The sequence below is a fragment of the Algibacter miyuki genome (assembly GCF_030409805.1).
Lineage (GTDB): Bacteria > Bacteroidota > Bacteroidia > Flavobacteriales > Flavobacteriaceae > Algibacter > Algibacter miyuki.
The window spans coordinates 519,044-576,714 of sequence record NZ_JAUFQP010000007.1 but is presented as its reverse complement, the minus strand read 5'-3'; the positions used below and the strand labels follow the sequence as shown (position 1 = coordinate 576,714).

The 57,671-nt window shown below is 34.8% G+C and carries 43 protein-coding genes (2 of these 43 running past the window's edge); 16 read left to right on the top strand and 27 right to left on the bottom strand.

Features of this window, described 5'->3' with window-relative positions:
- The 19 genes from QWY92_RS05475 to flxA all read right to left on the bottom strand — a co-directional run.
- On the bottom strand, positions 1-314 hold the beginning of the coding sequence (locus QWY92_RS05475; RefSeq protein WP_290269149.1) for an MMPL family transporter. It extends 3,373 nt beyond the left edge of the window; the window shows 314 of its 3,687 coding nt (coding positions 1-314); it begins with the start codon at positions 312-314; its stop codon lies beyond the left edge, outside the window.
- Positions 307-1,503, bottom strand: coding sequence for a DUF2062 domain-containing protein (locus tag QWY92_RS05470; RefSeq protein ID WP_290269148.1), 1,197 nt, complete (start codon positions 1,501-1,503; stop codon positions 307-309). The genes QWY92_RS05475 and QWY92_RS05470 overlap by 8 nt, the downstream gene beginning before the upstream one ends.
- A gap of 28 nt (positions 1,504-1,531) precedes the next feature.
- Positions 1,532-1,918 carry an ApeI family dehydratase gene (locus tag QWY92_RS05465; protein ID WP_336622088.1) on the bottom strand — a complete coding sequence of 129 codons (387 nt, stop codon included), beginning with the start codon at positions 1,916-1,918 and terminating at the stop codon, positions 1,532-1,534.
- Positions 1,919-1,921: 3 nt separating this feature from the next.
- Positions 1,922-2,524 carry an outer membrane beta-barrel protein gene (locus tag QWY92_RS05460; protein WP_290269147.1) on the bottom strand — a complete coding sequence of 201 codons (603 nt, stop codon included), beginning with the start codon at positions 2,522-2,524 and terminating at the stop codon, positions 1,922-1,924.
- Positions 2,525-2,598: 74 nt separating this feature from the next.
- Positions 2,599-3,225: a flexirubin biosynthesis protein LolB2 gene (gene lolB2, locus QWY92_RS05455; RefSeq protein WP_290269144.1), complete on the bottom strand. Its 627-nt coding sequence runs from the start codon at positions 3,223-3,225 to the stop codon at positions 2,599-2,601.
- Complete coding sequence (gene lolA2, locus QWY92_RS05450) at positions 3,203-3,829, bottom strand: flexirubin biosynthesis/transport protein LolA2 (RefSeq protein ID WP_290269142.1); 627 nt, start codon at positions 3,827-3,829, stop codon at positions 3,203-3,205. The genes lolB2 and lolA2 overlap by 23 nt, the downstream gene beginning before the upstream one ends.
- Positions 3,822-4,598 (bottom strand): polysaccharide deacetylase family protein, encoded by a 777-nt coding sequence (locus QWY92_RS05445; protein WP_290269141.1) that lies wholly within the window; start codon positions 4,596-4,598, stop codon positions 3,822-3,824. The genes lolA2 and QWY92_RS05445 overlap by 8 nt, the downstream gene beginning before the upstream one ends.
- Positions 4,592-5,620 (bottom strand): beta-ketoacyl synthase chain length factor, encoded by a 1,029-nt coding sequence (locus tag QWY92_RS05440; protein WP_290269138.1) that lies wholly within the window; start codon positions 5,618-5,620, stop codon positions 4,592-4,594. The genes QWY92_RS05445 and QWY92_RS05440 overlap by 7 nt, the downstream gene beginning before the upstream one ends.
- The gene (locus QWY92_RS05435; RefSeq protein WP_290269991.1) at positions 5,617-6,816 is read right to left on the bottom strand and encodes a beta-ketoacyl-[acyl-carrier-protein] synthase family protein; all 1,200 of its coding nucleotides are present in this window, start codon (positions 6,814-6,816) and stop codon (positions 5,617-5,619) included. The genes QWY92_RS05440 and QWY92_RS05435 overlap by 4 nt, the downstream gene beginning before the upstream one ends.
- Before the next feature lie 4 nt (positions 6,817-6,820).
- Complete coding sequence (locus QWY92_RS05430) at positions 6,821-7,078, bottom strand: phosphopantetheine-binding protein (RefSeq protein WP_290269136.1); 258 nt, start codon at positions 7,076-7,078, stop codon at positions 6,821-6,823.
- Positions 7,078-7,701: a 3-oxoacyl-ACP synthase gene (locus QWY92_RS05425; protein WP_290269134.1), complete on the bottom strand. Its 624-nt coding sequence runs from the start codon at positions 7,699-7,701 to the stop codon at positions 7,078-7,080. Before QWY92_RS05425 ends, QWY92_RS05430 begins: the two co-directional genes overlap by 1 nt.
- A complete protein-coding gene (locus tag QWY92_RS05420) occupies positions 7,698-8,828 on the bottom strand; it encodes a beta-ketoacyl-[acyl-carrier-protein] synthase family protein (protein ID WP_290269132.1) in 1,131 nt (376 codons plus the stop codon). Before QWY92_RS05420 ends, QWY92_RS05425 begins: the two co-directional genes overlap by 4 nt.
- 6 nt (positions 8,829-8,834) lie before the next feature.
- A complete protein-coding gene (locus QWY92_RS05415; RefSeq protein WP_290269130.1) occupies positions 8,835-9,281 on the bottom strand; it encodes an acyl-CoA thioesterase in 447 nt (148 codons plus the stop codon).
- A complete protein-coding gene (locus QWY92_RS05410) occupies positions 9,282-9,725 on the bottom strand; it encodes a hotdog family protein (RefSeq protein ID WP_290269128.1) in 444 nt (147 codons plus the stop codon).
- Between the two features lie 7 nt (positions 9,726-9,732).
- A complete protein-coding gene (locus tag QWY92_RS05405) occupies positions 9,733-10,617 on the bottom strand; it encodes a lysophospholipid acyltransferase family protein (protein WP_290269126.1) in 885 nt (294 codons plus the stop codon).
- 17 nt (positions 10,618-10,634) lie between these two features.
- Positions 10,635-10,877: a phosphopantetheine-binding protein gene (locus QWY92_RS05400; RefSeq protein WP_290269125.1), complete on the bottom strand. Its 243-nt coding sequence runs from the start codon at positions 10,875-10,877 to the stop codon at positions 10,635-10,637.
- 7 nt (positions 10,878-10,884) lie between these two features.
- The gene (locus tag QWY92_RS05395; RefSeq protein ID WP_290269124.1) at positions 10,885-12,102 is read right to left on the bottom strand and encodes a beta-ketoacyl-[acyl-carrier-protein] synthase family protein; all 1,218 of its coding nucleotides are present in this window, start codon (positions 12,100-12,102) and stop codon (positions 10,885-10,887) included.
- Between the two features lie 12 nt (positions 12,103-12,114).
- Complete coding sequence (gene flxB / locus QWY92_RS05390; protein ID WP_290269123.1) at positions 12,115-12,846, bottom strand: flexirubin biosynthesis SDR family reductase FlxB; 732 nt, start codon at positions 12,844-12,846, stop codon at positions 12,115-12,117.
- 104 nt (positions 12,847-12,950) lie between these two features.
- On the bottom strand, positions 12,951-14,483 hold the full coding sequence (flxA, locus tag QWY92_RS05385; RefSeq protein ID WP_290269121.1) for a flexirubin biosynthesis tyrosine ammonia-lyase FlxA: 1,533 nt from the start codon (positions 14,481-14,483) through the stop codon (positions 12,951-12,953).
- Between the two features lie 107 nt (positions 14,484-14,590).
- Here flxA and QWY92_RS05380 point away from each other — a divergent pair, with 107 nt between their 5' ends.
- Positions 14,591-15,835, top strand: a complete 1,245-nt coding sequence (locus QWY92_RS05380; RefSeq protein ID WP_290269120.1) for an NAD(P)/FAD-dependent oxidoreductase — start codon at positions 14,591-14,593, stop codon at positions 15,833-15,835.
- A gap of 42 nt (positions 15,836-15,877) precedes the next feature.
- On the opposite strand, the gene QWY92_RS05375 is transcribed toward QWY92_RS05380, so the two are convergent.
- Positions 15,878-16,489 (bottom strand): hypothetical protein, encoded by a 612-nt coding sequence (locus QWY92_RS05375; protein WP_290269117.1) that lies wholly within the window; start codon positions 16,487-16,489, stop codon positions 15,878-15,880.
- A gap of 199 nt (positions 16,490-16,688) precedes the next feature.
- Positions 16,689-17,441, bottom strand: coding sequence for a DeoR/GlpR family DNA-binding transcription regulator (locus QWY92_RS05370; protein WP_290269115.1), 753 nt, complete (start codon positions 17,439-17,441; stop codon positions 16,689-16,691).
- Positions 17,442-17,596: 155 nt separating this feature from the next.
- Here QWY92_RS05370 and QWY92_RS05365 point away from each other — a divergent pair, with 155 nt between their 5' ends.
- The 9 genes from QWY92_RS05365 (at position 17,597) to bglX (QWY92_RS05325) (ending at position 34,140) form a co-directional block, all read left to right on the top strand.
- Complete coding sequence (locus QWY92_RS05365; RefSeq protein ID WP_290269112.1) at positions 17,597-19,171, top strand: glycerol-3-phosphate dehydrogenase/oxidase; 1,575 nt, start codon at positions 17,597-17,599, stop codon at positions 19,169-19,171.
- 82 nt (positions 19,172-19,253) lie between these two features.
- The gene (gene glpK, locus QWY92_RS05360; protein WP_290269109.1) at positions 19,254-20,747 is read left to right on the top strand and encodes a glycerol kinase GlpK; all 1,494 of its coding nucleotides are present in this window, start codon (positions 19,254-19,256) and stop codon (positions 20,745-20,747) included.
- Positions 20,748-20,762: 15 nt separating this feature from the next.
- Entirely contained in the window at positions 20,763-21,491 is a 729-nt protein-coding gene (locus tag QWY92_RS05355; RefSeq protein ID WP_290269108.1) for an MIP/aquaporin family protein, read from the top strand.
- A 22-nt stretch (positions 21,492-21,513) separates the two neighbouring features.
- Positions 21,514-24,282, top strand: coding sequence for a helix-turn-helix and ligand-binding sensor domain-containing protein (locus QWY92_RS05350; RefSeq protein ID WP_290269106.1), 2,769 nt, complete (start codon positions 21,514-21,516; stop codon positions 24,280-24,282).
- Between the two features lie 295 nt (positions 24,283-24,577).
- The gene (locus tag QWY92_RS05345) at positions 24,578-27,655 is read left to right on the top strand and encodes a SusC/RagA family TonB-linked outer membrane protein (RefSeq protein ID WP_290269104.1); all 3,078 of its coding nucleotides are present in this window, start codon (positions 24,578-24,580) and stop codon (positions 27,653-27,655) included.
- A gap of 11 nt (positions 27,656-27,666) precedes the next feature.
- The gene (locus tag QWY92_RS05340; RefSeq protein WP_290269103.1) at positions 27,667-29,271 is read left to right on the top strand and encodes a RagB/SusD family nutrient uptake outer membrane protein; all 1,605 of its coding nucleotides are present in this window, start codon (positions 27,667-27,669) and stop codon (positions 29,269-29,271) included.
- A 96-nt stretch (positions 29,272-29,367) separates the two neighbouring features.
- Positions 29,368-30,945, top strand: a complete 1,578-nt coding sequence (locus QWY92_RS05335) for a family 16 glycosylhydrolase (protein ID WP_290269101.1) — start codon at positions 29,368-29,370, stop codon at positions 30,943-30,945.
- Between the two features lie 13 nt (positions 30,946-30,958).
- Positions 30,959-31,810, top strand: coding sequence for an endonuclease/exonuclease/phosphatase family protein (locus QWY92_RS05330; protein ID WP_290269099.1), 852 nt, complete (start codon positions 30,959-30,961; stop codon positions 31,808-31,810).
- 65 nt (positions 31,811-31,875) lie between these two features.
- Positions 31,876-34,140: a beta-glucosidase BglX gene (gene bglX, locus QWY92_RS05325; RefSeq protein WP_290269097.1), complete on the top strand. Its 2,265-nt coding sequence runs from the start codon at positions 31,876-31,878 to the stop codon at positions 34,138-34,140.
- Between the two features lie 86 nt (positions 34,141-34,226).
- Here bglX (QWY92_RS05325) and QWY92_RS05320 read toward each other — a convergent pair whose 3' ends face one another.
- Positions 34,227-36,155 carry an alpha-amylase family glycosyl hydrolase gene (locus QWY92_RS05320; protein WP_290269094.1) on the bottom strand — a complete coding sequence of 643 codons (1,929 nt, stop codon included), beginning with the start codon at positions 36,153-36,155 and terminating at the stop codon, positions 34,227-34,229.
- 232 nt (positions 36,156-36,387) lie between these two features.
- On the opposite strand from QWY92_RS05320, the gene QWY92_RS05315 reads away from it, so the two are divergent.
- The 6 genes from QWY92_RS05315 to bglX (QWY92_RS05290) all read left to right on the top strand — a co-directional run bounded on the left by QWY92_RS05315 (position 36,388) and on the right by bglX (QWY92_RS05290) (position 50,397).
- Positions 36,388-39,201 (top strand): helix-turn-helix and ligand-binding sensor domain-containing protein, encoded by a 2,814-nt coding sequence (locus QWY92_RS05315; RefSeq protein WP_290269093.1) that lies wholly within the window; start codon positions 36,388-36,390, stop codon positions 39,199-39,201.
- 301 nt (positions 39,202-39,502) lie between these two features.
- Positions 39,503-42,661, top strand: a complete 3,159-nt coding sequence (locus tag QWY92_RS05310) for a glycoside hydrolase family 2 TIM barrel-domain containing protein (protein ID WP_290269091.1) — start codon at positions 39,503-39,505, stop codon at positions 42,659-42,661.
- A gap of 13 nt (positions 42,662-42,674) precedes the next feature.
- Positions 42,675-44,084, top strand: coding sequence for a glycosyl hydrolase family 16 (locus QWY92_RS05305; protein ID WP_290269089.1), 1,410 nt, complete (start codon positions 42,675-42,677; stop codon positions 44,082-44,084).
- A gap of 31 nt (positions 44,085-44,115) precedes the next feature.
- Positions 44,116-44,952 (top strand): glycoside hydrolase family 16 protein, encoded by an 837-nt coding sequence (locus tag QWY92_RS05300; protein ID WP_290269087.1) that lies wholly within the window; start codon positions 44,116-44,118, stop codon positions 44,950-44,952.
- A gap of 30 nt (positions 44,953-44,982) precedes the next feature.
- Positions 44,983-48,048, top strand: a complete 3,066-nt coding sequence (locus tag QWY92_RS05295; RefSeq protein ID WP_290269085.1) for a PKD domain-containing protein — start codon at positions 44,983-44,985, stop codon at positions 48,046-48,048.
- A gap of 63 nt (positions 48,049-48,111) precedes the next feature.
- On the top strand, positions 48,112-50,397 hold the full coding sequence (gene bglX / locus QWY92_RS05290; protein ID WP_290269084.1) for a beta-glucosidase BglX: 2,286 nt from the start codon (positions 48,112-48,114) through the stop codon (positions 50,395-50,397).
- Between the two features lie 76 nt (positions 50,398-50,473).
- Here bglX (QWY92_RS05290) and QWY92_RS05285 read toward each other — a convergent pair whose 3' ends face one another.
- The 5 genes from QWY92_RS05285 to QWY92_RS05265 all read right to left on the bottom strand — a co-directional run.
- A complete protein-coding gene (locus QWY92_RS05285; RefSeq protein WP_290269082.1) occupies positions 50,474-51,193 on the bottom strand; it encodes an NUDIX hydrolase in 720 nt (239 codons plus the stop codon).
- 114 nt (positions 51,194-51,307) lie between these two features.
- Positions 51,308-52,156, bottom strand: a complete 849-nt coding sequence (locus tag QWY92_RS05280) for an alpha/beta hydrolase family protein (RefSeq protein WP_290269080.1) — start codon at positions 52,154-52,156, stop codon at positions 51,308-51,310.
- Position 52,157: 1 nt separating this feature from the next.
- Positions 52,158-54,920, bottom strand: coding sequence for a PD-(D/E)XK nuclease family protein (locus QWY92_RS05275; RefSeq protein WP_290269078.1), 2,763 nt, complete (start codon positions 54,918-54,920; stop codon positions 52,158-52,160).
- Between the two features lie 78 nt (positions 54,921-54,998).
- Complete coding sequence (locus QWY92_RS05270; RefSeq protein WP_290269076.1) at positions 54,999-56,375, bottom strand: OmpA family protein; 1,377 nt, start codon at positions 56,373-56,375, stop codon at positions 54,999-55,001.
- A 294-nt stretch (positions 56,376-56,669) separates the two neighbouring features.
- On the bottom strand, positions 56,670-57,671 hold the 3' portion of the coding sequence (locus QWY92_RS05265; RefSeq protein WP_290269074.1) for a UvrD-helicase domain-containing protein. It continues 2,139 nt past the right edge of the window; 1,002 of the gene's 3,141 nt are visible here — the last part of the coding sequence; the start codon falls outside the window, past its right edge; the stop codon is at positions 56,670-56,672.

Here is a 57,671-nt window from a genome sequence, read left to right as displayed (position 1 = left end):
TGTTTGATGTAATTGCCAGATGATGCTTTTATACTATCGATAAACTGAGCAGCGTATGCAGTTAAATCATCCACTGAACCTGTTTCGCTACGACTGATATTAACAATAATTTTATCGGTAAAGTTGACGTTTTTTAAAACCTTTTGAAATTCAGAGTTTTCAGCGTTGGTGGGGATAAGTTTAGTGATATCTTCTTCAAATTCAATTTTTGAAGCCACAAAACCAAGTATTACGAACAAGAGGGTTAAAACTCCAAAACCAATGGCTTTTTTAGAATTAAAATGCAGGTATATTTTGTAAAAGAAGTTATCCATGGGCTTCGGTTCCTTTTTTCTTCGTAAAAAGTAAAAATATAAAATAACATAATAATCCTAAAACGACAGATGAAATTACGGCAAGGCTTAAGCTGCCAATAATATAAATTTTCAAATGGTTTAGAATGTCGCTACTTGTGTCGTTATCTGTAAAGTTAAAGGTTATATTTTCTCCTAAAACAAAGTTTCCAATTTTAAAACTGCCATAAATAACAAATGGAATGAGTGGAGGCATGCTCACATTAGATGAAATAAAAGCGATGGTTTTATTCAGTTTAAAAGTTAAGGCCAAGAAAATAACAATAACGGTGTGAAATCCCCAAAGTGGCGTAAGTCCAATAAAAACACCTAAAGCAACAGATAATGCCTTTTTTTCTGCGGAATCGTTTATGCCTAGAAAATTTTCAACTATAAAACGTTTAAATCCTTTTTTTTTTAATGCTCTAAAAACGTTTCGTGGTTTAATATATAAAAGGGTAAGAATGACCAGCCAAGTATTTAAAATACTGATACGGGTGAAATCTTTAAATGGTCTAAAATGCGATACACGTTCGGTTTCATCATATAAAACCTGAATCGGGATATTTCTAACGCTAATATCTTGCCAGGCAGCTTTTACTATAACTTCTATTTCAAACTCGAATTTTGAAGTGAAAAATTTTAGTTTTTTAAGTTGTTCAATTGGGTAAAGACGAAAACCAGATTGTGTGTCTTGGAGTTTGATGCCCGTTTCAGCCCAAAACCAAAAATTAGAAAACTTATTACCAAAACTACTCTTTTTAGGAACGCTGTCTTGGTCCATATTTCGAGCACCAATAAGCAAAAGATTCTTGTTTTCTGAAGCTTCAAGTGTATTGATGAATATGGGAATGTCTTCAGGGAAATGTTGCCCATCCGAATCTATAGTAAGTGCGTAATGGTAGCCTAAACTTTCAGCATGTTTAAACGCAGCACGTAGCGCTTTACCTTTGCCTTTATTTTCTGTAAAATGAATTTGTTCGTGGCTTGTATATGCTTTTAGGATATGGGCGGTGCTATCAGTAGAACCGTCGTTAACAATAATGAGGTTTTCGGTGTGGTTAAGTACGCCGTTTAAAACCCGTTCTAATGTTTTTTCGTTGTTGTAGGTGGGTACAATAACACAACATTTCAGGCTGTTCAGTTTATGTTTTGTTACTGTTTCCTCCATTTTTAAAGTAGAATTCGGTCTAGGAATTTTAAACCAATTCGGTATTTGTTATAAATGTGCCATTGCATTTTAAGGCAATGGTACCATTGGTAAATTTAGTGATATTTTTCACCTTAACCGTATTGTTTTCTTCAATTATAGAAAGCTCTAAAACGAGTTCAGGATTTATGTGTGGGTTAATTAAAGCCGTAAATTTTACGTTAGAAATCCCTTGTAAAAACAAGTTGCGTTCAACATGATCTTGCGTGATTTCTTTTATGGTTTGAATCATACAAACTCCTGGTGTTATTGGGTTTCCTGGAAAATGACCATTAAAAACATCATGGTTTTTATTCAGAAGAATAGTGACATGAATAGTATTCGCGTCTACATTCCGAGTTGCTTGTATTTTATAGAAATCTTTAATTAACATCATCTTTTATAGATCGAATTGGTAAGAAGCACTAAATTGGATCACGTTATTTAAAACTAAATTGCTAACATCCGTGTCTTCATAACCATTTCCGGTATTTACATTTCTCCCAAATAAATCAGTTAAACCTTGTTTGTAACCAATAGAAAAACTCACGCCACTAGGCAAATCGTAAGCAATAGCAGGCGCTAAAGCAATATCGAAGCCTTGTGGTGATTCTACGTTTTCATGACTTAATAATATATCGATAATGGCCGCAATTTGAAGATTAATACCGCTTGAACCAATATAAAATTTGTTGTTTACAGGAATAGATAAATAATTAAGTTCTGTTGTAAATCTTTTTGTAGAGCCTTGTGGTTTATAGTCAATGCCTTGTTTTGAGAATAGTAATTCGGGTTGTAATGTGTAAAAATCGGCAAATTTGAACGATACCGTTGCGCCGATATGGAAGCTTTTTAAGCGTTCAGTTTGTGCAAGCCCATTATAATCAAGGTTGGTTAAGCTAGCAAGGTTTAGTCCGCCTTTCAAGCCTGGGTTTATTTCAACTTGGGCATTTAAAAAGGTAAAAGACAAGAGTGTGATTAAAAATAAAAACGATTTTTTCATGGTTGGTTAGTTGTTGTTGTTAGAGGTGCAAAAATGCGGAATATTATACTGAATTGAAAGCAATAAGCTGATAATTAATTGCTGTTTAAATAGTCTAATGCAATTTTAATAGGTGCATTTTTATGATCGATAATAATGTGGCGCGCTAAATAATTTTCAGTTTTACTGAATGTAATAATCACTTTTTCTTTAGAACGTGAGGTGTGTGTGATTTTAGTGAGTATCCCGCTTTTTTTAGAAACTTCAAAATGATTAAATCGTTTTATGGACTTCGATTGATAGATGAGGTTTTCTCCGCTGTCGTAGGTTTTTAAAACCGGATGATGTTCTTGTATCAGAGTTTTAAAATCACGTTGTAGCGTGTTTAATATAATTTTCCGATCCAATTCTTTTAAAACAAAATGAGTTGTTACTTGATTGTTGTCTAGTTCGAAATCGAAAATTTTATTTCCAAAATTGGTTGTAAAGACTACTCTGTGGTTGTTTTCTTTAATTTTTTTAATAATCAATATGCCACCAAAAACATTTTTAAAGGCGTTAATTTTGGCCTTATAAACATAATCGGTTGTTGGGTTTGAAAAATATGGGTTTGAAAAAGTTTCAATTTGAGTTTCGGTTTCAGGAAGTCCTTTAATCGTACTTACGGCACAACCGGATAATAGCAAAAGAAATAATAAACTAGTTGTTAAAAACCTCATCATTTACAGCCGTGTTTCTGGTTTTATTTTTGAATACAATTTTGGTGTAATCTTCCGAAGGCTCTATGATTTTCACTTCTAAAACATCATGGGTTTTAATATTAAAATGCAATTCGAATTTCGCAATAAATTGATGCATGCTTTCATCTTTCGGAATAAATGTGATCAAGTAATAATCGGCTACTTTAAAATAAGAAATTTCGAAAGTATCATCGTCAAACATATTGCCTTTTACACTATTTGAAATTAAGCTGTTTAAGCTTTTAAACATTTTGTTTGTACCAATATCTATCTTGGTTTTGTCGCCTTCATCGTCAATAAGTAATTTGTCGTCCTTAAAAATAACACTGTATTTATAGGGCGAAGTATATTCCCATTTTACGGCATTCGGAATCTTAAAAACTAGTTTTCCGTCGGTTTTAATATCGTTATTTAAAAAACTTAAATGTTTATATTGAGTAAAATCGCTGACAATGGTTTTTGTGTTGCGATCTAATTCGGCGACACCCATTTTAAAAGCGTTGATTTCTACCGAAGTTAAGGGTGTTTGTGCTGTTGAAAGCTGACTTCCAAAACAAACTAAAAGGATAATAAATATGTTACGCATAAGCTTCAATATTAAATAGGGCATCGACAGTAATGGCTTGATAGTCGTTCTCCTGCAAAAATAGCAACAATTGTTCCAAAACACGTACCGTAATTTCTTTTGAATCATGTAGTAAAATCACCGAGCCGGGTGTAATGTTTTTTATAATTCTATCTAGAATGGCTTTTTCATCGGTTTTCACGGTGTCTAATGAGCGGATATTCCAACCAATAACGTGGTGTCTTGTCTGTTTTAGCGCTTTAGTAATAGCTCTATTAGTAACTCCGTATGGTGGACGAAACAGATTCATTTTTTTATTTAGGATGGAAGAAATAAGGGCATCGGTTTTGTTTATTTCATCAATCACTTTTTGTTTTCCATAGAAATCGAACATTTGAGCATGAGAATACGTGTGATTGCCAATGCTATGCCCAGCTGCTGAAATTTGCTTTATAATTTCTGGATGGTTTTTGATCTGTTTTCCAATGCAAAAGAAGGTCGCTTTAGCATTGTGTTTTTTCAGAAGATCTAAAATTTTTGGTGTAAAATCACTGTTTGGTCCATCGTCAAAAGTGATGGCGATTTGTTTTTCTTTATGGTTTTTTTTTGAATTGAAAGCTTCTAAGTGATAATTCCAGGTGATGTTGAAACTTCCAATACTAGTAATAATAAACCAACAAAAAAAGAGCGCGATAAATACATAGATAGGCACTGTTATAAAGGTATTACAAAGAAGCAAAGCAAGACCTAAAATAATAAATAAACCGTTTATGTTTTTAAATTTTAACATGAAGTGAGTAAGGTGAAACTATGTTGTTTACCTTTAAATTGGTTGTAAAGTAAAATGGTTTTATAACTTGATTTTTCTTCGGAATTCAGCTTTAAAACCTTAGGAATAGATTGCTGTTTTATGATGTTTGTCGCCGCCCAAAACCCAAAAGCAGAAGCCGTGAAAAATTCACCACAAAGGTGTTTGTAATGTAGTTGAGGTGTGTTTTTAAAAATCGAATTTTGTAAAGTTTGATATAAAAGATCAAAGGCATCACCGTTTTTTCCAAGTATGATAGCATCGATATCTTCTGATGTTAAATCGTTTTCTTTTAAGAAGCCTTCCACTTTGTTTTCAATAGTTTCCGTAGTTGCTTTATTGAAAATTTTTAAACCTTTCAGATTACAAAAACTTGTATTCTCTTTTGAAGATGATAAAGTGAAAAAATGTGCGCCTTCACCGAAAGGCGTTGTAATAGGCTTGTTTTCTTCAGCTTCCGCAAGCACGATATCATTTATAAATTGTTTCCCTAATTCGTCTGTACCGCCTACTAAAATCGTGTTTGCAGCATTTTCATGTAGCATGAGTTGGGCGTCTAGTAAAGCGGACTCAAACGAAACCGCGCCATGTACATAAGTGACGTTATAGCCTTTGCATTTTAGCGTAAGCGCAATTTGAGCGCCAACGGTGTTATGTGTAGATTGTATAAACGATGTAGGCGTTAGAAATTGTTCATCGTTATCAATAATGGCGTTTAAAAATTTTTCAGAATCTTCAATACAGCCCATTCCTGTACCGGTGATAATGGCATCAGGCATGTTTAATTGTGCAGCTTCAAGTGCCGTTTTGGCTGTGGCAATTCCCATTTTTACACCTGTGGCCATACGTCTGCTGGCAATGGGGCTTATAAATGTTTTATAGTTGGGATGAATGGCTCTTGCTAATTTTTCTTCAACAGAAATAATGTCTTCTAAAAAATGAGAAGCCTCTAAAGTATCTTGTGCCGAAATGGAAGCCGAACTATTGATGTAAAAAGGTTTCATGGCGTTTTAGAAAATATGAGTGTTGAACAATTTCCTCCAAAACCAAAGGAATTGGAAAGGACGTAATCTATTGGTTTTTCGGTGACTTTGGTAACAGGCAGTATGTTGAGTTCTGGAATGGCTGTTTTAAAATTCAAATTTGGAAACATCACATTATTCTGAAGCGCTAAAACGGAATATACTGCTTCAATGGCGCCAGCAGCTGCTAAAGTGTGTCCTGTAAAGGCTTTTGTCGAGCTGAAATCTGGAATAGCGTATCCGAAAATACGTTTTATAGCTTGGCCTTCGGATAAATCGTTATTTGGTGTTGCCGTGCCATGGGCGTTAATATAACTAATGTGTTCTGGAGCAAGTTGCGCAACATCCAATGCTTTCGACATGGCTAAAAAAGCACCTTCGCCATTTTCTGACGATGCCGTTTGATGAAAGGCGTCGTTGGCATTACCATAACCAGCTAAATAGCCCAAAACGGCTTTGTTGTCATGTTTTACTAAGGCGTCAGATTCTAAAACTAAATAGGCGGCAGCTTCACCTAAATTTAATCCTTTTCTGTTGGCATCAAAAGGTGTGCAGTCGGAATCTGATAAAATCATTAAAGTTTTAAAACCGTTAATTGTAAATTTCGCCAAACCATCGGTTCCTCCCACAATTACGCGGTCTAGTTGTCCAGATTTTATAAGTCTTGCGCCCAACATAATGGCATTTGCTGCCGACGAACATGCAGTACTAATGGTTGTGGAGAATTCGGTGATGCCTAAGTATTCTGCAATTTTTTCGGTGCTATCTACGGCATGATGACTGCTGATAAATTTTCTACTTTCTGGATTTGATTGATACTTCTGAAAGTGTTTTTCCGTCATATCCATACCTCCAGCACTGGTCGATGATATTAAACCTGTTCTAAAGGCCTTTATATCGTTAATGTTGGCCTGTTTTAAGGCTTGTTTCGCAGCAATGCAACCTAACAAAGCGGTTCGAGAATAGGTGTTGTTTTGGGGGAGATTTAAACTTTCGGCTAATTGTGCGTTGGTTTGTAAAATCTCGCCAACTTTAATGTCGTCTTTGTGGCGTGTTTCAATATTTACAATAGGAGCAATGCCTTTTTTTTCATTTAAAAGCGCATGCAAATTGGCTTCTACAGTGTTTCCTATAGAAGAAATAATACCCATTCCAGTTATGGCAACACGGTTCTGAATCATCTTATTTTGTGCGGTGTTCAGTGATGTATGTGGCTAAAACAGCAATAGATTCAAAAACGGCTTTACCTTCGTTTGGATCGGTAAGTTTAATGCCATAATCTTTATCGAGCATCACAATAAGTTCTAAAGCATCGATAGAATCTAGTCCTAATCCGTCGCCAAATAAGGCATCATCATCAGCAATGTCTTCCACGCTAAAATCTTCTAAGTTTAATTGCTCAATGATGCTTTCTTTAAGTTCTGTTTTTAATGCGTCCATTAATTTTCGTTATATATGTTTTTAATAAATTCTTTTGAATGAGGAAATGCGCCTTCTTTTGCCACAAGGTACATAAATGCATGGTAATTATCGCCATCAAAATCAACCCAACCACATAGAATATGACTGCTTTTTTTGTTGGAAATTAAGCTTGTGGCATACTGTTCTAAAAGGGTTTCGTTGAAATTTTCTGAAACAAAAAATGCGTTTTCTCCTTTTATTTGATGTCTAATACTGATTTCTCCAATCGCGATATTGGCTAGGGTGTAAACAAATACGGCCGGACTTGGAAAGTAATTTTCTTTGTCGATTATAGTATCTTGGTATTTTCGGTCGGTATCTAAACTTGCTGAGGTGTTAGATAGCACAATGCCCATGTTTTCTTTGGTAATTTCGTCTGTTGCGCTGTGTTGAAATAGAAATTCCGAAGCCAAAAAAGCGAGTTTACAAAGGTTGTCCATTTTGAAAAATTTTGGATAAGTCAGTTGTTTTTCTTTATAAATTTGTTTTGAAAAATCAGCAAATGAAAGTTCAGAATCTTTGGAAATAACCGATTGCCCATTAACTGAAATTGTATGGTTTTTTATATGGCAATAGCCGACGATGTTTAGAGACTGTTTCACGATTTTATTTTTTTAAATAGAACCGCTGTGTTGCAGCCACCAAACCCTGAAGCGGTTTTTAAAAAGGTGTTTATCTCGGTTTTTGTTTGCTTTTTAATAATATTTATTGGCATGGAAACGCCTAATTCATCGATACCTAAGGAGGTGTAAAGCGTGTTGTTTTTCATGGAATGAAACCCTACAATGGCTTCAAGTAAGCCCGATGCGCCTAAGGTGTGTCCGTAATAACCTTTTAAACTATTCAAGGGTGCTTTTTCTAGTTTTGCACGGTTGAAGGCAATGGCTTCCATCTCGTCGTTAAACATAGTCGCTGTGCCGTGAGCTGAAATATAATCGACAGATTCAGGTGTTATTTTGGCTTCTTTTAATGCTGAAAGAATGCTTAAATATAGTCCTTCGCCAGTTCGTGAAGGTCCTGAAATATGATTAGCATCGTTACATGAACCATCGCCAATAACCTGAATATTATTGGTTTTTATTTTTTCTTTTGAAATGGCAACGGAAGCTGCTGCGTCTCCAATAGTAATACCTGTTCGGTTTTTTGAAAAAGGTTTGCAAGGTTGTTCGCTAATGGCTTGAAACGACTGAAAACCGGATAAGGTAAATTCTGAAACAATATCTCCGCCAACAACAAAAGCGTTATCGTAAAAATTATTTTGGATAAATCGTTTGGCTACAGCAATGGCTAAAATTCCTGAAACGCAAGCGTTAGAAATAATAATGGGTTCGTTTTTAAATCCGAAGAACGTTTTTATTTTTTCGGCTAAAGCAGGTAAATAGGCACGTTCTGGTTTAAAATTATTATTTAAGGCATCGATATTTCCTTTGGTTGTGGCTATAATTAAAGCGGTTCTGTCGGAAATAGGGAAATGCGTTTGGGAGATAGTGTCTTGTAAAGACAAAATCATCATTTTTTCTAGTTTGGTAAATGCCGTACTGTCTCCAATTTTAGAGAAAGCGTTGTTTAGTTTTTCAGTATTTATAATAGATGCATAACATGGAGATGCACTGATATCATCATGCAGGGCAATACCTGAATGTTCTTGAGTGATTTCCGAAATGTTAGCTTCGGAAGTAAAACCAAGTGGGGAAATAATATTATCAGCTGTAATAAAAACGTCTGTCATAGTGTTTTATAATAGATCGTTTTTAGCTTTCCAAGCTTCAATAAAAGGAGGAAGAGCGAGTGATAAATTGTTATTATCGTCCACAAAAACCTGAATGGTTTCTCCGGTGCAAACCAGTTGTTTTTCAGCATTGAAAATATTATATCTAAAAATCAGTTTTGCTGCAGGCGAATTAATATATGTGGTTTCTATGGTTGCCACATCGCCATAACGTAAAGGTAATTTGTGTTCGCAGGTCGATTTTACAATAGGTGTTACGTAACCTTGTGCTTTAGTATCGAGGTAAGAAATGCCGTGTTTTCTACCAAAAGCTTCGCGTCCATCTTCGAAATAATGAATATAATAACCATGCCAAACAATACCTAAAGCATCCGTTTCATTAAAGCGCACTCTAATGTCGTGGTTTACTTTTAGTGATGTTTCGAGGGTGTTATCTTTTTTTCTAGATGCCATTTATGCTTCTTTTTTTAAAACCGTTTTCATTTGGGCTGTCATAATAATATCGCCGTTTAAGGTGGTTGTTCCTTTAACTAAGGTGACGCCCATAACTTCTTGTAAAATTTCGACCTCGGTTTTAACTTGCATATTCACCTTCGGAAGTTTTTCAATATGAACGCCTTTTATGGCGCCAATATATCCTTCGGGTGCTGGTATGTTTTGAATATAAAAATGATAGCCTGTATAAAGTGCCACAGTTTGCGCCATATGTTCAATAAGGCCTGGCTCGGTAAGGTAACCATTTTGTACAAACATATTGTCGCTAGTAATGGTTAAGCCAGAAACAACTTTGGTATCGTTAAAAGACAATAAGGCATCTACCATAATAATAGGTGAGCGCTGTGGAATTAACTTGAGAATTATATTTTGATCTGTAATCGGTTCTTTAAGTATATTCATGCTATTGTTAGTCTTTTAAGTCGTTCCAGAAATCAAAATAATTAAACCATTGTAAAGGGTGTTTCTTTAGTATCCATTCTAAACTTTCGGTATACGATTGCAATAAAGCGTTGTGATCGCGATGTTTTACTTCGGCTTGCCTAGCGTAAAGATGGTAGTGTTTCGTGGTTTCTTTCATCACGTAAACAAAAATTACCGGTACTTTTAATCGCGATCCTAGTAAAAATGGGCCTGCAGGGAAATCTGCTTTTTGTTCCAATAGATTATGCGTTAACGTTTTTGATGGTTTTACGTAGCGATCACCTGTAATGCAAATAATTTCATTTCGAGACAAGGCGGCATTTATTTCGAAAATATGTGATAAATCATCTTTTATAATGATGAATTTAATGTTCGATTTTGAGGTTACACTTTCTAGATAGGCCTTAATATCGCTATGTTCGGTATCGGTTGTTAATAAACTGATGGTGATGTTTTCTTCGAGCTCGTTTAAAAAGTATTCGGCAATTTCGAAATTTCCAACATGGGCACTAATAAAAATGCCGCCTTTTTTAGCTCTTAGAATATTGTTTAATAATTCTACACCATCAAAATGATAGGTGAATTTGTTTCGTAAACCCGATGAAATCGCTATTTTATCAATTATGGTTTGCCCGAAAACAAAATAACTTTTGTAAACCCTCAAAACACTTTTTAGTCTTGAGTTTTTACGTCGTTTTCGAAAGTAATAATAAATAGATTTAGTGCTTTTACTTGCGAAAAAACAAAAGTAAAAGGCCACAAATATAAGTACGAAATAAGCAGTGCGTAAGCCGAGGTTTTTGATACAAAACACAAATATTTTATATCCTAAAACCGAACCTCTAGACTTGCCTTCCCATTCCGTAGTCATTCAGTTTAAGTAAAAATTTAGCTTAATTTATTTTCAATAAGGTCGTAAAAATTTTGAAGTGTTACCACGTTTACAAAATCTTCTCCAACGAGCTTTACGCCAAAGTTAGCTTCGATAGCAACTACTAAATCTACAAAGTCTAAACTGTCTAGTTCTAAGGTTTCTTTTAAATTGGCTTCAGGTAATATGTCATCTGATTCCACTTCAAATTCATCTATAAGAAAGTCGTTTATTTTTTCAATAATAACCTCTTTTTCCATATCGGTACTATAGTTTTTTTATTATTAATGCTGAATTTGTCCCTCCAAATCCAAAAGAATTGGACAAAAATACATCAATTTTTTTATCTAGGGTTTTACTCACTAAATTTAATTTGGCGGCGTCTTCGTCTGGAGTTTCTAAATTGATATTTGGTGCAATAAATGAATGTTGCATCATAAGCATAGAATAGATGACTTCACTGGCTCCTGCCATCCAACATTCGTGGCCTGTCATGGATTTAGTGGAGCTTACATATGGACCATTTTCGCCAAAAACATTAAAAATAGCTTTAGCTTCGTTGCTGTCGCCAACTGGTGTTGAAGTGGCGTGAGCATTGACGTAGTCTATACTACTAATAGGGATGTTAGCTTGTTTAATCGCTTTATTCATAGCTCGTGATGGTCCGTCTACATTGGGTGTTGAAATATGCTCGCCGTTTGATGAAAACCCATAACCAATGATTTCTCCTAAAATAGGAGCGCCTCTTTTTACAGCCGATTCGTAACTCTCTACCACTAGGGTTGCGCCACCACCACTTGGAATTAATCCATCACGGTTTTTATCGAACGGTCGAGAGGCTTTTGAAGGGTCTGCGGTATTTGCCGAGAATACGCCTAAGCCATCAAAACTGCCCATAGCAAGTTCGTTAATTTCTTGTGCGCCACCACAAATAATACAGTCTTGTAAGCCGCTTTTTATAAGTTGGTAAGCCATGCCTATAGCGTGTGAGCCACTAGCGCAAGCTGCGCTTATAGTAAAATTGATACCGGTGAGTTTGAAAATAGTCGACAAATTCATGGTAATTGTAGAATTCATACCTTTAAAAATAGAGCCAGAACCAACTAAAGTGGTGTCTTTTTTTTCTCTAATTTTATCAACAGATTCTATAACAGATTTAGCTGTACTGTCGTTTCCGTAAAGGATGCCAACTTCATTATTATTTAGGTAGTCTTGAGTTATTTTTGCGTTTTCTAAAGCTTCAATAGTTGCCATGTAGGCATAAGTGCCTTCTTCGCCTAAGCTAATGCGTTGTCTTCGGGTTAAGTGGCTTTTTAAATTGGGCTCGTCGACCATGCCTGTTAGGCAAGAACGGTATCCGAAAGGTACTCGTTTATCGTCGAAAACAATGCCTGATGTGCCGTTATATAACGATTTTTTTACCTCGTCTAAATTTTGACCAATGCAGGAATAAATTCCCATGCCTGTTATAACAACTCTACTCATGGTTGGTTTTTATTAAGAGTAAATGCCTCCGTTAATGTTTATCACTTCGCCTGTAATATAAGATGATTTTTTAGAAGCTAGAAATGATACCAAATGTGCTACTTCTTCGGGATCACCGAAACGATTTGCAGGCACTAATTTTTTTAAGTCTTTTTCGTTTAAATCGCTAGTCATATCCGATTTTATAAAACCTGGAGCCACTGCATTTACGGTTATGTTACGTTTAGCAATTTCTTGCGCAAGGGCTTTTGTTGCTGCAATAACAGCGCCTTTTGCTGCAGAATAATTGGTTTGACCAGGTGTGCCTTTTAATCCCGATAGCGATACAATATTAATAACACGTCCGTATTTTTGAACGAGCATTTTCTGAATTAAATGATTGGTAACATTGAAAAAACCATTCAAACTTGTGTTTATTACCGAGTTCCAATCGTCTGGTTTCATCCACATAAATAAGCCGTCTTTTGTAATTCCAGCATTATTTACAATCACTTCAATTATGGCTTCTTTGTTATTGTCTTGCCAAGTGTCTAATTGGTTTTGTACTTCTGTAATATTAGAGACGTTAAATTGTAACAACTCTCCTGTAGATCCAGCGTCTTCAACCGCTTTTAGAGTGTCTAAAGCGGCGTCTTTATTACTGTTATAATTGATTAAAATATGATAATCAGAGTCTTTTGCTAGTTGAATGCATATTGCTTTTCCGATACCTCTAGAGCCTCCTGTTACTAAAGCACACTTCATTATTGTTGGTTTTCTTTGTTTAACTTAATGTTGAAAAGATGGGTGTCTTACTTGATTATAAATTCTCATACTATAAGAAAATCTAAAAAAATAATATGTTCGTTTTAAGCGTTGTTTTCATGATTCATAATAAAGGTTTTTACCTTGTTAACAAAGGGATACATGACAACGTCTTCTGTAAATATAGGAACTAAATGTCGTATGTCGTCATACATTTTCTTGGTTTTTGAAGACACCTTGTCTTGTACTTTAAGATATTCAATGGCTTGTACAATGGTTATTATTTCAATAGCCATCACTTCAAAAGCGTTTTCAATTACTTTTTTGGTGATTAATGCCGCATTGGTTCCCATACTTACAATATCTTGATTATCGTTATTGTTAGGTATGCTGTGTACATACATCGGGTTGGATAGCATTTGGTTTTCGGCTGTTGTTGAAGTTGCTGTAAATTGAACACCTTGCATGCCGAAATTTAAACCTAATGTTCCAAGGTTAACAAAGGCTGGGAGTATATTGTTGAGGTTTGGGTTTAGTAGATAGTTTAATTGGCGTTCGGCTAACATACTAGTTTTAGTTACTACAAGTTTAAGTTTATCCATTTCTAGTGATACATAGTCGCCATGGAAATTTCCACCATGGTATACGTGTTGTTTTTCAACGTTTACAATAGGATTGTCGTTAGCAGAGTTTATTTCTTCAATTAAAATGTGTTCAACATTATTTAGGGTGTCTAAAACAGGACCCAAAATTTGAGGTACGCAACGAATAGAGTAATATTCTTGTACTTTTTCTTCAAATATTTCTACTTCAGGATTTTTGTTGTATAAAAATTCCTCGCGTTTTCGTGTAAGTGCGCTGTCGCTTAAATGTGAGCGCATTTGTTTGGCAACTTCACGCTGTCCTTTATGTTTTTTTGTTTGGTTTAATTCGAAGGATAAATGATCGTCGTAAGCTTCAACAATTTCATTGATGGCTGCCGAACATAAAATGCTCCAATTTAATAGTTTTCTTGTGTTTACGGTGTTTATAATTCCAACACCCGTCATTACCGAAGTGCCATTCATTAAAGCTAAACCTTCTCTAAGAACAACTTGTATGGGTTGTAGATTTTCAATTTCGAAAACCTCTTTCGTTGGTTTTAATTCATTTTTATAATAGACTTCACCTTCGCCAATTAAAACAAGTGCAAGATGTGCTAATTGTACTAAATCGCCACTAGCGCCAACGCCACCATGTTCGTAAATTAACGGAATAATATCGCGATTAATTAAGGTACTCATCAATTCGATAACCGATTTATGAACTCCGGAATTCCCAAGTGATAAAGTGTTTAATCGGGCAAGCATAGCTGCTTTTACATATTGTTTAGGAATTGGGTTTCCTGTTCCCGAAGCATGACTTCTAATTAAATTGTATTGTAATTTTATACGGTCGGCATCGGCAATTTTATATTGTGCCATCGGGCCAAAGCCTGTGTTTACACCGTAGATGGTTTTGTTTTCTGAAAAATCTCGTAAAAAGTTAAAGCTATTTTCGATGGTTTGATAAACAGAATTTTCAATTTCAATGGGATTGTTTTCAAAAATAATTTTGTAAAAGTCTTCAATACCTAAAGTGCCATTCAGTTTTACCATCTAAGAAAATGTTAAATTTTTAGTAAGAAATAATAGTATAATACCTAAAAATAGGGTTATTTTGGAATGCAAATTTAGAATAATAAATGATTTTATACTACTAGAACATGAATGATGAAAGTGTAGATGTGTTAATAATAGGTGCTGGTCCCTCGGGGTGCGTTGCAGCGGCTTATTTGACGGCGCATGGCTGTGATGTGAAAGTTGTCGAAAAAAATAAATTTCCCCGTTTTGTTATTGGTGAGAGCTTGTTGCCACGTTGTATGGATCATTTTGAAGAAGTGGGTTTACTAGACTGCTTAAAGGCGGAAGGTTTTGAAGTGAAATCTGGCGCTCGTTTTTTACGTGATGGCGTGGTTTGCGATTTCGATTTTAGTGAAAAACATACCGAAGGTTGGGATTGGACTTGGCAAGTGCCACGTGCCGATTTTGATAGCGTATTGGCTAAAGAAGTGATTAAAAAAGGCGTAGATGTTGCCTTTGAACATGAAGTGGTTGATGTTGATTTTAATGATGATGGAAGTTCGGTAACAACTATTAAAAATTTGGCAGGCGAAATAAGTACAGTTCGTGCTAAATATATTATTGATTCTAGTGGTTATGGTAGGGTTTTACCGCGACTTTTAGATTTGGAAAAACCATCGGAATTAGGCGATCAATCGTCTGTTTTTGCGCATGTAAAAGATGTGAATCGTCCGGAAGGTGTTGAGGGTACTCAAATTACCTTTGATGTTTTAAGCCTTCGAACTTGGCTTTGGGTTATTCCTTTTTCTAACGGAGACACTAGTATCGGTATTGTAGGTTCTCATGAATTTATGGAATTGTTTCAAGGAAATACTTCTGAGAAATTAACCGAAATGATAAAACATTCGGCCTATTATCGCGATCGTTTTAAGGATGCGGAATTTAAATTTAATCCAATAGAAATAAAAAACTATTCAAAATCGGTAAAACAACTTTACGGAAAAGGCTATGTGTTAACAGGTAATAGTGCTGAGTTTTTAGATCCTGTGTTTTCTTCAGGGGTTACTTTTGCTACGGAATCGGGATTATTAGCAGCAAAATTAATAACCAAAGAATTGGCGGGTAAAGCTGTCGATTGGGAAGTTGATTATTCGGATTATATTAAAAAAGGGGTGAACGTGTTCTCAACTTATGTTAAGGAATGGTACACGGGGAATTTACAGAAATTATTTTTTCACAGGCCCGAAAATCCGAGTATAAAAAAACAAATATGTGCAGTTTTAGCAGGCTATGTTTGGGATGAAACAAATCCGTTTGTAAAAAATCATCATCGGTTAGTGAAAACGGTAGCTCACGTTATTGATATGGAAAGTAAAAAAGGTGAATAATTTTAAATTATTCACCTTTGAAAAACTGAGCCTTTAATTGTTTTATTTAAACGCTTTTTTCATGATAAGTTTAGATAAGGTTTTACCTGTTTTAGCATAACCTTCACCAATACGGTCTTCGTTACTAAAAGTGCCGCCAAATCTATTTCCGGGAGCATCTTTACTTGTAATTTCTACCAATACGTTGTCTCTGTTAGCCGTTTCAACAAACTTTATTAAGGTTGTTAATTTTGCAGGTTGTCTCATTACGGCAGCATTCCATCCCGGATAAACCCATACGGTTTCTAAAATAAGTGTGTATTTAGCATCTGTTAAATCTTCTTCAAAAGAAACGCCTTTTTCTGTATATAAATCACGATTCATAAGTTCTAAAAACTTAGTTTCATAAATTAAATCCGGGCTAGCTTCCCATTGTTTTAGCCATGCTTTTCCTTTTCCTTTGCCTTTTTCTTCTAAATCAGCATAACGTTCTTTAACGTATTCATCATTAGTTAGATTTTTTTTGAAGTATTTAGTGTTGGAATAGTCAAATTCTACATTGATAGATTTTTCGTTTTTAATAAAATCGAAATTGCCTTTTACTATTTTCATTTTTTGAGCATAGCCAAAAAGCACACAGCCTAGTATTAAACCAAGCGAAATAAGTTTTTTCATAAATGGGGTTTAAATTGTTTTATTGAGTGCTAATATATTTAAAAATACTGGGTTGAGTTTTGTTTGTAAGAAGCTTTTTTTTGATTTGAATGTTTTAAACAGCTAACGTTTAGTGATATATTGTAATAGTGTGAAGTTTCGTTTTGTTTCATTTTGAAACTTAATAAAGTCGTTTTTGTTAGGCGTGAAGAAGTCCTATTTAAACAACCGTTACTTTTACGCCTTTTTCTTCTAGTTTCCTCTTGTTAGATGCAGAAATGCCACTGTCGGTTATAATTTCGTCGATACGATTTATATTGCAAATTTTGGCAAAACTCTTTTTTCCAAACTTGGTAGAATCTGCTAAAACAATAATTTTTTGAGCGGCCTCTAGCATTTTCTGGTTCAGTTGTGCTTCTTCTAAATTTGTTGTGGATAAGCCGTATTCAAAATCAATACCATCGACACCTAAAAAAAGTTTGCTACACGAAATGTTATTTAAAATATGGGTGGTGTATGCGCCAATAACCGATGCAGAACTATGCCGAACATAACCGCCAAGCTGGAGTATTTCGATATTTTTATCGTGAATTAAGTGTAGAACCACATATAATGATGAGGTGATTACTGTGAGTTTGTTTTTTGGCTTTATAAATTTTGAAAGCGCCTGAACCGTAGTTCCGGAGGCAATCATTATAGAGTCATTTTCGTTAATGCGTTGTGCTGCCGCTTGAGCAATACCGTTTTTTTCTTCAACAGAAATTTTTTCTTTATCAATTACCGCCTTTTCATTTATATATGGGCTTTCTAAAGATGCACCGCCATGGGTTCTAAATAGTAGGCCTTTTTCTTCTAGAAGTTTTAAGTCTTTTCTAATAGTTACAGCTGAAACTTTCAGGGTTTCGCATAGCTCTAGAACCTCAATATGTTTTTTCGAAGCTAATTTCTTTAGGATATACTCGTGTCTTTGCATGGCAACAAATATAAATAAAATGAAAGTAAATGAAGTAGTGTAATCTAGTAATTAAGAGTTTTAATTAAAAATAAGTTTCGTTTTGTTTCGTTTTGTATTTTGTTTTTGTATTTTTGGAGTGAAATAAAATTAATCAAAACTAAAAACAATACATTTTGTTTAAAAGAAAGACATTAATCGATAAGTTAAAAGCGAATACTCAATTTGATGTTATTGTTATCGGTGGGGGTGCTACAGGTTTGGGCGTTGCTTTAGATAGTGCATCTCGCGGGTTTAAAACCTTGCTTTTAGAGCAGGTAGATTTTGCAAAAGGAACATCTAGCCGAAGTACTAAATTAGTACATGGTGGTGTGCGTTATCTAGCACAAGGAAATGTTGATTTAGTAAGAGAGGCGTTATATGAAAGAGGGTTAATGCTGAAAAATGCCTCGCATTTAGTGAGTAATCAGTCTTTTATTATTCCGAACTATAAATGGTGGGACAACTTTTTTTATACGGTAGGTTTAAAAGTGTACGATTTTCTATCAGGGAAGTTGAGTTTTGGAAAATCGGTTAGAATTTCAAAAAACGAAACAGAAACCCGTTTAGGAACTATAAAACAAGATAATTTAAAAGGTGGCGTGGTATATCATGACGGGCAATTTGACGATTCTCGATTGGCGGTTAATATTGCGCAAACGGCTATTGAGCAAGGTGCTGTGGTGCTTAATCATTTCAAAGTTAAAAAGTTATTGAAAAATGATGTAGGTTTAATTAATGGTGTTATGGCTCAGGATACGGAAACTGACGAGTTTTATTCAGTAAATGCAAATGTGGTGATTAATGCTACAGGTGTTTTTACTGATGAGGTTTTAAAAATGGACGATGCCACGGCTAAAAATAGAATTAGACCAAGCCAAGGAATACATCTTGTTTTAGATAAATCTTTTTTACCCGGAAATGATGCAATCATGATCCCAAAAACGGATGATGGCAGGGTCTTGTTTTTAGTGCCATGGCATAATAGGGCGGTGGTTGGAACTACCGATACGCTTTTGGATAGCCATAGTTTAGAGCCTAAAGCGTTAGATAAGGAAATCGATTTTATATTAGAAACTGCAAATCGGTATTTAACGAAAACAGTCAGTAAAAAAGATGTGTTAAGTATGTTTGCGGGTTTAAGACCGTTGGCGGCATCAAACGATAAGTCGGAAAAAACAAAAGAAATATCTAGAAGTCATAAGATTATTGTGTCCAATTCAGGATTGATCACCATAACAGGGGGGAAATGGACCACCTATAGACGTATGGCTCAAGATGCCATGAATAAAGCCATGGCACTAGGGAAACTACCTCAAGTCAAATGCAAAACGCAAGATTTACGTATTCACGGCTCCAATGGTCCTGTTGATAGATCAGAGCATTTGTATATTTATGGAACCGACCGAAGTAGTATAAAAACATTGATTGAAGCGTCTCCAGAATTAGGCGAAACATTACACCCAAGATTAGAATTTACCAAAGCAGAAGTTGTTTGGGCTGTTAGAAATGAAATGGCCAGAACTATTGAAGATGTTCTAGCAAGACGGGTAAGAGTTCTGTTTTTAGATGCTCAAGCAGCTATTGAAATAGCTCCTGTTGTGGCTTCCATTTTGGCAGAAGAACTTCAGAAAGATGATACGTGGAGACAAGAGCAAATTTCTAGCTTTGTAAAAGTGGCTTCGCATTACGTAATATCTATAGATGATTAAAAAATAAGATTTCGATCTAACCAATCAATAAAGAAATCAAACCAATACACCACTAAATAAATAATACGCTAAACTAAAATTTATGAAAAAGTACATCTTAGCTTTAGATCAAGGAACAACGAGTTCTAGAGCCATTGTTTTTGATAAAAAAGGAAGCATTGTGTCGGTAGCTCAAAAGGAGTTTATGCAGTTTTTTCCAAAACCAGGATGGGTCGAACATGATCCTTTAGAAATTTGGTCTTCACAAGCAGGTGTTGCTGCGGAAGCTATCGCGAAAAAAGGTTTAAATGTTGAAAATATTGCCGCTATTGGTATCACGAATCAGCGTGAAACCGTTGTTGTTTGGGATAAAAATACGGGGCAACCTGTTTATAACGCTATTGTTTGGCAAGATAAGAGAACATCTGAATATTGCGATACGCTCAAAAAAGAAGGTCGTGAAAAATTGATAAGGGAAAAAACAGGATTGGTTATCGATTCGTATTTCTCTGGAACAAAAGTAAAATGGATTTTAGATCATGTTGAAGGCGCTAGAGAAAAAGCAGAAGCTGGCGACTTGCTTTTAGGAACTATCGATAGTTGGTTGGTGTGGAATTTCACTAAAGGTGAGCAACATATTACCGATGTTACCAATGCCTCACGTACCTTGATGTTTAATATAAATACTATGGCATGGGATGATGAGTTGTTGGAATTATTAACCATTCCGAAAAGCATGCTTCCTGAAGTTAAAGAATCTAGCGAGATTTACGGACGTACAAAATCTACTTTTTATGATGCAAATATTCCTATTGCAGGTATTGCTGGCGATCAGCAAGCGGCGTTGTTTGGGCAAATGTGTACCAAACCTGGCATGGTGAAAAATACTTACGGTACAGGGTGTTTCATGTTAATGAATATTGGTGATAAACCTATAGTTTCAAAAAACAATTTACTAACTACTGTAGCCTGGAAAATAAACGGAAAAACAACTTATGCTTTAGAAGGCAGTATTTTTATTGCTGGCGCTGTGGTGCAATGGTTAAGAGATAGTTTGAAAATTATAAGAAATTCATCTGATGTTGAAACTTTAGCGAGTTCGGTTTCAAGTTCCGAAGGCGTTTATTTTGTACCCGCATTTGCAGGTTTAGGTGCGCCACATTGGAATCAGCAAGCGCAAGGCACTATATTTGGTTTAACTCGCGGAAGTACAGATGCGCATATTGCTAGAGCAGCAGTAGAATCTATTGCATATCAAACTATGGATGTTTTAAAAGCGATGGAAGCCGATTCTGGAATTTCAATTAAAGAATTACGAGTAGATGGTGGAGCAACGGTAAATGATATGCTTATGCAATTTCAATCGGATGTTTTAAATACTGAAACGGTACGTCCGAAAATTGTAGAAACTACGGCTATGGGAGCTGCTTTTTTAGCAGGTTTGGCTGTAGGGTATTGGGATAATCCTCAAGAAATTCAAGAAATATGGCAAGTCGATCAACAATTTAAACCCTGCACGGAACGAGATGTTGTTGATAAAGATATTAAAGGCTGGTATAAGGCCATTGATGCTTTAGAGTACTGGACTAAATCTTAAATTAAAAATAAAACTATGACTCCATTTATAGCAGAAATTATAGGAACAGCCATACTTATTTTATTAGGAGGTGGTGTTGTTGCAAACGTAGTATTGAATAAAACAATAGGTAATAATAGTGGTTGGATTGTAATTACCACAGGTTGGGCGTTGGCTGTTTACGTAGCCGTTGTTATTGCAGGGCCGTATAGTGGTGCTCATATAAATCCGGCCGTAAGTATTAGCTTGGCGGTCGCTGGAAAATTCCCTTGGACAGATGTGCCTATGTATCTTTTGGCTCAGATGTTGGGTGCCATGTTAGGAGCAACTATGGTTTGGCTGTTTTATAAAGTGCATTTTGACGTTACGGAAGACGGCGGTGCAAAGAAAGCTGTGTTTTGTACGGCCCCGGCTATAAAGCATACGGTTTCTAACTTTTTTAGTGAAGCCCTAGGGACTTTTGTGCTTATATTTGCTATATTGTATTTTACAAATGCGAGTATAACAGAAACGGGGAGCGTAATTGGATTGGGTTCTTTAGGGGCGTTGCCGGTTGCTTTTTTAGTGTGGTCTATTGGGCTTTCATTAGGGGGTACAACGGGATATGCTATTAATCCAGCGCGAGATTTAGGACCGCGAATTATGCACGCCTTGTTACCTATTAAAAATAAAGCCTCTAGCGATTGGGGGTATGCTTGGATTCCTGTTTTAGGACCTATTACAGGAGCTTGTTTAGCAGCCTTATTGATGTTAGCGCTGTCTTGAAAATGCTTTCTTTATTGAAAAAATGAAAATTATAAAGTCCTTTTTTCTATTAGTGTGTGGCTTTTTGGCTTTTAGTCAAGAATTACCACCTATTGAAAAATTTACAACCGATCATTATATAGGAGATAACCAGAATTGGATGGTTTCTCAAGGTGAAAATCAGTTTATTTATGTCGCTAATAATAAAGGGCTTTTGGTGTATAATGGTGCTGAATGGACCACATATAACTCTCCTAACAAAACCATTATTCGCGCAGTAAATGCTATAGGAGATAAAATATATACAGGATGTTACGCCGAATTTGGTTTTTGGAAAAAAAACGAATTCGGCGTTCTCATTTATACTTCTTTAGTCAATAAACTGGCTGAAAATGTTTTAAAAGATGAACAAATTTGGAATATTTTAGATTATAATGAATGGGTTGTTTTTCAGTCTAGTAGCCGTATTTATTTTTATAATACGTTAACAGAATCCTTTAAAATAATTTCTACCACACATAATATTTATAAGGTTTTCAAAGTAAACAACAAAATTTATTACCATGTTGCTAACGAAGGTGTTTTTGTTGTCGAAAATGGAAAACCAAAATTAGTTATAGATCATCCTATTTTAAAAACTGAACGGGTAATCTACGTTTTTGAAAGCCAACAAAGCTTAATGCTTGTTACTCGAAGTTCTGGTTTTTTTAAATATGAGAACGAGCAGCTTGTGGCCTGGGAAACTTCCGCAGACCTTTTACTTAAAGATATTGATGTGTTTAGCAGTCTTCAACTGAAAGATGGAAGCCTGGTTATTGGTACTATTTCGGATGGTATTATTCACCTTCAGGCCAATGGCGATATTAAATATCAAATAACTCAAAAAACAGGATTAACAAATAATACGGTTTTGTCGTTGTTTGAAGATGTTGAGCACAATGTATGGGCAGGTTTGGATAATGGTATTAATTGTATAAATGTGAAATCTTCAATCAATACATTTATAGATTACGAGGGTGTTTTGGGTACTGTTTACACAACTAAAGTATTTAAAGATAACCTCTATATTGGGACAAACCAAGGTTTGTTTTACCGTGGTTTGCATCAAGTTAATGATGCTTTTAAATTTATTGAAGGTACAGCGGGGCAAGTGTGGGATTTGTTTAATTTAAACGATAGCTATCTATTTTGTGGTCATCATTTTGGCACCTTTTTAATAGAAGATAACTTGGCTATTAAAATAAGTAACACCTTAGGGGCTTGGGGTTTTAAAACAATACCTAATCAGGATCATCTTTTACTTCAGGGGAACTATAGCGGACTTTTAATTCTTGAGAATAAAAACAATACTTGGCAGGTTAGAAATAAAATTAAAAGTTTTAAAAATTCGTCGCGCTATTTCGAAATTAATAATAAAAATCAAGTTTGGGTAAGTCACGAATACAAAGGTGTTTTTAAGTTGAAATTGAACGATAGTTTAACGCAAGTTGAAAAACGCGATATGGAAACGGATTTGCAACTTGGTGAAAACTCTAGTTTAATACGATATAAAAACAGGATGCTTTATGCTTCTGATGAAGGTGTTTTTGGGTATAATGAAACACTTCAGAAATTTGAAAAAGATTCTGTTTTAAGTTCAACAATTAATGCTTCAGATTATATTTCAGGAAAATTGGTGGTTGATGAAGCTGGAAAACTTTGGACATTCTCAAAAGATAATATAAGTTATATTGAAAACGACGATGTTACCAATACTCCAATTGTAAAGACTATTTCTATTCCTTCGAAATATAGAAAAGGTGTTTTAGGTTTCGAGAATATATCCATAACCAACCCGAATACTTATATTCTAGGAACGGCAAATGGTTATATCACTTTAAATTTGAATGATATTAATAAAGAGTCCGATTATTTAATACATTTAAACACTGTGGAATTAAAAACCATCGACGATGAGTTGATAAGTCAGGTGCTAGATTCCGAAGGACTTTTTAATCATAATTATGGAGTCTTAGCTTTTGGTTATGCTGTACCAGAATATGAGACATATGTTGATGTAAAATATCAATACATGTTAGAAGGTCATACCGAAAAGTGGAGCAAATGGTCGGGAGATACTCGGGTCACTTTTGAAAATCTAAACTTTGGCGATTATACCTTTAAAGTGCGTGCTAAAATTGGTAATAATTTATCTAAAAATACCACAACTTATAGCTTTACAGTAAAACGACCTTGGTATTTAACTAATACGGCGTTGCTACTTTATTTTCTACTGCTTCTAATTATTATTTTTATAACGCATAAAGCTTATAAGCGCCATTATGTTAATAAATTTAAGCAAGAACAATTAGAAAATGAACGTTTGATTATGCAAATTAATAATGAAAAGCTTAATCAAGATATTGAAAGTAAAAATAGAGAGTTGGCTATTTCTACAATGAGTATCATTAATAAGAATAAGGTTTTAAATAAGATTAAAAAAGAAATTAAAAACACAAAGGGATCAGATAATATTGAGGCCATAAAATTGATAGATAGTAACCTGAACGACGCTAAAGATTGGTCGTTTTTTGAGAAAGCTTTCAATAATGCAGACAAAGGGTTTTTAGACAAAATTAAAAAAGCACATCCTGATTTAACTCCTAACGATTTGCGTTTTTGTGCTTATTTGAGGTTGAATTTATCTTCCAAAGAAATGGCACCTTTACTTAATATTTCAACTAAAAGTGTCGAAACTAAACGGTACCGATTACGAAAAAAATTGAATTTAGAACACGATAGTGGGCTTGTTAACTATATGTTAAACTTCTAGTAACACGACAACTCATTTTATCACCACGACATTACCACTACAACGTCTTAAATCGTCCGTTTTTAAAGCGATAGCTTTGTTTTTTTAAAAAAATCAATAGCATAGTGTTTATGGGGTTTTTAAAGTGAAATATCTTAAAATTCACATAGATTTAATGTTATGTTCGTTTTTTATCGGCTTCAAAATTGCGAATTTCTCAGTGTTAGCGATTAAGTTTACATAGACTTAATTTTAATTCTGACTGAAAATTTCTTTCAAATTATAATTTTGGCACTAAACTTAAAAACTACATCTTATGAAATTAAAACTATGTAATCAAAAGAACAAAACACTGTTACTCGGTTTGTTTTTGTTTGTAACACTAATTTCGGTGGGGCAGGCACAAACCAATATAACAGGTGTGGTACTTTCGGCCGAAGATAATATGCCCTTACCAGGCGCTTCGGTTATTGTAAAAGGAACAAGTAATGGCGCATCAACCGATTTTGATGGTAATTTCTCAATATCAGCCAGTAATGGAGCATCAACTTTGGTGGTTTCTTATATGGGTTATAAAACTAAAGAGGTAGCTGTAACAGGCGAAGCTTTAACTATTTTATTAACTGCCGATGCGAGCACGCTAGAAGAAATTGTTGTTGTAGGTTATGGTACACAAAAGAAAAATGATATTGTAAATGCCGTATCTACAGCCGATTTAAGTAAAGCTTTATTATCACCAACTTCAGATGTAAACGAAATGCTACGTGGTAGAATCGCTGGTTTGCAAGTTAATGTGGGCGGCGGTACTCTACGACCTGGTGGAACATCCGATATTATTTTTAGAGGACAAGGTTCTATTGAAGGTAACGTGAGTGCTATTTATGTGGTCGACGGTATTATTAGAGATGGTGGTATTGAGGATATAGATTCTGATGATATCGAATCTATGGAATTTTTAAAAGATGCCTCGGCGCAAGCTATTTACGGGTCTCGTGGCGCAAATGGTGTGGTACTAATTACCACCAAACGCGGAAAATCGGGTAAAGTAAGTGTAAATTATCACGGGTATATTACTTCTAAAGCTATAGAGCGTAATTTTGACGTGTATAGTGGTCAGGAATTTGCGCAATTAAGACGAGAGGCTGTAAGAACAAATACTGCGGGAGGCGATTATCCAAATGATGAAGATATTTTTTCTGAAATTGAATTAGAATCTATTGCGAATAATGAATTTGTAGATTGGGAAGATGAGTTGGTGAGCAAAGGTTTTGTAAACAGCCAGGCCATTAGTGTAAGTGGTGGAAACGATTTTACCAAAGTATTTGGTAGTATTAATTACTTTCAGGAAGATGGAATTATCCCAACCTCTAGCTACACTCGAAAAACATTTCGTTTAAACGTCGACCAAAAAATAAACGATAAATTATCGGTGAATTTCGATGTAAACTTATTAAACGATGATATTGAAAGAGCTGCCAATGTTAATGTTATTACGTTTTCTCCTTTAGGTCGGGCTTACGATGATAATGGAAATGTAACACAATTTCCGAGTGGGGAAGAGTTATCGGCGGTAAATCCAATATGGAATTTAAGAGAGCAAGATAACGACGAAAAAGGAAACGATTACGTTATAAATATCACCCCAATTTGGAAAATTAGTGAGAACTGGCAATATCAATTAAAAACGAATTTAACGCGCCGCACGTCTGAACGTGGACAATATCAATCATCATTAAGTTCTGCTGGCGATGATGTGCGCGGTATTGCAAGAATAGACAATCAATTAAACGAATCTTATTTAATTGAAAATATTATTACTTATGATAAACGATTTGATAACAATGATAAGTTCGATTTAACCTTAGTGCAATCGTCACAAGAAAATAAATTTAGTCGAACGTTTACACAAGCGGAAGGGTTTACAAATGAAAGCCTGAGTTACGATGGTATTAGTAATGCTATTGGAAATGTAACTGTAGAGCGTGATAAAAATCAGCAACGATTATCATCGTTTATGGGGCGTTTACGTTATAATTTATCAAACAAGTATTTATTTACAGCTACCGCTAGAGCCGATGGTGCTTCGGTAAATTCAGAAGATAACAAATGGAGTTTTAATCCAGCAGCTTCTTTCGCATGGAAAATTCATAATGAAGGCTTTTTAGAAGATGTTGATGCTATTGAAACGCTTAAATTTAGAGCTAGTTATGGTGCCTTGGTAAATGATTTAGGTCGTGCATATACCTCGCTTTTTACAGCAGATGGACAAAATTATATTTTTGATGGGGAGTCGGCTTCAGGTTATGCGCCATCAGTAATTTTACCAAATCCAAACCTTAAATTCGAAAGGGTTACAACCTTAAACTTAGGTTTAGATTTTGGTTTATTCAATAATATTTTAGTTGGAAGTGTCGATTTTTACGATGCCAGAACAACCGATTTATTATTACGTCGTGGTGTGCCGTCAATTACTGGTTATCAATATACTTATTTTAATGCCGGAGAATTGCAAAACACAGGTGTTGAGGTAGGTTTAACAGCTAATATTATTAATAATGACGATTTTAAATGGTCGGTATCTACAAACTGGTCTAATAATAAAAACAAAATTATAGAGCTTTATAATGATGGAGATGGTAATAGTATCTTAAATGATGATACGTTTAATTACTATGTTGGTCAGCCGGTTGGAGTAATTAATCAATATCAGTTTGATGGAATCTGGCAAGAAGGCGACGATTTTGCAAATGCGCCACAAGCCAATCCTGAGTCGAGTCTTGTGCAAGCAGATTTAAGTCCAGGCGATATAAAAATTAAAGACACTAATGGTGTAGATAATGAAGGGAATATTACTGGAATTCCAGATGGAAAAATTACACCAGAAGACCGTGTGTATACCGATCCCAATCCAGATTGGTTCGGGTCTTTGTCAACTAATTTATCATATAAAGGCTTTGATTTATTTGTAGACTTTTATGCCGTTGAAGGAGCAACAAAAGTAAACCCGTTTTTGTCCGATTTTAATAATGGAGGTACCATATCAGGTAAATTAAATGGTGTAAAAGTACCGTATTACACACCCGAGAATCCATCAAATGAGTATCCAAGAGCAAATTTTGATGCAACACCGCTTTATTTAAATGCTTTAGCAGTTAAAGATGCATCTTACATCAGACTTAGAACGGTGAGTTTAGGTTATACTTTACCAGAAAAAACCTTAACACAAATAGGCTTAGATCAAATTCGTTTTTACGTTACAGGGACTAATTTGTTTACCAATACCGATTATATTGGTTATAGTCCAGAAGTTAATATAAGAAGTACTTTTTCTAATGCGGATACCGGTTATCCAGATGCTACAAGTTTCACATTTGGCGTAAAAGTTAAATTTTAAAAATATAAATTATGAATACTCAAAAATATTTTACAAAAATAAAAAGTGGCTTCCTGCTGCTTGCCGCGTCGCTTGCCATAGTTTCTTGTGAAAGTTATTTAGAAGAACAACCAAGCACCTTAATAGATTCTGATTATATATTTACTACCGCAGATGGTTTGAAGTCTGGTGTAGTAAGTTTGTATAAATTCAATAGAGACCGTTACGATGCCGGTACCGAAGATTATATGGGAGCCGTTTTAATGTCTTCTAGAAGTGATTTAGCACTGAGTAGAACGGGATATACCGGTTTAATGGGGCGTTATGAAAGAGGAGTATCTCCAGTAGATCAAGGGGCTAATTTTGCATCATCATTATTTTGGAAACATTACTATAAAATTGCAAATAAAGCCACCGAAATTATTAATGCGGCCGAAGTTGCCGAAAATGTAGAAGAAGATGTTAGAAACCAAGTAATGGCCGAAGCTAAGTTTTTTCGTGCCGAAGCTTATTTCTACTTATATAGAATGTATAACAATATTTTCGTAACAACCAAAACGGTAACACTTGATAATGCTTTCGATGTGATAAACGACAGGTCTTCCGAAGCCGAAATTTTTGCGCTTCTAAATAGTGATCTTACATTTGCTATAGAGCATTTAAATTGGGTAGATACATTTGGGCGTGTTACTAAAGGCACTGCAAAGCATGTTAAAGCCAAAGTAGCTATGTGGCAAGGCGATTATACTGAAGCTAAAAATCAAGCGGTTTCTTTAATAGAAGAGGGTCCGCATAGTTTAGTATCAACTACGGCTGATGTTTTTGCAGGTGACAGAAACCATTCTGAATCTCTATTTGTAATACAGGCTCAAGATGATTTATTAGGTGGTGGTGAAAGCACCATGATGAATGCGAATTACGTAACACAGTATTTTCAAATTTCAGGGATTGAAGCCAATATAGAGCAAGGAGGTCGTGGATTTTCGCGTATTCTACCTAACCTGTATTTACAGGGTTTATTAGCTGCAGATCCTGATGATACTAGAGACGATGATACTTATTTTCGTTTAAAATATTACTACACTTCTGGAGATAATATTGGTGAAGAAATAGAAATTTATGAGCCGATAACAGATCTTAGTAATCCTTCTAGTTCTTATTTAAATTACTACAAGCGTTTACACCCATCTTGTATAAAATTTGCACAAGAAGATGATAATGAAAATTCATACTTAAACCGAAGCAATATAATGGTTTACAGGTTGGCGGAAACGTATTTAATTGCTGCGGAAGCTATTTTGAAATCATCTGGAGATCCGTTGCCTTATATTAATGAAGTTAGAAAAAGAGCTAAAGCGACGCCGTTAACAAGTGTAGACGAACAAGCTATTTTAGACGAGCGTGCACGTGAATTGGCTTTTGAGGGGCAACGCTGGTTTACTTTAAAAAGAATGGGGCAAACCGTAATAGATAGACAAATGACGAGTTATGCTGGCGATGGTGAATACTATCCTTCTTTTTTAGGTGCTAAAGATCCTAGAACAAACTGGAAGTCATACTTTATAAACTGGCCTATTGCACAAATAGATTTAGATTTATTGGGACCTGATTACCCGCAAAACGATGGCTATAACTAGTCGTTGTTTATAAATAAGTGAGTTGTGAAACCTAAGAGTTCATGTCGGGTTCTTAGGTTTTATTTACTATGAATTACATATTTTTAAAAACATTTTATGCGTTACCTCATTCTATTGTCTGTGTTATTAGTTTTTTCGGCTTGTAATAAGTCGGCTAAAAACAGTATCACTTTTGCTGAAAATCCTGTCGTAGCCCATCGTGGTGCATGGAAAACTCAAAACTTACCAGAAAACTCAATTGCCTCATTAAAACAGGCTATTGATTTGGGATGTACGGGGTCAGAATTTGATGTTAGAATGACTTCGGATAATGTGCTTATTATTGCTCATGATGCAGAATACAATGGTTTATTTATAGAAGAATCTACCTATGCCGAATTATCTAAATTCAAACTATCAAACGGCGAGATACTACCAACTTTAGAGGATTATATTTTAGCAGGGATTACCGATAATGACTCCACAGGTTTGGTTTGCGAAATAAAACCTTCAAAAATTAAAGGTCGAAATATGGACATTGCCGAAAAGGTCGTGGCTTTGGTTAAAAAGCTAAATGCCCAACCTTATATCTTGTCTTACATTAGTTTTAGTTATGATATTCTCAAGAAAGTCAAAACACTTGATTCGCAAGCAAAAACGCAATATTTAGATGGTTCAAAATCTCCTAAAACCTTAAAGGCTGATAATATTTCAGGGTTAGATTATTTAATTTATAAATTGAAAAAACATCCCGAGTGGATACCTAAAGCTAAAGTAAACGGACTTATTTTAAATGCTTGGGTGGCCGATAAAACTGAAGATATCGAATGGTTGCTCGTTAATGAGTTTGACTACATTACCACAGATGAACCTGAATTGGTTTTTAAAATCGCTGAAAACAGCCCAGTAAATAAAGGGTATGAACTTGTTTGGAGCGATGAGTTTAATTATAAAGGTAAGCCTGATTCAACCAAATGGACGTATGATTACGGGTTTAAAGCCAATAAAGAAAAACAGTATTTTACCGATAGTATAAAAAATGCAAGGGTAGAAAAAGGACATTTAATTATTGAAGCTCATAAAGAAAAAGTTGCAAATAAAGACTTTAAAAACCCTGAGATTAAAGGTTGGCAAAAATATAAAGCTGAAATTGATAGCGCAGATTATTCCTCGACTAGATTAAAAACTGAAGGGCTTGCGGCATGGCAATACGGCCGTATCGAAGTCAGAGCGAAATTACCTAAAGGTCGTGGTATGTGGCCAGCAATTTGGATGCTGAGCGAAAATAGAAAAGATATCGGCTGGCCAGAAAGTGGCGAAATTGATATCATGGAACATGTTGGTTATGATAATGATACCATTCACGGTACTATTCATACTAAGGCATACAACCATATGAAAGGCACACAAAAAGGGAAAACCATTTTTATTGATAATCCAAACGAGACATTTCACGTGTTTGCTGTGGAATGGACACCCGAAAAAATAGAGTTTATGTTGGATGGAGTGGTGTATAATCACATTGAAAATGAACATAAAACTACTGCTGAATGGCCTTTTGATCAGAAATTTTATTTAATAATGAATGTTTCCGTTGGTGGTATGTGGGGTGGACGACAAGGTATTGATGATTCCATTTTTCCGCAGAAAATGGTGGTCGATTATGTGCGCGTTTTTCAACAAAAAAAAAGGTAAATAACAAATAGATATGAAATACAATACTTTAGTATGTCTCGCTCTAATTTTGAGTATAGTGAGTTGTAATAATAAAACTAAAAAAGAAAGTCAAAGCCTAAAAGTGATGACTTACAATATTCGTTTAGATGTGGCATCTGATAGTGAAAATGCCTGGCCAAACCGAAAAGATGTGTTAAGCGCACAAGTGCTGTTTAATAGCCCAGATATTTTGGGTGTTCAAGAAGCAAAGCCAAATCAAATGGCCGATTTAAAGGGAGCTTTAATAGATTATAAATCCATTGGTATTGGGCGCGATGGCGAAAATAAAGGTGAATTTTCAGCTATATTTTATAATGCAAATAAGTTAAAGGTTGAAAACGAAAATACCTTTTGGCTTTCAGAAACTCCTAACGAAATTTCTAAAGGTTGGGATGCTGCTTATCCTAGAGTTTGTACTTATGGTTTGTTCACGCAGTTGGATACGAATCAGAAATTCTGGATGTTTAATACTCATTTAGATCATAAAGGTTACGAAGCTCAATTGGAAGGTATGGCTTTAATTCAGCAAAAAATTAAAGCTTTAAATACGGAGAATTATCCTGTGGTGTTAACAGGCGATTTTAATGTAGAACCAGACAGTGATCTCATTTTAAAATTGAAGCAAAATATGGACGATACCAAAGCTTTGGCAAAAGTTGATTTTGGTTCTAACGGAACCTTTAATGGTTTTAAGTTCGAAACCCCTGTAACGCGTAGAATTGATTATGTTATAGTGTCTAAAGATAATGTTGAGGTTGAAAAGTATGGCGTTTTGTCAAGTAATGTTGATTTAAAATATCCTTCCGATCATTTTCCTGTATTAGTAGAACTCAAAATTAAGTAAAAGACATTACTATGATAATTTTTAAAAAAAGTTTAAAGTTTCCTTTCGTTTTTTGCTTTATAATTATGGTGATAAGCTGTAAAAATGAAAGTGATAAAACATCTCAAAATCATTCAGAAAATGATAAAACGGAACAAAAAGTAGACTCAGTTTTAGCTTTAATGCATCTCAATGAAAAAATTGGGCAATTAGTGCAATACAGTGGAAAATGGAATGCTACAGGTCCGTCGTCCACTAACGGCGATCAACATAAGTTGGAAAAACTTAAAAAAGGTGAAGTAGGTTCTATGCTTAATATTACTTCGGTTGCTAGTATACGGGAAACTCAAAAAATTATCATGGAACATTCTAGGCTGAAAATTCCTTTAATTTTTGCTTACGATGTTATTCACGGTTATAAAACCATTTTCCCAATTCCGTTAGGCGAAACTGCTAGCTGGGATTTAGAAGCCATTAAAAAATCGTCTGAAATTGCGGCTAAAGAAAGTGCTGCTTCTGGCTTAAACTGGACGTTTGCTCCCATGATTGATGTGTCTAGAGATGCTCGTTGGGGGCGTTCTATGGAAGGTGCAGGCGAAGACCCGTACTTAAATTCTATTGTAGGTGTAACCAGAATCCAAGGGTTGCAAGGTGACGATTTATCTAGCGTAAATACGGTTGCTGCTTGTGCTAAACATTTTGCGGGTTACGGTTTTGGAGAAGCGGGACGAGATTATAACACGGTAAATATTGGCGATAACGAATTACATAACACCATTTTGCCACCGTTTAAAGCGGCCGCAGAAGCGGGTGTGGCAACGTTTATGAATTCCTTTAATGATATCGATGGTATTCCGGCAACAGGACACAAAGGGCTGCAACGTGATATTTTAAAGCGTGAGTGGGATTGGAAAGGTTTGGTGGTTTCCGATTGGGGGTCTATAGGTGAAATGCAAGCGCATGGCTATGCTGAAGATAAAAAGCATGCTGCCGAAATAGCGTTAAATGCAGGAAGCGATATGGATATGGAGTCTTATGCTTATGAAGCGCATTTGGAAGCGTTACTGAACGAAAAGAAAGTTACTATTGAGCAAATTGACGATGCCGTAAAACGGGTTTTAAGGTTGAAATTTGACATGGGGCTTTTTGACGATCCTTATAAATATTGCAATGAAGAGCGTGAGAAAAATGAAGTTTACACACCTGAAAATTTAGCGATTGCTCGAGATGTGGCTAAAAAATCGATTGTCTTGCTAAAAAACGAGAATCAAACTCTACCCTTGTTGAAAACAGTGAAAAGTATTGCTGTTATTGGACCGTTAGGAAATGATAAAGATACCCCGTTGGGAAATTGGCGTGGTAAAGGAGAATATAATTCAGCAATTTCCTTGTTAGAAGGCGTTAAAAATGCGGTAGGAAATACGACTACTATAAATTATGCAAAAGGTGTAGATTTAACCATTCCAACGTTAGAGGCTGGAGCAAATCAATTTTTACATCCTTTAAAATTTAATACTACAGATAAATCAGGTATTGCGGAAGCGGTTGCGGCAGCAAAAAAATCTGATGTTGTTTTATTAGCTATCGGTGAAAATGCGTTTCAAACCGGAGAAGGGAGAAGCCAAACTAATATTGGGTTTTTAGGGCTTCAAAATGAATTATTAGAAGCTGTTTATAAAGTGAATAAAAATATTGTAGTGATTTTAATGAATGGCCGTCCCATGGATTTGAGTCGCGTTTCAGAAATTGTACCAACCATTTTAGAGTGTTGGCATTTAGGATCAGAGACTGGAAATGCAATTGCAGATGTGGTTTTTGGCGATTATAATCCTTCAGGTAAATTACCAGTATCATTTCCTCATCATGTGGGGCAAGAGCCGTTGTATTACAATCAGAAAAATACAGGGCGTCCGTACAGTAAAAATCACGTGACGTTTTCGGGGTATAGAGATGCGCCAAAAGCAGCATTGTATCCTTTTGGTTTCGGACTTAGTTATACCACATTTTCGTATGCTAATTTGAAGTTAAATACCCACGAAATCGCAATAAACGGTGAAATTAATTTGAGTGTTGAGGTTACAAATTCAGGCGATAGAGCTGGCGAGGAAGTGGTTCAGCTTTATATTCGTGATTTAGTGGGAAGTTTGGTAAGGCCGATAAAAGAACTTAAAGGTTTCGAGAAGTTAATGCTTCAACCTGGTGAAACAAAAACGGTGACGTTTACTATAGGTTCTGAAATGCTTCAGTTTTATACCGCAAATAAAATTTGGGAAGTAGAACCTGGAAAATTCAATGTTTGGGTTGGTGGAGATTCTACAGCCAAACTGAAAGAAACTTTTACAGTGAAATAAAATTTTTCAAAATAAACTTAAGAACCCTGATTGTTTTAATGTAGGATAATCAGGTTTTTTTTATGTCAAAAAACCGTTTCAATTCATTATTGGTGGTAGGGTTTGTCGCTATAAATAATAAACTCTCCGGGAGCTAAAGTTATTAGTGCTTTGGTATTTGTAACCTCAAGAGGTGTGTTTTTATCTAGTATGTTGTACCATGTGCCTGTTTGTTGAAAACTTGGGTTAATGTTTTGTGTGGTAATTCCGAAATTGCCAATAATAGTAAGGTTTTTTATTTGTTTTGAAGTGGCGTTACTTAAAGTGAGATGAATACGCTTTAAACCCGATTTCTTGTTAGTGTCTACTTTTAAGTTCGTAGTTTTAAAAATAGGTTCGTTTTGTTTTAAACGAATGAGTTTCGCCCACGTATTGTAAATGTTTTTTCGGTTGGGGTTCTCGAAATATTCCCAATGAATAGGCTTATTTCCGGTACGCCCGTTTTCATCTATGGAAATATCGTAACCCAATTCACTAAATTGCCAAATCATTTTTGGACCTGGTATAGTAAAGAAAAAGGCGCCAGCTAATTCCATGCGTTTTAAAGCGGTGTTTATAAGCTTAACGTTGTAATTTTTGTTTGATTTTCCAAAATGTAAGTTGCGGTACATCATGCGTTCTTCATCATGGCTTTCCATATAGCTTATTGCTGATTTAGCCTGAGCAAATCCTTTTTTCTTATAAGAAATGTTTTCGAAGTTCGATTTTCCTTTGGAATGAATACTTGTAGTGGCATTGTTGTAAAGCCCGTTTAGGTTATTCCAGAGCATGATGCCTTTACCTTCATTTATACGATAATTTGCCCACTCGTTTTCTTCAGTAATATCCCCTAAATGTTCAAAAATGATGTAGAAATCATCTTTTTTATCCCATTGATAATCGGCATAAGTTTTTAAAACATCAACACGGTCTTGCTGAAAACGGCCTGTGCAACGCTCATTATTTTCGCTACAATTTTGAGTGAATCCTTTGGTTAAATCCCATCGGAAACCATCAATTTTATATTCGTCTATCCAAAATTGGGTGATGCGTTTTACATATTCTCTAGTGGCGGTTGTACTATGGTTAAAGTCGTTAAAAACATTATAAGCATGTTTAGGAATTTTGTTAAAAAACGGATTTTTAGTTGTCGCTTTACCAGAGTAATTTCCGTTATCGGTATTCCAAAGGCGGTAATATGGGTTTTGCCCAGATGCATGATTAAAAACCACATCCAATATAACAGCAATACCACGACGGTGGCATGCATCAACTAAATTTTTAAACGCGTTTTGGGTACCATAATATTTGTCGAGTGCCATGTGGAAAGACGGATTGTAACCCCAGCTTTCGTTGCCATCAAATTCATTAATAGGCATCAATTCTATGGCGTTAATGCCTAAGTTTTCTAGATAATCGAGTCTGCTTTTTAAAGCATCAAAACTATGTAAAGCATCAAAGTCACGAATTAACAATTCATAAATAACCAAATCGGTTTTTTGGGGTGGTGTAAAATTATGGATTTGCCAATTATATTCGGCATCACCAGTGCGTAGTAAAGTAACGTGATGGTTGGTTTTTCCTGTGGGATATGCTGGTAAATTAGGATAAGTTACTGCATTTATATGTTGGTCGTTCCATTCGGTTAAAACTATGGTGGAATAAGGATCTGCAATTTTTATGGTAGCATCCACGAAATATTGATACATGTGGTTGCTTTGCGGTGTTAAGTTTGTTAATTCTAACCAAAACCGATTTTTTAAGCTGTCTTTTTTCATTAGAAAAGCGTCGCTTATAGTCCAGTTATTAAAATCACCAATAACATGTACAAACTGTTTTTCCGGAGCAAAAAGCACTAACGTAACTTTCGTGTTATCAGTTTCATCATAATTAATCCCATCTAGTAGATCTTTTGGCAGAGCAGCTTCGATAGTTTTATATTGGGTTTGTGTGCTATCCGAATTTTTAAGATCAGACGTTGTGGTTTCTGTAGGCATGTTTAAAAGTAGTTGAAAAATATTAATATTGAAAAAGAAACTAGCATAACCTATCGGTTTTTAGAAAGCAAGTGCATATGTTATGGCTTGTGGATGGAATATTTCTTTTTTAGTTTGAAATAATTTTATTTGATATATTTTAAATGTAACACAACATGAACTATACATATTTTTATAAACTCCTTTATTCTAAAGGATTTTTAGTACATTGTTAACCCAACATAGTGTTAAAATGAAAAAAAATAATTGTTTGGTTGTTTTTTTATGGCTTTTCATGGTCGTAGTCGGTTTTGGGCAAGAGTTTCCGCCAATTACAGTATATACTCCTGAAGTATATGGAGGCGAAAATCAGAATTGGTCTATTGCCCAGTCTAAAGATAAGTATATTTATGTAGCCAATAATAAAGGGCTTTTAGAGTTTGATGGTGCGCGTTGGACTTTGTATAACTCTCCAAATGAAACTATTATTCGGGTTGTGAAAACTGTTGATTCTTTGGTGTATACCGCAAGTTTTCAGGAGTTTGGTTTTTGGAAAAAAGATAGTTTTGGGTTGCTGAATTACACATCCTTGTCTGATAAGTTAAAAGTTGATTTTTTAGAAGATGAAGAGATTTGGAATATTGTTTCTTTTGATAAATGGTTGTTATTTCAGTCTTTGGATCGTATTTATGTTTACAATCAGGCGGAGAATACGTATCGCGTTATTAATTCTATATCTAAAATTTCTAGACTTTTTAAAGTGCAAGACCAGCTATATTTTCAAAATGTAAGAGCAGGTTTGTACAAAATTGAAAATGGGAGCGATATTTTGGTTTCTAATGATGAGGTTCTGAAAGATAATATTATTGTTAATGTATTTAATCTTGATGATAAGTTGTTAATCTTGACACAAGATCGTGGGTTTTTTCAGCTTACTAATGGAGAATTAGAGCCGTGGCACACTACTGCAGAAACTGTTTTAAACCAAGTGAGTGTGTTTAGTGGTATTAAGTTGCGAGATGGAGGTTTTGCGTTAGGTACTATTTCCGATGGACTTATTTATTTAACGGAAAAAGGAGATTTAAGATACCAGATTAATCAATCTAATGGATTGAGTAATAACACCGTTTTAGCGTTGTTTGAAGATGTCGATTTTAATATTTGGTTGGGTTTAGATAATGGTATTGATTGTATAAATAGCAAATCCCCTTTTCTCCAATATTTAGATAATAAAGGAGTTATCGGTAGTGTTTATATCTCTAAAGTATTTAATAATACGCTGTATTTGGGGTCTAATCAAGGCTTGTTTTCAAGGGCTTTAACAAGTGATACAGATTTTCAGTTTATAGCAGGAACACAAGGGCAAGTGTGGTGTTTAGAAGTTATTGATAATAGCTTGTTTTGTGGCCATAATTCGGGTACATTTTTAGTTGAAGGAAATAAGGCTGAAAAAATTGCTAATATGCAAGGAACTTGGCAAATTAAAACTATTGAAAACCATGATAATTTATTGATTCAAGGAAATTATAATGGATTAAATATACTTGAGAAGATCGATGGTAAATGGCAATTAAGAAATAAAATAGAAGGTTTTAATATTTCCAGTAGATACTTTGAGTTTTTAGATGATGAAACGCTTTTTGTTAGTCACGAATATAAAGGGGTTTTTAAGTTGAAATTGGACGGTGATTTTAATAAGATTCTTGATTTTGAGAAAGATAAAAGACTTCAAAAGGGTTTGGTTTCTAGCTTGGTTAAATATCAAAATAATTTATTTTATTCTACAAAGGAAGGGGTTTATAAGTATGATAAAGCATCTAGATCATTTCAGAAAGATAGTTTAGTAAGTAAATTAATTGATAGTGATAATTACACTTCGGGAAAACTTATACCTGATGTCAAAACGAATAAACTTTGGAGTTTTTCTAAGGGAGGAATTCATTATTTAACAGCATCGAAATTAAGTAGTCAAAACAAAATTGAGACCGTCTCTTTTCCTTCAGAAGTAAGAAGAGATATTATAGGTTTTGAGAGTATTACGCATGTTTCAGACACGCAGTTTTTGGTAGGTTCAGCAACGGGTTATTTTATTTTTGATGTTGATAAAATTTTAAATCCGAGTTGTGAAATTAGAATTAATCGTGTGGAATCTGGGAGAACTAAAGATGTCAATGCCTTTCGTAATGTGAGTATTCAAGAGGCTTCTGTTTTTGAAAACCAGGATAATAATATTAGGTTCTCTTATAGTATTCCGCAGTTTTTAAAAATTGAATCGCCAAAATATCAATATAAGCTTGAAGGACTTTATGATGATTGGAGCGATTGGAGTAGTGATGGTACCGTGTTTTTTGAAAATCTACCTTACGGCAATTATACGTTTGTTGTTAAGGGTTTAATAGGGAGCGAACCTACTTTAAATATGGCGTCTTTTTCATTTAAAATTAAGCCTCCATTTCTACTTTCTAATACGGCTATTGTAATTTATTTTATTGGGATTTTGCTGTTTTCACTGTTTATGCACATGGCTTATAAGCGTTATTATAAAAAGCAACGCGAACGGTTACTTCAAAAAACCACTAATGAGTTTGAGCTAAAAGCCTTGGAAGATAACCAGAAACTAATGCGTTTTAAAAACGATAAACTCCGTGAAGACATCGAAAATAAAAATCGAGAATTGGGTATGTCGACCATGAATTTAATTAAGAAAAATGAGTTTTTAAACAGCTTAAAGAAAGAATTAGAAAACGCAGATACAACAAAAAGCTTGAAGAGTGTTATTAGAATTATTGATAAGAATATCAATAATGCAGACGACTGGAATTTGTTTCAGGAAGCGTTTAATAATGCCGATAAAGATTTTCTAAAAAAAGTCAAACAAATTCATCCTACTTTAACCTCTAATGATTTGCGTCTTTGCGCTTACTTACGGTTAAATTTATCTTCAAAAGAAATAGCTCCTCTATTAAATATTTCTCCTCGTAGTGTCGAGGTGAAACGATACAGGTTACGCAAGAAAATGGAGTTACCTCACGAAACCAGTTTAACAAACTACATTTTAGAGTTGTAGTAGCCACAACATTTTAAAATTTCACCTATACAATACCACAACATACCTTGTTTATACAGGAATTTCGTTATTACATACTTTCTAGTAAACTCGTAATTAAACTCGCTATTTATTAGGGTATTCACTAAAATAGTTGCATTTTTTTATGATGTATGTTTTTTGTTGCGGTATGTTTTGTTAATACATTTAACATATGCAGTAAATTTATAAAACTACAAATGTGTAAATATAAAAGTCAGCTTTTTATTCAGCAAATGTGGTTCAACAAACTATAAACTAAGACAATTAAATCATTAGTATTATGAAAAACAAATTTCTAAAATTAGTCTTGATTTTATTTTCAACGTCGCTTTTTGCTCAGGCAGATAAAGTAATGGTTGAAAATAATGATGAAGGCATATTTCTTTCTGTTAATGGAGAGAAATTAATGATTAATGGTATGAATTGGGGCTATGTTCCTATTGGTACTAATTATTCATACAGTTTATGGAAGCAATCCGATGATGTTATTAAAGCAGCATTAGATGCAGAAATGGGACTGTTAAGAAACATGGGAGTAAATGCTATTAGGCAATACACCGGTATTCAACCAAAATGGATCACTTATATCTATGAAAATTATGGTATTTATACCATGCTAAATCATTCTTTTGGTAGATACGGTCTTACCTTAAATGGAGGATGGGAAGCTGTTACAGATTATCGAGATCCTGAAACACAAAAAGTTTTAATGTCTGAAATTACAGAATTAGCAGAAACCTATAAAAACACTCCTGGCTTATTAATGTTCCTTTTAGGAAACGAAAATAATTACGGACTCTTTTGGGCAGGTGCTGAAACTGAAGACTTTCCAGAAGGTGAAGAGCAGCTTAATGCGGTTGGAGAAAAACGAGGTAGACCCATGTATAAACTTATGAATGATGCCGCGGTAAAAATGAAAAGTATCAATGCTTCAATCCCTATAGCAATTTGTAATGGTGATTTATTATTTATAGATATTATTGCTGAAGAATGTAAAGACGTTGATATTTACGGAACAAATATGTATCGTGGGGTATCTTTTGGAGATGCGTTTCAACAAGTAAAAGACAAACTAAACAAACCAATTTTATTTACCGAATTTGGATCTGATGCTTTCAATGCTATTGAAAATCAAGAAGATCAAAAAATGCAAGCCTATTACGACTTAGGAAACTGGCAAGACATTTACCAAAATGCTGCTGGTTTAGGAAAAGCAGAAAACTCTATTGGTGGTTTTACCTTTCAGTTTAGCGATGGTTGGTGGAAATTTGGACAAACTAAAAACTTAGAAGTTCACGATACTAATGCGTCTTGGGCAAATGGTGGTTATGAGAAAGATTTAGCACCTGGAGAAAATAATATGAACGAGGAGTGGTTTGGTATTTGTGCCAAAGGTCCTACTAATAGTAGAGGGTTATATGAATTATATCCTCGTGCTGCTTATTATGCTTTAAAAGAAGCACACAATATAGACCCTTATGCTGAAGGTGCAACATTGGATTATGTAAATAATGCATTTTCTAATATTGAAATCATGGATGCTGTACTTAGAGCGCGTGGTGATAAAGCCGCTATGGGAGGAAATGAAAAAATTAAACTAAGTAATTTAAGAGCAGAGTTTACAACCTTCAATACAGGTGGGAATTTAATAACCACGCCAAGTAGTGCAGATGAAGATGAATCTAACTATCCAAACCAATTGGGCTTCGATCATATGCAATCCTATTACATTGGAGTAGAAGGAAATCCAGCATCAAACATGCGGGCTAATGTTAACTTTAATGTACTTGGTAATGTGGCGGCAAATCCTATTGATGAAATTTTCTATGAAAATACTGGACAACCTATTTCAGTAAATACAGATGATGGCAATGTTGATATTTTAGATCCAAACCGCGTGAAGGTTTACAATGCAGAGTTTGAATGGAATGCTAAAGAATTCGATTTAAGAGGATTCTATCGTATTGGGCATTACCATTGGGCTTATGAGGGTGATTTCTTTAACCTATATCCAGAAGCAAATTATGGTGATAATTTAGATATCTATAATGGTGAAGTATTAGGTTTTGAAGTCGATGGAAAAAAAGGATTAAAAGGTTTAAAAGCTGCTTTTGGTCCTCAATTATGGTGGGGTGCAAACCCAGCAGTATTACTTAAATACCAAAAACAAATAGGTAAATTCGATTTGGCAGCCGTGTATCATGAAGATATTGATGATATTGGAGAAGCCGTGTCTTCATACGCTATTCCCATTCCAAAAACACGTCGATTAACTGTATATGCTAAAAGACAATTTGGAGATTTAGGTTTAGAAGTTGGTGGTATTTGGGGTGGTCAGCCATTAAACGGTAGAACATTTCAAAATGCCGAAAATAATCCTAATTATGATGCTAGTAATGCGTCATCTTCAAAATATATTATTTATCAAGATGAAATTAATTCTGGCGATAACTGGGGTGCTAAGGCCAAAGTAACATATAGTAAAGGGGCTTTTAATTGGTATGCACAAGGTGCTGCAATGGGCTTAGTGGCTAATGGTGGAGCCGATCAAACACAAACGTATACCGGGTGGAAACTTAAAGATTCTGGTAGTGGTAACCAAACAAACGTTTTATCTGGTTTTACATATTCTTTTGGTGAGTTTCAAATTGCACCAAACTTTTTATGGCAAAAACCAATTGTAGATGCTATGCCGAATGATGTTACAGGTACGGGAAGACTTAGAAATGTTCAAGATGATCCTTTTGCTGTACGTTCTAATAGAGAAACTACGGCTGGTGAGATTTTATTTACTTACGATCCTACACCTGGAACATGGATGTATGAGTGGGATAACGATAGATCGGAAGATGCAAAATTTGCAATGAATTTTGGTTTCGTTTATCGTCATCAACCTACAGCTACAGATGCTGCTATTGGTTTTTTAGCAGATAGAACGTCTTTTGCTTTTGATAACTCTGCTCCGGCTCAAGATTTATGGGAAGCCAATACGCGTTTGGTTTCTAAAATAAACCCAGATTTGGGGCTTATTGCTAACTTTTATGCTGGTAACGGACAAGCCAATGGCGATAGTGAAAGAGTAATTAATCGTGTTGGTGGTGATATTAGAGTTATTTACAACAAGTTGAAATTAGTACATTCTTTTAAGATTAATGATTGGGGACCTTTTGATTATCACCGTGATTATAACATGACCTATCCGGTGCAATTAATGCTCGATTTATCTACAACTTTAGGTAAACCCGATTGGTTTATTTTACCAGATACTAAAATTGGTATTCGAGGAACATGGCGTTCTTTAGACCAGTATTCAAACAGATATAGTCCAATGGCTACAGAAGATGATTTTTCTAATGAACCTATAATTAGTCCCGTTGGTTTTGGTAATGGGAACGAATGGGAGATTAGAACTTACATACACATTAACATTGGAAAATAAAAAAGACAGAAAGATGAAAAATATACAATTTATATATTCAAAAACAGTATTCCTTTTAGGACTCGTTTTTATTACTGTTTCCAGTTGTGAGCGTTCATATTCAGATGAAGTTGAATTGGCAACATACCCTAGTACTGGAGAAATTTTTATAGATACATTCACCGGAGGATTAGATTATTTCCCATTTGGAGGTTCATTTGAAGATGCTTTTTCGGTAGATAATGATGAAGCTTATAAAGGAGATGCATCCATGCGTTTCGATATTCCTTCTTACGGCGTAGGTTATGGTGGTGCTACTTTCCCAAGTACAAGCCCACGAGATTTAACTGGTTATGATGCTTTAACTTTTTGGGCTAAAGCTTCACAAGGTGCCGATATTAATGAAATTGGATTTGGTACCGATGGAACAGGTAGTAAATACCAAGTAACACTTAGCAATTTAGCCATTACAACACAATGGACTAAGTATATTATCCCTATACCAGATGCTTCAAAATTATTTCAAGAAATTGGAATGTTTTGGTACGCTGAAGGTGCTGAAACAGTAGATGATGAAGGTGGATATACCTTTTGGATTGATGAATTACAATTTGAAAAATTAGGAACGGTAGCACAACCACAACCTTCTATTTTAAACGGTGAAGATGTGGTGCAACAAAGTTTTACCGGTGTTGAAATTCAGCTTACAGATTTAACACAAACCTTTAATTTAGATTCAGGAGAGAATCAATCGGTTTCTGTAGCACCATCCTATTTTTTATTCACATCCTCAGATCCAACAGTTTTAGAAGTTAATGAATATGGCGTAGTTACCGTAACAGGTACTGGAACAGCAACCATAACAGCAGAGTTGGCTGGTGTAAAAGCTTTGGGGTCTTTAACTATAGAATCTACTGGAAGTTTTCAATCGGCACCAACACCAACAGCAGATGCTAGTAATGTGATTTCAATTTTTAGTGATCAATATACTGATGCTCCTGTGGATTATTATAACGGATATTGGGCACCTTATCAAACCACTTTAGGTCAAGATGATGTGAACTTAAATGGGGATGCGATTATTAAATATTCTGAATTAAATTTTGTGGGAATTGAGTTTACAAACCCTACCATTGATATTTCTGAAATGACACATTTTCATGTCGATATTCAAGTTCAAAGTACGATGACGTCATCAGATTTTTTACAAGTTAAATTACAAGATGCAGGTTCAGATAATACCATTGGTACCGATGATGATTCAGATGCTACTTTAACATATAATAACGCGACGCTAGTTGAGAGAAGTTGGGTAAGTATAGATGTACCGCTTAGTTCTTTTTCTGGATTAACAGGTCGCGCTAATTTGGCTCAGGTGGTGTTCGTTTCAGATGCTACAATTACAGATATTTTAGTAGATAACATCTATTTCTATAAGCAATAAGTTGACATTCAAAATATTTAAAAATAATAACATGAATTATATAAATAAAATTAAAGTGACGCTTTTTAAGTCATTGTTTATAGCGTTTCCGCTGCTGGTTTTTACTAGCTGTGCTACTGATGATACACAAACCGTGACCAATTTTAACGAAATCACCATGCAAGATGAGTTTGATACAGATGATGTTATCGACACTTCTATTTGGGGTTTCAATATTGGGACTGGTACTAATGGTTGGGGTAATAATGAACTTCAATATTATACAGACCGTACAGAAAATGCTTCGGTACAAAACGGAATGCTTTTAATAACTGCAAGAAAAGAGGATTATCAAGGTTCTGGCTATACATCGGCTAGATTGTTAACACAAAATAAGTTCGACCAAACTTACGGACGTTTTGAAGCCCGTATTAAGGTGCCTTACGGACAAGGGATGTGGCCTGCTTTTTGGCTTTTAGGAGCCGATGTTGATGAAGTAGGATGGCCACAATGTGGAGAAATTGATATTATGGAAAACCGTGGTAATGAGCCAACCTTAGTAAGTGGAACGGTTCATGGTCCTGGTTATTCTGGTGGCGAATCTATTTCAAAGAGTTATACCTTAACTAATGACAGGTATGATACAGGATTCCACATTTTTGGTATAGAATGGGGCCCAGAATATATCAATTATTACATAGATGATGTATTGTACAACCAAATTACCCCTGAAGATGTTACCGGAGAATGGGTTTTCGATCATCCGTTCTTTATCATAATAAATTTAGCCATTGGTGGCGATTATGGTGGCGCACCAACCGCAGAAACAGTTTTCCCACAAAGCATGCTTGTAGATTATGTACGTGTATATAAAAACAGCTTAAACTAACTCAAAAATATTAAGACAATGAAAAATTTTATGAAAACATTTAAATATATCACAATATTGATATTATCATTATCCTTTTTGGGTTGTGAAAATGATGATGATGCCGTATTGCCACAAGTAGTTGCAGGTTTTACTTATACACTTAATATTGATACAGGAGTCGTAACCTTTATAAATACATCCGAAAACGGAAACACTTATAGTTGGAATTTTGGAGATGGTGAAACATCCACATTAATTAACCCGATAAACGTTTATCCAAATGGTACTTATACTGTAACATTAGAGGTGAAAAATGTAGCGGGATCATCGGATATTTTTGAAGATGAAATCATTATTTTAATTCCAGAAACTGCTGCGCTACCCATATCTTTTGATGGTGAAGGCACAACTTATGAAGCCACAACCTTTAATGGTGCTGCGTTTTCAGTTGTTGATAATCCGGATTTAACTGGTGCTAATGAAACGGCCTCTAAAGTAGGTGAAATTACAAATAGTGGTGCGGCATACGAAGGCTTTTTCTTCGATTTAGGATTACCTTTAGATTTAACTGTAAACAAAACAGTAAAAGCACTTTTCTGGTCTAATACACCAGTAGATGTATTATTAAAATTAGAAGAAGGCACTGCTGATGCTGTTGAAACTACAGCTAGTCATGGTGGGACAGGTTGGGAAGCTATTTATTTTACTTTCGATTCTGCTGCAAGTTATAACAGATTTACCATGTTTGTTGATGCTGCAGGTACAACAGCTGGAACATTTTATATAGATGATATTTCTCAAATAGCAACAGTAGATGTGCCATGTACACAAACGCTTTTAGAAGCTCCAATAGATTTTGATTGTAATGGTATTGATTATGCTACTAAAATTGTAGGTAATGTATCTTTTGAAGTTGTTGATAACCCTGAGTTATCTGGAATTAATGCTGAAGCTTCTAAAGTTGGAAAAATAACAAACGTTGGAGCGAATTGGGAAAATGCATTCTTTAATTTAGATACACCAATAGATTTTACTACCGATAAAGGCGTGAGCATTAAATTATTTTCTAATGAAGCTTTAGATATAAAATTAAAATTTGAAGATGGAACAGAAGGAGCTATTGAAGCCGATGTTACCCATACAGGATCAGGTTGGGAAGCATTAACATTTACTTTTGAGTCTACAGCGTCTTATAATGATATGATTTTATTTGTAGATGGCCCAGGAACAGCAGCAGGTACATTTTATATTGATGATATTACTCAAGTAGCAGGTGTAGTTGCAACAACTTGTGAAGCTGAAATTATGCAATCACTTTTGGCTGCAGATTTTAACTTAACATTTATGAGCGATCCTTCTGCCAGTATTACTCAAGATGCTACTACTTTTGTTTGGGCCGATAATCCAAATGCTGATAACACTGTGAATAGCTCTTGTAAAGTGGGGCAAGTAACAAAAACAGCAACAAATCCTTGGGATAATATTCAAATTAATTTAGATTCTAAATTAGATTTCAGTGCTAATGGAGGCTTTAATATGAATGTATATTCTGAGCAACCAGGCTTTACGGTGTTATTAAAATTAGAATCTATTGCAGATCCAGGTGTAAATACTGAAATAGAATTAACAACAACGAAAACCAATGAATGGGAAGCGTTATCATTTGCTTTTACAAGTAATCATGATGCTAAGTATGATAGAATAGTAATCATCTTCGATTTATCTGCAGCAAATACAAATACCTATTATTTTGATGACCTTAAACTTTTTGAAAGAACAAGTGGTGGCGGAAGCTCTTCAGCATATAGTTTAGATCAAACTATCGATTTTGAACCTACAGGGTTTGGAGCAAACTGGACATGGAATGTATTTGAAAACGGTGCTAACAATCCGTTGGAATTTGTTTCAAATCCAAATGCTTCAGGTATAAACACATCTGCAACGGTAGCTAAAATTACAGCATCTACAGCTGGAGCGCCATGGGTAGGTACAGAAATAGCACATGGTGAAATAACAAATGCTTGGGAAGTAAGTGCATCAAACACGATTATTAAAATTATGGTTTACAAAACTGTAATTAGTGATGTGGGACTTAAATTGGCAAGCGCAAATGGTGGGGCTCAAGCTGAAGTAAAAGTAGCAAATACTAAAATTAATGAATGGGAAGAATTAACATTCGATTTTAGTCACCTGCTTAACATAATAGGTCAAGATGGAACTACCAATATAGATCAAGTTATTGTTTTTCCAGATTTCGTAGAAGGAAGAGCAACAGATAATGTGGTGTATTTCGATAATATTACATTCAACAAATTCGAAGTATCTGCAGAAAATGACGCTTCACTTTCAAATTTATTAGTAGACGGAAGTACAATTTCCGGTTTTAATACAGATACATTAGAGTATTCAGTAGCTTTAGCAGAAGGAACAACAACAGTTCCAACGGTAACAGCAACAAGTACTGAAGGTTCTGCTAATGTTGTTATAACTCCAGCAGGAGCACTTCCAGGAGAAACTACTATAGAAGTTACAGCAGCCGATGGTACAACAAAACTAACTTATAAAGTTGCTTTTTCTGTACAAGTAGCTATGAGTGGTTGGACAACCAGTGACGGTATCGATTTTGAACCTACAGGGTTTGGAGCAAACTGGACATGGAATGTATTTGAAAATGGTGCTAATGCCCCGTTAGAATTTGTTGCAAACCCCAATGCATCAGGTATAAACACATCTGCTACTGTGGCAAAAATTACAGCAACTACAGCTGGAGCGCCATGGGTAGGTACAGAAGTAGCACATGGTGAAATAACAAATGCTTGGGAAGTAAATGCATCAAACACGACTATTAAAATTATGGTTTACAAAACCGTAATTAGTGATGTTGCATTAAAATTGGCAAGTGCAAATGGTGGGGCTCAAGCCGAAGTAAAAGTAGCAAATACTAAAATTAATGAATGGGAAGAATTAACATTCGATTTTAGTCACCTGCTTAGCATAATAGGCCAAGATGGAACTACAAATATAGATCAAGTGATTGTTTTTCCAGATTTCGTAGAAGGAAGAGCAACAGATAACGTGGTGTATTTTGATAATATCACCTTTCATTCAAATTAGTAAATAAACCCTTGGAAACAGAGGTTAATCAAGATTAAATAATTTCATTAAACTATTATAAGAATGAAAAAAAGATATATTTTAACAATAGTTTCAGTAGTGTTTATGTTTAGTAGCGCCATGGGTCAAAATAAGACCTTGGCGCATAAACTTACCAAGAATGAAACATCTATAGATTATAAAGTAGCCAAATTACTTTCAGAAATGACTTTGGAAGAAAAAATTGGTCAAATGAACCAGTATAACGGTTTCTGGAATGTTACTGGGCCAACACCATCTTCTGGCGATGCTGCTCATAAATATGAACATTTACGAAAAGGTTATGTCGGTTCTATGCTCAATGTTCGCGGTGTAGAAGAAGTTCGTGCTGTTCAAAAAATTGCGGTTGAAGAAACCCGTTTAGGTATTCCTCTAATTATTGGTTTCGACGTAATTCATGGTTATGAAACCTTAAGCCCAATTCCATTGGCTGAAGCGGCAAGCTGGGATTTAGAGGCCATAAAAAAATCAGCAGAAATAGCGGCTTTAGAAGCTTCTGCAGCTGGTATCAACTGGACGTTTGCACCTATGGTGGATATTTCGAGAGATGCCCGTTGGGGACGTGTTATGGAAGGTGCTGGAGAAGATACTTATTTGGGGTCTAAAATTGCGATAGCTAGAGTAAAAGGTTTTCAAGGTGAAGATTTGTCAAAACCAAATACCATTGCAGCTTGTGCAAAACACTGGGCAGGTTATGGTTTTACTGAATCAGGAAAAGATTATAACACCGTAGATGTTGGAACATCAACTTTAAATAATATTATTTTTCCACCTTTTAAAGCAACAGTAGATGCTGGCGTAAAAACGTTTATGAATTCTTTTAACGAATTGAACGGCATCCCAGCTACTGCAAATGCATTTTTGCAACGCGATATTTTAAAAGAAAAATGGAATTTTGATGGTTTTGTGGTGTCCGATTGGGGTTCTATGGCCGAAATGATAAATCATGGTTATGCTGAAAACATAAAACATGCTGCTGAACTTTCAGTTATTGCAGGTTCAGATATGGATATGGAATCTTACGCTTATGTCAATGAGTTGGCTAATTTAGTTAAAGAAGGTAAAGTTGATGAAGGGCTTATTAATGACGCCGCTTCTCGTATTTTAAAGGTGAAATTTGAACTCGGACTTTTCGATAATCCTTATAAATACTGTGATGAAAAACGTGAAAAAGAGGTTATAGGTAGTAAAGAAATTCACGATGCTGTTTTAGATGTTGCAAAAAAATCTATTGTGCTTCTGAAAAACGAAAACAACATGTTGCCATTGAAAAAGAAAGGTCAAAAAATTGCCGTTATTGGAACTCTAGCAAACGATAAAACAAGTCCGCTTGGTAGCTGGCGTATTGCTGCAGATGATAACACAGCAGTTTCTGTTTTGGAAGGTTTAGCGGAATATCCAGATAACGCAATTACTTACGCTAAAGGTGCTGATTTGGTACTTGGTGAGGCTACCTTTCCTTTTGAGTTAGAAATAAATACTACGGATAAAAGTGGTTTCGAGGAAGCTAAAAATGCCGCGAAAAATGCCGATGTTGTTATTATGGTTTTGGGAGAGCATGGTTTTCAAAGTGGAGAAGCACGTAGCCGATCTGAAATTGGTTTGCCTGGTGTTCAACAAGATTTATTAGAAGCTGTTTACGCGGTTAATAAAAATATTGTTTTAGTATTGAATAATGGAAGACCGTTAACCATTTCTTGGGCAGATGCACACATTCCTGCTATTGTAGAAGGCTGGCAATTGGGTACGCAAAGTGGTCATGCTATTACTCAAGTCTTGTATGGGGATTATAACCCAAGTGGTAAATTACCAATGACATTCCCACGAAGTGTTGGGCAAGTGCCTATTTATTATAATTATAAAAACACCGGACGTCCAGCGGCAAACGAGCCAAATAGCGTGTTTTGGTCGCATTATATAGACGAAAGTAATACGCCTTTATATGCCTTCGGACACGGTTTAAGTTACACATCGTTTTCTTATAGTAATTTAAAAGTGAAGAAAATTTCAGAACAGCATGTTGAGGTTTCTGTGGAATTAAAAAACACTGGAAAAGTTAAAGGAAAAGAAGTGGCACAATTATATATCCGCGATTTATTTGCTAGTGTAACGCGCCCTGTAAAAGAATTAAAAGGGTTTGAATTGGTAGAATTAGAACCAAACGAAACCAAAACGCTTACCTTTCAATTAACAGAAAAGGAACTTGGATTTTATGATAATAATGGTGATTATGTTGTAGAATCAGGAGATTTTAAAGTCTTTATTGGTGGAAGTTCAGTTACTGTTTTAGAAGAAAAATTTAAACTTTAGATATTAAAACATAGTTTGTAGTAATGTTAAAAGAGTTAGGTTTAGTTTAGCCTAACTCTTTTTTATTCAGAACACTTTAATTCTTAAATAATGAAAAATTAAACCCTTTTTGTTGCAGGCGTTTGTATTTCTTGTAATCAAATTTATAAAGAAAAGCACCTTTTTTAGAACCCGATTTATCCTTTTCATCTAAAGCAATAAGAAGCTTTAACGACATTAATTTTTTTCTGAAATTACGGGTGTCTAAAGTTTGCTGAAAAATAGCTTCGTATAATTTTTGAAACTGCGGAATAGTGAATTTTTTGGGTAATAATTCAAAACCAATAGGGTAGAACTTGGCTTTTCTGCGTAGTCTACTTAAGGCATCTTCAATCATGATGTCATGGTCTAAAACCAATTTGGGTAACTTATCAAATTCGTACCAAATAGCGCCATGCTTTTCAACTAATTCTTTGTCGTAGTCATCAATTCGAATTAGAGCATAATGCGCAATAGAAATGCAACGTGCTCCAGGATCTCGTTCTACATCGGAGTAGGTTTTAAGCTCTTCCATAAAAATATTATCGAGTCCTGTAATTTCATTCAAAACACGTCTAGCAGCATCATTGGCGGCTTCGTTGGGTTTTACAAAACTTCCAATAAGCGACAAGGTGCCTTTAAAAGGATCTACACGTCTTTCAAAAACCAATAACTTCAAAATACCCTTATCGAAACCAAAAATAATACAGTCTGTAGCCACATAAATGCGTTTTTCAGGAGCGTATAAGTCGTTTAAGGGTAGTGTGTTTTGTTCCATTCAAACAAATGTAAAACATACCATGAATTTATAATAATTAAATGGAAAGTTTTAAGGCGTTAATAATAAGGCTTGAAGCTAAATATAGTTGGTTTTTGACTACTGTATTTAGGTTTACAATGTTTTTTTAATGAAGGAAATGGAGCGGTCTACCACCGACTTTAAGGCTTTGGGTAATGTGTTTTCTTTCCAAGGATGCTTGGCGTTAAAGACGTGGTCTGCACCTTCAATAATTTGAAATTCACTTTCAGGATTCCATTTATGAAGGTTTTTCGCTTCATCTATAAAAACGCTGGTATCGTTATCGCCATGAATAATTAAATGCGGAATGCTTAAATTAGAAACCGCGCGTTTTATAGTTAATCGATCTTCATTTTTGATGAAATTTTCATAAAACTGATAAAAATGCGGCATTTGCTGTTTGGTTCTTCCGTTTAAAACATATTTCACACCTGTGTTTTTCCACTCGGATAAATCGCCAATAGTTGCCGTTCTTTTTCCGAAATCGCATACGCCAGCTAAACTTATAACTGACGTGATACGTTGGTCTTCTTCTGCTTTAATAGAAACAATTCCTCCGGCACGACTATGTCCGATTAGTGTTATGTTATTAGTATTACCTGTTTTTTTAAGTGTTTCATTTTTAGAAAGCCAATTGATTACGGCATCCAAATCATCTAATTCTTTGGTGTAATTGTTGTTGCCAAAAGCTTCTAAATCTGGAAAATCTATAGGTTGTTTCAAAGTGCCACCATTATGCGAAAAGTTGAATTTTATAAAACAAAATCCTGCTTCCGCGAAAGCGTTGGCCATAAGATTCCATGCGCCCCAATCTTTAAAACCTTTATAACCATGGCAAAAAATAATAATTGGCAAATTCGTTTTTCTCGAAACAGTATTCACATCTATTAAAATGTGTTTTTTGTGTTTGCCTTCGATAATATAATTCTCTTTTAATAACATATTATACTTCTTTTTCGGTGAATGGAATATTAGGATTGCAAATTTCTAAAATGAGATGTTTCAATTCTACATAGAAATTATCGAGGGTTTCTTGGGTAATCTGTGGGTCGCGTTTGGCGCCGTTGCCTTGTTTGTCTTTTTTAGAAAATTTTAAAAATCCAGCGTTTAAGTTTTTAAAAGATATAATTCCGGCCTCGACAGGAAGTTGAATTTGGTTTGAAAGCGACATCATATAAGCATACATCAAAACTTGGAAACTTTTGCTGTACTTGGTGTAATCGGTCGTGATATCTTCCCAGTTTACAATTTCTACTTTAGGGGCGTCAACACGTCCGGTTTTGTAATCTATAATTCTAATATCGCCATTTCGTTGGTCTACGCGGTCTACTTTTCCTGTTAATTTTACAGGGAAATCCAATTCAGGAATATCAATTAAAACAGTGTTGTTAGACTCGATAGCCACAATTTTTATTTCATTACCAGCCTTTAAATCGGTAATTTCTAAATCTAAAAAATTGGAAACATAGCGTTTAGCAATTTCATAAATGATGAGGTTTTTACCTTTGGTAATATCACCTTCTTTAAATTCATTTTTAAAATGATAGGTTACTTTGGCGTCTATTTTCGATTTTAATTGCTGAACAATTTCTACGGAAAGCAAACTGTTTTCTAGTGGTTTATAAAAATCTTCGAGCGTATTGTGCACCACGGTTCCTAGAGTGTTTGCAGCTACGGTTTCTTCAACTTCATCATGTTCTTTAATTTTTAAAATCTTCTGATAATAAAAATCCATAGGGTTGCGCACATAATTAGTTAAAGACGATGGAGAAAATCCTTTTTCTGCAATTTCTTTTAACCGAATAATGGCGTCTTCACTTTTGAAAACTTCTTTTAATTTTGGCGTAATTACAGGTGCATGCGGCGCAATAATTTCATGATGAATATTATGTATGCCTTCCAATTCTAGTTGTGTTATAAATCGACTTTTTTCTCCAGCTGTTAAGGCGTCGGCTTCGGTGTTGTAAAGTATGTACACGTTTTTGGCGCGTTGTAAAAGTCGGTAAAAGTGATAAGTGTAAACCGCATCTTTTTCTTTGTAAGTTGGGAGTTTGTTTTCAATTTTAACGTCGAAAGGAATAAAAGAATTATTACTCTTTCCGGAAGGTAAAATGCCTTCGTTAACCGATGAAATAATCACTGTTTCAAAATCTAAAACACGAGATTCTAGCATTCCCATGATTTGTAAACCTTGTAGAGGTTCTCCTTGAAAATCCAAGGTTTCCGAACTTAAAAGTTCTTTGTAGACTCCGAATAAAGTAGAAATATCTTTAATGTGGTGGTATTCTGAATTTAACCTAGTTAGAGAGTTAAATAGTTCATTAAAACGGTATAAATACTCAAGTGATAGGAGGTTGGCATCTTTATTTTTATCGAGATATAGTTTTATAGTTGAAATAAGATTAGTGCAGTTTTTTAATGCAATATCTATAGTGGTGTTCCAGTTAGAAAATAATAAATCTAAAAGATTGTCTGTTGTTTTTGATATTTCTTTTAAACGCCCAACAGTAAGATATACTAAATTGTTTTTGTCTATAGTTTCTATTATTTTGGAAGCATAATCGGTGTCTTCGATATAAAATAATGGACGGATAAATTGATGTGATAATAGCTTAACCACATCTTTAAAATAAAAGGAATTCCCCGAAGTTTTATGAATGTGAAATAGATTTTCGAACAGCGATGCTAACGGAATGGATTTTAAAGGAAAACCCATTGTAATATTAAGGGCGTCCACTGTTGAAGGTATGGAGTTTAATACCGGGATAAGCAAATTTTCGTCGCCCAAAACCACGGCGGTGCTTTGTAGCGATTTTGTTTTGGCTTCAATATTTTTTAAAAGCGTTCCGATGTATTTCGCCTGACCAATATTTTTTGGTACACCGTAAATTGAAATATTTTTTTCTTCGGAATAATTTTTAGTTACCCAATTAAATGGATGTTTCTCAAAATGTTTCCAGTTTTTTTTGTGTTGCCTTGTAAATAGTGCCGCATCGTGTTTGGGATTGTTAAGGAAAACACCGTCTATATCCCAAAAGGTTTGAGCAATGTTGTGTTTTAACAATTTTTGGATAATGGTTTCTTCCGCAGTATTTAAAGCGTTAAAACCTAGAAATACGTGTTGCTTTTCGGTATTGTTCTCTATATAAGTGTCAGCGTTTTCGGCTGCCTTTCTATAAATTAAACCTTGGTACCCAATGTTTTTATCTAAAAGTTGCTTTGTAAAATGTTTGTAGTAGGTGTATAGTTTATTCCAAAATTGTAAATAATTTTTAACAAACTCGGTTTGGTTGCCTTCTACCGACCAGTGTGTTAATTCTTGAATATCGCTTAAATAGTTAAAGATGTTTTCTTGAGGAATAAGATAACGATCAATTTCATTAAAGTCTTGAAGTAATATTTGTGCCCATTTTGAAAAAGATTCAAAAGAGTCTTGATTTTCTTTATTTGTAAGCGCTATATAGCTGTTGTAGAACTCGAAGAGTAATTCTGTATTGGAAACGGTTTTGATGCCGGATAAGTCCTCTACAAACTCCTCTATACTGATAATTTCGGGAGCGAATATAGTTTGTTGTGTAATTTGTGCTAGTTGGTGCTTTAAAAAGAGCCCTGCACGTTTACTAGGTAATACAAAAGTGATTTTAGAAAGGTTGTGATTGTTCTTTTTTAAATCGGTTAAAACATCAAAAATGAAAGTTGTTATCATTTTATAAAAATAAAAAACGCTTCGGATATCCGAAGCGTTTTTTGTAAACTTATTTTATTTAAAGTTAACTATACCTAATTACTTAGCTAAGTTAATTTCAACACGTCTGTTGTTTGCTCTACCAGCTCTAGTTTTGTTAGAGTCGATTGGTTTAGCTTCACCGTAACCAAGTGCAGATAATCTAAATGCATTGATACCATTTTCTACTAAGTATTCTTTTACAGAATTAGCTCTAGAATCAGATAATCTTTGGTTTAAAGTTTCGCTACCAACACTATCAGTATGACCTTCTACAGTAAATTTAGAAGTTGGGTATTCTTTTAAGATATTGATGATATCACCTAATACAGCAGCAGATTGTGCTTTGATAGAAGATTTACCAGTATCAAATAAGATTGTTTTAGCATACTCATTTAATTGTTTTTGAACTTCAGCAGTAACTTCAGGACATCCACCATTAGCAACAGTTCCTTTTACTTTAGGACATTTATCATCTTTGTCTAAAACACCGTCACCATCAGTATCAGGGTAAGGACAACCTTTGTTAGCAGCAGGACCTGCAACGTTAGGACATTTATCATCAGCATCAGTAACACCGTCACCGTCAGCATCAGGACATCCACCTAAAGATTTTAAACCTGCAACAGTTGGGCAGTTATCATCTTTATCAGCAACACCGTCACCGTCAGTATCAGGACAACCGTTAAATTCAGCAGATCCAGCTTCGTTTGGACAAGAATCTTTGCTGTCTTCAATACCATCACCGTCAGTATCAGGACATCCGTTGAAAGCTTCTAAACCAGCAACATCTGGACAAGCGTCATCTTTATCGAAAACACCATCACCGTCAGTATCAGTTCCACCAAATTTGATAGCGATTCCTGCAGAATGTTGGAAGTGAGATTGTAAGTAATCTTCAAAAGCATGTTTGTAAGATGTTTGAACAGTTAAACCGATGTTATCGTTAAACCAAACGTTTAAACCTAAAGTACCGTTTAAAGTACCAGCACCAATTTCATCTACCCAAGTGTATCCACCACCGATACCTACGAAAGGATCAATAGTAGTACCTTCTAAAATGTTGTATTTAATTGTACCATCAACACCGTAGTATGACCAGTCGTCAACGTTGTTAGTAGTATCAGGGTTTACACTGATGTCACCCCATTTTTCAATTTTATTTAAAGAACCCGTTATTCCAAAAGAGAAACCATCGCTTAAGTATTTAGATACAGAGATAGTTGATAATGATGGTAAGATGTTCCAGTGATCAGAAGCATTTGCAAGTTCATCTGCAAAAGAATCACTAAATAATCCGCCATCTCCAGAAGGATAAGCATCAACGGCATTTACACCAATAGTTATTTGCCAAGGGTTGTTCTTGTCTTGCGCATTAGCGTTGCTATAACCAAGTACAAGCAACATAGCGAACAATAATCTGCTAAGATTTTTCATATTCAAAATTTTTAATTTTAAGTGTTAATTAACGACAAAAGTAAGTTGTTATATGTTATTAACAAAGATAATTATATAAAAAAAACCGTATAGCCTGCCTTTTATCGATACTATAAGCGTTTTTTGTTGATTTTTTACCTGTTAATAATTGTTAATAAAGTCTGTGGTTCTATTGTTTAAGTGCTTTTTTTTGATGATTTTGTCTTGAAATGTTAAAATTTCGGGGGTTTCTAAAAATATCGGATTAAAAGACTTTAGTGTTTCTTTTTTAAGGAATTACGTTTCGGTTTCCATTTAAGCCACAAGTTCTTTTATTTCTATTTTATCGTTAATATAAATTAGTATTTTCTTTTTAACAATAATTTCCATTTCGCTTAAAACATCTTGATAAGTTTGTAATTGTTGGGCATGTTTTTTGTCTTCAGATCCGGTTTTGTAATCTATAATTACAGCATCATTTTCTGGTGTTACAACAACGCGATCTGGCCTTAAAATAACGCCTTGTTTTGTTATAATATCTCGCTCATTATAGATGGTGTTATCTTCGGTGAAGTAAGTTTTAAGTTTTGGATGATTAATAATCTCAAAAATTAAAACTTTTAATGCTATCGCTTGATCTGTATTTATTCTTGAAGATGAAATATAATCGTCAATCACAGCGTCTACATCGTCCTTTGTGTTAATGTGCGCCATAATATTATGGATTAAATTACCTTTTTCAATTGCTTCTTCTTGATTCGTATCCCATAAAAAACCAGAGTTTGTAACCACTTTAATGTTATGATGTTCTTTTGAAGTTGAAATAAATTCGTGCTGAATGTTGGTGTCTTGGGCGCTTTCTGTTGTTTTAGATGTTTTTTTTATGTTTCCAAAACTATAAGTTAAGGTGTCATCTTGCCATTTGTTATGGTGCTGTAAATAATTAATAAGCAAGCCCGAATACTTTTTAAGTTTAGCATCTTCCTTTAATTGGCTATCGTTTTTAGAAATTAAATAAAGTTGTTCAACAGGTCTAGTAAGCGCCACATATAATAGGTTGATGTTATCTAGTTCTTGTTCGGCTTTGTGGTTTTCAAAAATGGTTTTGCCTTGCTCGCCGAAAAATTCAAAGTCTTTATTGAAATTCAGAAGCGTATGCGAAAACCCATGAAAATGCTCTTTATCAATTGCCATCCATTCTTTAGGTTCCACTTCGCGGTAAATATCTAAATCGGCATAAGGGAAAATAACCACGGGGAACTCAAGCCCTTTCGATTTATGAATGGTCATAATTTGAACTGCATCTTGACCTTTAGG

Coding starts and splice junctions, on each gene's coding strand:
- QWY92_RS05470 (WP_290269148.1), bottom strand. CDS start 1,503: ATGGAGGAAACAGTAACAAAACATAAACTGAACAGCCTGAAATGTTGT.
- QWY92_RS05465 (WP_336622088.1), bottom strand. CDS start 1,918: ATGATGTTAATTAAAGATTTCTATAAAATACAAGCAACTCGGAATGTA.
- QWY92_RS05460 (WP_290269147.1), bottom strand. CDS start 2,524: ATGAAAAAATCGTTTTTATTTTTAATCACACTCTTGTCTTTTACCTTT.
- lolB2 (WP_290269144.1), bottom strand. CDS start 3,225: ATGATGAGGTTTTTAACAACTAGTTTATTATTTCTTTTGCTATTATCC.
- lolA2 (WP_290269142.1), bottom strand. CDS start 3,829: ATGCGTAACATATTTATTATCCTTTTAGTTTGTTTTGGAAGTCAGCTT.
- QWY92_RS05445 (WP_290269141.1), bottom strand. CDS start 4,598: ATGTTAAAATTTAAAAACATAAACGGTTTATTTATTATTTTAGGTCTT.
- QWY92_RS05440 (WP_290269138.1), bottom strand. CDS start 5,620: ATGAAACCTTTTTACATCAATAGTTCGGCTTCCATTTCGGCACAAGAT.
- QWY92_RS05430 (WP_290269136.1), bottom strand. CDS start 7,078: ATGGACGCATTAAAAACAGAACTTAAAGAAAGCATCATTGAGCAATTA.
- QWY92_RS05420 (WP_290269132.1), bottom strand. CDS start 8,828: ATGACAGACGTTTTTATTACAGCTGATAATATTATTTCCCCACTTGGT.
- QWY92_RS05415 (WP_290269130.1), bottom strand. CDS start 9,281: ATGGCATCTAGAAAAAAAGATAACACCCTCGAAACATCACTAAAAGTA.
- QWY92_RS05410 (WP_290269128.1), bottom strand. CDS start 9,725: ATGAATATACTTAAAGAACCGATTACAGATCAAAATATAATTCTCAAG.
- QWY92_RS05405 (WP_290269126.1), bottom strand. CDS start 10,617: ATGACTACGGAATGGGAAGGCAAGTCTAGAGGTTCGGTTTTAGGATAT.
- QWY92_RS05400 (WP_290269125.1), bottom strand. CDS start 10,877: ATGGAAAAAGAGGTTATTATTGAAAAAATAAACGACTTTCTTATAGAT.
- QWY92_RS05395 (WP_290269124.1), bottom strand. CDS start 12,102: ATGAGTAGAGTTGTTATAACAGGCATGGGAATTTATTCCTGCATTGGT.
- flxB (WP_290269123.1), bottom strand. CDS start 12,846: ATGAAGTGTGCTTTAGTAACAGGAGGCTCTAGAGGTATCGGAAAAGCA.
- flxA (WP_290269121.1), bottom strand. CDS start 14,483: ATGGTAAAACTGAATGGCACTTTAGGTATTGAAGACTTTTACAAAATT.
- QWY92_RS05380 (WP_290269120.1), top strand. CDS start 14,591: ATGAATGATGAAAGTGTAGATGTGTTAATAATAGGTGCTGGTCCCTCG.
- QWY92_RS05375 (WP_290269117.1), bottom strand. CDS start 16,489: ATGAAAAAACTTATTTCGCTTGGTTTAATACTAGGCTGTGTGCTTTTT.
- QWY92_RS05370 (WP_290269115.1), bottom strand. CDS start 17,441: ATGCAAAGACACGAGTATATCCTAAAGAAATTAGCTTCGAAAAAACAT.
- glpK (WP_290269109.1), top strand. CDS start 19,254: ATGAAAAAGTACATCTTAGCTTTAGATCAAGGAACAACGAGTTCTAGA.
- QWY92_RS05355 (WP_290269108.1), top strand. CDS start 20,763: ATGACTCCATTTATAGCAGAAATTATAGGAACAGCCATACTTATTTTA.
- QWY92_RS05350 (WP_290269106.1), top strand. CDS start 21,514: ATGAAAATTATAAAGTCCTTTTTTCTATTAGTGTGTGGCTTTTTGGCT.
- QWY92_RS05345 (WP_290269104.1), top strand. CDS start 24,578: ATGAAATTAAAACTATGTAATCAAAAGAACAAAACACTGTTACTCGGT.
- QWY92_RS05340 (WP_290269103.1), top strand. CDS start 27,667: ATGAATACTCAAAAATATTTTACAAAAATAAAAAGTGGCTTCCTGCTG.
- QWY92_RS05335 (WP_290269101.1), top strand. CDS start 29,368: ATGCGTTACCTCATTCTATTGTCTGTGTTATTAGTTTTTTCGGCTTGT.
- QWY92_RS05330 (WP_290269099.1), top strand. CDS start 30,959: ATGAAATACAATACTTTAGTATGTCTCGCTCTAATTTTGAGTATAGTG.
- bglX (WP_290269097.1), top strand. CDS start 31,876: ATGGTGATAAGCTGTAAAAATGAAAGTGATAAAACATCTCAAAATCAT.
- QWY92_RS05320 (WP_290269094.1), bottom strand. CDS start 36,155: ATGCCTACAGAAACCACAACGTCTGATCTTAAAAATTCGGATAGCACA.
- QWY92_RS05315 (WP_290269093.1), top strand. CDS start 36,388: ATGAAAAAAAATAATTGTTTGGTTGTTTTTTTATGGCTTTTCATGGTC.
- QWY92_RS05310 (WP_290269091.1), top strand. CDS start 39,503: ATGAAAAACAAATTTCTAAAATTAGTCTTGATTTTATTTTCAACGTCG.
- QWY92_RS05305 (WP_290269089.1), top strand. CDS start 42,675: ATGAAAAATATACAATTTATATATTCAAAAACAGTATTCCTTTTAGGA.
- QWY92_RS05300 (WP_290269087.1), top strand. CDS start 44,116: ATGAATTATATAAATAAAATTAAAGTGACGCTTTTTAAGTCATTGTTT.
- QWY92_RS05295 (WP_290269085.1), top strand. CDS start 44,983: ATGAAAACATTTAAATATATCACAATATTGATATTATCATTATCCTTT.
- bglX (WP_290269084.1), top strand. CDS start 48,112: ATGAAAAAAAGATATATTTTAACAATAGTTTCAGTAGTGTTTATGTTT.
- QWY92_RS05285 (WP_290269082.1), bottom strand. CDS start 51,193: ATGGAACAAAACACACTACCCTTAAACGACTTATACGCTCCTGAAAAA.
- QWY92_RS05280 (WP_290269080.1), bottom strand. CDS start 52,156: ATGTTATTAAAAGAGAATTATATTATCGAAGGCAAACACAAAAAACAC.
- QWY92_RS05275 (WP_290269078.1), bottom strand. CDS start 54,920: ATGATAACAACTTTCATTTTTGATGTTTTAACCGATTTAAAAAAGAAC.
- QWY92_RS05270 (WP_290269076.1), bottom strand. CDS start 56,375: ATGAAAAATCTTAGCAGATTATTGTTCGCTATGTTGCTTGTACTTGGT.